Origin of the sequence: Pseudoalteromonas sp. MIP2626 (assembly GCF_013414205.1) — a bacterium.
GTDB lineage: Bacteria > Pseudomonadota > Gammaproteobacteria > Enterobacterales > Alteromonadaceae > Pseudoalteromonas > Pseudoalteromonas nigrifaciens.
Genome location: NZ_JAATTW010000011.1, coordinates 1 through 57671, shown reverse-complemented (window position 1 = coordinate 57671; position 57671 = coordinate 1). Strand labels below are relative to the sequence as shown.

The following is a 57671-nucleotide window of genomic DNA, read 5'->3' as shown; positions in this document are numbered from 1 at the left end:
AAGTTTGCGGCAAACTCTAATGGCACGTCGTTAAGTGTGCCGGTGAGTTTGGTATTATTCATTTTCAGTTGCCAAGTATCCGTTTGTGCATTAAATGAGCCTTTAAACTGCCCAGAAATGTCACTCGTTACTCCATCTGTTAAGTATTGCGCTTTTAAATGCGATAGCGTCCCTGCAAAATCTGCTTTTATACCTTGTTGCCAGTTAACATTAGCATTTATTTTTGCAGTGCTGTCGTTGGCCTTAACCGACAATGTAGAAAGCTGTGCGTGAGTAAGTGTGCCCGTTAATTGTGTGTTTAAATCAACGGCCGGATACGCGCCTAACTGGCTCGTTGCAGTTAAACTAAGTTGATAGTCATCTGCGTTGCCTTGCGCGTTTAAATTAACCTTACGTAGCGTTAGCTGCTCGCTTTGTGCGTCGATAAGCCATTGATTTATTTTACCTTTAACGGTAAATGGGTAGTTTGTTTGCTTTAAATTAGCATTGGCATTTAAACTAAGCGGAAATTGCCCTGTGGTTTCCAAATCAACGTTTAAATTTGCCAAGTCGCCACTGAGTAATAAGTCTGCTTGGTGTTGCGGGCTTTTTAATACAATATGACCTTTTAGCGGCATATTACCTGCAAGTTCTGTGTTAAGTTGTGTATTTAATTGCCACTGCTGATAACGAGCCGCTAATGAATGTAAATTTATTTTGGCATCTTCTACACTCATTTGCAGTGCTATATTTTCTATCTCATAGTCTTGTTCACCCTGCTGTATAGCCACTTTATCAATATCAAACTGCTCAATAGTTATATCCAGTGGTGAAGTAAATTCAATATTAGGCAGTGCAGGAAGCTGCGTAATTGCCGTTGACGCTGTTTGTGTTTGCTGGGATTGGGCTTGCTCTTTTAGCGTAACCAGTATTTTAGGTATGTTTAAGCTTTTTACTACAAGCTCTGATCCCATAGCTTTTGCAGATAGCTTAAAGTTATCAACTCGCACGTTGGCGCCTGGGTGTTCTAAAGTAAATACTTTTACAGCTATATTTTTAACAGCAATATTTAAAGGTAAAGTAATTTTAGTTAATGGCTCAGATGGCTCTTCAGCAACTGCTTCTGGTGATTGCTCCAAAGTTAAAGCAATTGTATTAGCACTTAAATTATCAATACAAATGCCGTCGCACTGCCACCAAAATAAATTAAGCTTTAGTTGCTGGGCATTAAAGTCTACCCCGTTATTGTTATACCGAACATTAAATACATCGTTATATAAAAACCGGCCGTTTTTAATATCAATATTTAAACCATCAACCAACTTATTTGCACTGTAGGCAATAAATTGATTTCCGGGTGACGTAAATAATATACAAAATACGGTTATTAGCAGTATGACTAAAATAGCACTGACACTTGCGGTTATTTTTTTAAATACAGACATTAAATTTCAGGCCCTATAGTAATACTCAAACGGGTGCTTTTACTTTCTTTTGTAAGCCCCCAAGCGTGGTCTATTCTTACCGGACCTACAGGCGTTAAATAACGAAAACCAAACCCAGCACCTACTTCAAATCTATCCGAAAAATCGTTGGTTGCAGTACCTCCATCAACAAATAAAGCCACCCGCCAATTTTGCGCAAACTGATAGTTGTATTCTGCAGTACCAGAGACTAAGTACTTACCCCCTATTAACTGCCCTTCATCGTTTTCGGGTGAAATTGATTGATACGCAAAACCACGCACACTTTGATCGCCACCAGCAAAAAAGCGCAGTGAATACGGCACATTAGCTATATTATCGACCAACATGGCACCTAGGTTCGCTTTTAAAAACACTAAATGGCGGTCTAAATAAGTTCTCAGCCAAGCGTTTTGTAACTGCACGCGGATCAAATTAGTACTAGAGAGTACATCTTCTACGCCAAACTCTGCAGATATTAACCACTGTTCGCCCCAATAAGGGGTTGTTCCCCCTTTTGATTTTTTACGTGCATAACTAATACCCGGCATTAACATTTCACTGCTTTCTTCTTCGTCGTCACCTATTCTATATGTTTCATGGTCGCGGCGTATAAAAGCGGTACGCACCCAGTTATTATCAGTTAACCATTGGCGTTGTACTTGCCCGGTAAGTATTTCACTATAAATATTATTAGCTAATTCATCCTCAAGTTTATAACCAACCGAAAAACGCCATAAATCGTCATTAGGATCATCCTCTGGGATTGTATAAGCCATTGAAATATCTTGTTGTCGCTCAGACACATTTAAGTTACTTTCTAGGTAATGGCCATCTTGCGTTATCCATGGTTTACTCCATTTAAAGCGCACTTTGGGGCCTAAGTCGGTACTAAAGCCACCACCCACTTCATAGCTATTTGCAGGTTTATGTAATACATCTACTTTTATAGGTACTTGGTTATTTTTACGTTCGGTTATATCTGCATATACTCGTACACTAGTAAAATAAGGCGTGCTTGATAAATCAAGATTATAATCGGCTATGTGGGTCGATTTATAAGGCTGCCCTTTGGCAAAAGGCGCTAAAGAACGAATATACTTTTCAGCAGGTGTATCGCTAGCAATTACAATATCGCCAAACTGATAACGCACCCCAGTTTCAATAATAAAAGTAACTTCTGCGCTATGTTTCCCCAAAGATACTTCTAGTTTACGCGCAGGCCATTTAGCGTCAAAATAACCTAGCTCTAACAGCATTGATTCTATTTTTTTATGCGCGCTGTCATAATGTCCGTGGTTTAAAATATCTCCCTGCTTTAGGGTAATATTATTAATTACTGCCAATAAAGCGGAGTCCTGCTTGCCAGCCCCCTTTACACTAATATTTATTGCAGCGATGCGAGTAGCTGGCCCTCGCTCAACTCTAACCACCAAATCACGCTCATCTTTATCAAAGTTAACCTCTACTTTAGGGCTGTAATACCCTAATGCTTTAATACTATTCTCGACTTGTTTTTTTGCATAGCGGCGCAGGGTCAAGGTCGGCTTTTCACCTATAAGTTGTTTTAAATAAAGCGCAACATTTTTTTCTAAATCGTCATTTATCCCTTTAATCTCATAATCTTCTATTACATTTTCAGAGGCAACAGACTGAGCACTCAGAAGAATGCAAAAAATAAACATGTAACGCAAAAACTGATTAAACAAGTAAATATCCTTACCTTTAATTCTTAAAATATAACGATGCATCAACTCTATAATATCATAGCCGTAATGAGCCTTACATTAACTTAATAGCTACCCAGTGACATAATATGCAATCTATAATATTAAAATTAGTACGCTTTAAGCGTTTATTTTGGTTACAATAGCCCTAACAAGTACACAATAATTTTAATGAGTTTTTTAATGCAATTTCCTGATGACGAAAATGGCCAACTTTTAGCTGAAATAGCCGCCGCTGGTATTGATTTAAGTAAAATGCACCAAGTCGATTTTTATATTTTATTTGAGCAACAAAGCGATGCAGAAAAGTTTGCCAAAGAAGTAGTAGCCGATACATTAGTACAGCATGCTGAACTCGAAAAATGCCAAGACACTGGCGTATGGGAAGTAATTACTCAAGTACAAATGGTTCCTGAGCACACTCTATTAGGCCAAGCTGAGCAATACATTGAAAGCATAGCTAATAACTTTAACGGTTACGGCGATGGTTGGGGATTAATGGACGCAGAAGAAGCTTAATCTGCATTCCCATACTAAATTATAAATCAGTTAAACCTAAGGGTTTAACTGATTAGCTTTTCTAAAACTGCCTTTATAATCAAACAGCTTATCTGCTACCTTCCAACCATATTTTTTACTTTTACGCGCAATTACAAAGTCGGGCGCAATTAAATCTAACTGTGCGTTAATTACCTGCTCTGCCGTTTTAAATTTTACGGGTGCTTGACCTTGGCCTACCCGCTTACCAAATTGCCGATTAAAAATATACGCCGCCCCTTTATTTGCAATATCGTAAACTTCGTCGCAACTTGCACCGTCTTCGTCAAAATACGTTACTTTAATCATCTCATTTTTAAGGTGCGTTACACTTAAACCACTACAGCGAAGTACGAGTGCATCTTTTAAGTTTAAAGCATTGCGCAACTTATCATCAGGGTCGGCCATCACAGCATCACAATCATGGCATTTTCGAGCAGCAATATCATTTTGTGCGCCGCACTGCTCACACTCTTTAAAACGAAAACGATAATCGCATTGATCGCTTAAACCGTTATCATCTTCTAGCAAACCTTTACAACGCCTGCCGAAGTGTTCAATAACCTTTCCTGTAGAGTCAGTTTTACCCCAATAAATATTAGCAAAGCCACAGCCAGGACAAAGCACTTGTACCGGCTCGTTATCGCTATCGCCTTTTTTATCGCCAACCTCAGGGTGAAACAAATCAAAACCATTTCCGGCATAATCGATCACCAAACAATCTGTTTTTGACTCGGCTAATCTAAGTCCTCTGCCGACAATTTGCTGGTATAAACTCACCGACTCAGTAGGGCGTAAAATAGCAATAAAATCAACATGAGGTGCATCAAAGCCGGTGGTGAGTACCGATATATTAACCAGGTATTTTAATTGCTTGGCTTTAAATTGCTTAATTATTTTATCGCGTTCGCTATTAGGTGTGTCACCTGTAATTAAGGCGCTTTGCTGATGAGGTAAATAGCTTAAAATTTCTTGTGCGTGCATAACCGTAGCGGCAAAAATCATAATACCTTGGCGGTTTTCACTATATTGTATTACTTGTTGTAAAATGGCCTGCGTTGCGCGTGCGCTGTTTTTTAATAACGCATTCATATCCTCATTAGTATAACGGCCAAATGCGTCACTGGTTAACGCCGAAAAGTCGTAATGACTAATCGCCGCATCCACTTCATTGGGTGGCGTTAAATAGTTATGTTTGATCATATAGCGCAGCGGTAATTCAAAAATACAGCTTTTAAATGGGCTGTCTTTATTGCCCCGCACAAAACCATGATAGTGATAATGATAAATCCACCCCATACCTAACCGATAAGGCGTTGCCGTTAACCCTAATACTTTTAATTGAGGGTTATGCGCTTGCAAGGCATTAATAACTTTACCGTATTGACTTTTTTTATCACCATTAACTCTATGGCACTCATCAATAATTAACAGTGAATAATGCTCATTAAGCTGATCTAAATTACGCGATAGCGACTGCACGCTGGCAAAAGTAACCTGATGGTTTAACGATTTTTCTTTTAATCCTGCCGAAAATATACTCGCCTCAAGCCCAAAGCTTTTATATTTTTGTGAATTTTGCTCTACTAATTCTTTAACATGCGCCAGTACTAAAATTTTTTGTTTGGCGATACGCGCAAGCTCAGCAATTACCAAACTTTTACCCGCACCAGTAGGTAATACAATGACTGCGGGATCATTGGTTTTTCTAAAGTGTAAAACGGTACGTTCAACCGCCTCGATCTGATAAGGTCTTAGGGTGTAGGTCATTATTAGCTTTGGTAATTAATTAGTAAGTTGGATATACTATGACTATAAACAATATTCTCTCGATCTCAGAAAATGTCTACATAGTCTTTATAATAGGCTCATAAAGTAAACAGTAATTAATTTTGGTTTACATGTAATATTCTGCAATCTTGTTTTTATTTCTATAGTTTACCAAAAATATTACATTAACAACTTCTTATTTGTGCGTGTAGATCTTAGCCAATAAAAATAACGCACTTATGTTTTGGTTATCGTTATAAGCTATGATTACTAGTGCTACATTTTGAAAGGAGCTAATTTCATAAAAGCTACTTGTTATATTTAAAATCAATCACCAGCGACATATTAATAAATTTTCTCAACTCAAAAAGTCTACTTTCTAATCTTCATCTTTCTATCATCAATAAATTTAGGTATTCATTAATACCTATGCAGCTCTACCTCCTCTTTTGAGTTGTAACTTAAATATAAAATGCCACTTTTCATAAAAAAGTGGCATTTATCAAAGTCTATGTATTAACTAGTTGGTTTAGAATTTCAGCTTAAAACCTGCATAATACAAACGCCCTAGCTGACTATAAAGTGAACTATCATAAGATAAATCTGGTTTTAAGATAGGATCTTTATCCGCTAGATTATTAATACCGGCTGTAAGTTCAACATTCCAAGGTGTTATATATGTATAATTAACATCGACTATATTATATGAAGATAAGTTACCTACTGCAGTAAATATAGTACCACTTTCATCAGCTTCTGTTTTCTCTGCTGTTGAAGCAATATGATTAAAGTTAACATTAACTAAATGAGACTCAATATCCCATGTCAGACCTAAACTAATACGTCTCTCTGGAAGTCCATCACGGCCTACTTGATTAACATTCGAATAACCAATGATATCTGGTGACTTATAGCTTAATACTTCAGACCAAGCAAAGTTAGAACGCAATTGCCCTATTTCACCTAAGTCAAATCGTGCATTTAGTTTAAAGTCTAATCCATCTGTAGAGAAACCAGGTATATTTGCCATGGGCGCTGTTACTAACAAAGAGCGACCTGTAGAACTGCCACCACGGTCAACAGAAACTTGGTCGTAACCAGCTGCATTGTCACTTGGATCTTCAGGGTTACCCAATAAACCAGCATTTTCAAGATCAAATACATCTTGAGCGCTTAATGAACTTATTTGGTTTGTTATTTCTATATCATAATAATCTAAAGATACATCAATATTATCAGTAACATTATAAACTATACCTAAATTAATACTTTCTGACTCCTCAGGTTGAAGTGTCGTAGTTCCAACATAATAAGTAGTATGCTGCTCTTCTTTACAATCACCTCGAGATGTACCCGCAGCGCCACATAAAACAACATCTTTAGCATATGCAGCAGACTCTGAAGGCGCTTTGTATAAATCTTCTAAAGTAGGTGCGCGGAATCCTTTACCCCAAGAAGCCCTAAGTACAAGTTCATCTAAAGGCTGGAACTTAATAGAAGCTTTCGGAACAAAAGAAGAGCCTACATCACTATAATCATCATAGCGAGCTGCAAAGTTTAACTCCACCATATCAGTAACAGGTACTAATAATTCTGCAAAAACAGCACTTTCAATTCTATCACCTGCTGCCGAACCACCTGCAGTACCTATAATATTCTTAGCTTCATTTTGAGCTTCTGCTTGGTCAAAGTAATCAGTTTCGCGGTAGCTAGCACCTATATATAAACCTAAATCACCGCCATCCAGTGTTGCTAAATCATTGAAGCTAACGCCAGCCGTAATCTCACGTAAAGTACTACCTGAACGACGATTACTATTTGCTGCGAAACTAGCAAGTTGCTCTGAATATGCTGATTGATCCGGATCTCTAGGATCCCAACCGTCTATAATTGCGTTTTCAACACTTGGACGGTGAACGTAGCCTTGTCCCCATTCATTCATATCATATCGGTTATAATGAGCATCTACATGCCAATCAAAACTTTCATGCATACCATTTAAAGATGCACTCCAGTCTGCCATATTACTTACTTGCCAGGTATCACGTGCACCTATTGAATCAAAGCGATAGTACCCTCTATCACCTGCATTAACTGCAGTTAAACCTTTAGCTGTATCCTCAGGCATATCAATTGGAAATGCGAACCAACCTGCAGCAGGAGCAAAACGGCCAAAACTTTCATTACGTGAATTTAAAGAACGGAAGTTAAAAATTAGATCATCATTGATATCATAATCAAAATTCACAAATACTGAATCACGCTTTGTTGAAGCAGCATCAGCTGCAAGAGCCGTGTAATCATAATGACACCCATCATCATCGGGGGAATTTGGTGCATCATTATGGTATGCAAAAGCATCACCATAAGCAGAACAATCACCTGTTGTTATCATTGGATTAAATTCAAAAGTACTCATATCTAAGATATTTCTACCATACCAACTTTGACCAGTAGTACCTCCATATGTACCAGACCCATCATCTGAAGATCTAGAAAACCAACGATCACGTTGATAAATGATATCACGTTCATCATGTTCATAACTAAAAACTAGATTTGATTTTTCAGATTTAATACCTGTAATCATAGAAAAAGACCCTTCGTCTCCCCCCCCATCTCTACTTGGTTTCCCCATACGACCTTGAATTTGTACACCCTCAAAATCTTTTCTTAAAATAATATTTACAACGCCGGCTATAGCATCTGAACCATATACTGCAGATGCTCCATCACCCATAACTTCAATTCTTTCTACTGCAGCAAAAGGAATAGTATTTAAATCTGCTGCTCCGCCGCCCATGACTGGCGAACCTGGCATTTTTCTTCCATTGATAAGAACAAGAGTACGTGAAGAGCCTAGTCCTCTCAAGTTAACGGTTGCTTGGCTCTGCGCTGTATTTCCTGAAGATGGCTGAATCGAACCAAACGAGTTAAATGTAGAACGGTTAAGTACATCAGCTACACTTAGTTGCCCCGAATTATCTAAAGATGCGCGATCAATAACTACAACCGGATTAGCTCCTTCAATATCTGTACGCTTTATACGTGATCCTGTTACTTCTATACGCTCTACTTTTTCTGCGCCTTCTTCTGCAGCAAATGAACTTGCTGAGAAAGCAGCAGTAGAAGCTGCACCAAAAGCGATCGCTAAGCGAACTGCTTTTGAAACTTTGTTATTTAACATTTGATTCTCCCAAGAATACTATTTTATTTTTTATATTTAATCATCTGATTACGAATAAACAATGATTACGCAACCAATGATAATACTATGAGAACAGAAAGGTCAACATAAAATTAACTTTAAGTGACCTGTCATTATCATATATCACACTTAATCACCGCTATTAGTGCTAGCCGTTTACAAAAAGTCTTTTGGTAAGTGCGATACAAATTAAACAATAAAAATAACCCATTGTTTTTAAAGTAGTTTACTTCAGTGTTATTTTCGACTGTAGTTTAATTAAAATTATACTTGTTAACTTTCGGCATGTGAATTTTTGTAAACAGTTTATTTAATCAGTTTCACACTTTGATTTTTTACTGATTATTAAGCTTAAAACAAGGTACTTTGGGTTGAGTTTGGCTGTACGCCAAGTGCGCTTAGAATCATATCGGCAACTGGTTCTAGCTGCCGCTGTATATAAAGAGGGTAATTGAGGGTGTTGTTTCCATTGTAAATTTCAGCGCCATTAATAGCATAAACATATTCTATTATTTGGCCGCGCTTTACATCAAAGTCGGGGTTATTCGCTTTATATTTTTTTACTGCTTGCACATGCGGGGGAATATTTTTTACATAGTCACTTAAATTTTGGCCTAAACGTTTACGGTATATAAGTTTTTTATCAAACTCCCCTGCGTATAGTTTTTTAGTGTAGCTTTTTATAATGTCGTTTAATTGCTCTATTTTAAATTGTTGATCAAATAATGTTTTAAAAAGTTCGGTTTGAAACTCTTGTGCAAACTGGGTCCAATCGCTGCGCACGGTTTCCATTCCTTTAAAAATGAGCTGCTTGGCGTTGTTTTTATCAATTTGGCCAACGTAACGTTTTTTTGAGCCTATTTTTTTTCCTCTTATGGTTGGCATAAAAAATGGGCTGTAATGGGTTTCAAACTCTATTTCTAAATAACTGGTCAACGAAAAGCGAGTTTTAATGCTATCTGACCAGCGTTTGTTAATAATTTGCATCACATCATTGCCTATTTCATTGCAATCTGTGGCATTTAAGCGCTCATTTACGTTTACAAATATTGAATCTGTGTCGCCATAAATAACCTCATAACCCAGCTCTTCAATCCATTTTCGGGTGGTTTGCATGATTTCGTGTCCCCTCAGTGTAATTGAACTTGAGAGCCTTGGATCGTAAAACCGGCAACCTTTAGAGCCTAATACGCCATACAAGCTGTTCATTATTATTTTTATTGCCTGAGAAAGCATTGGCTGGTTGGTGTCTTTAGCTTTTTGGCGAGTATGGGTTAAGTGCTTAATTAATTTGGGTAGGTGATGCAGCTCGCGTGAAAAAAGTGCGTCGTTAAACCCTGCTACCGCGTTTTCGGGAGAGTTTAGCCCCTCTATAAGGCCTAATGGATCAATACAAAAAGTACGCATAATTGACGGATACAAGCTTTTAAAGTCGAGCACTAATACATTTTCATATAACCCAGGAGTCGACTCCATTACATAACCGCCTGGGCTTTCAAACGATAAGCCATGATCGCCTAAATTAGGTGCAACATAGCCACTGCGATGTAATAAGGGTAAATATAGGTTGGTAAATGCAGCTACCGAGCCGCCCATACGCTCTAGTTCAAGCCCCGTAAGTTGCGTTCTTACTATGGCAAATTCAAATAGCTTTAACTTAACAAAAATTCTATTTACTAATATACAGTCTTGGCGGTTATAAGCGGCAAGTGCGAGCTTGTCGTGATTAAATTGACGAATAATTTCGCTAAGGCGATTATCAGCTTGAATTAACTTAGACTCGCCCAGCACTTTATAAGAAATATTAGCTAACGAATAACTATCAAAATGATAAGTGGCATTTTTTAGTGTATCTATACCATCTATTACGCTGCGCCCAGGTAAAGTAAGCCGGGTGTAATGACCCGTTCTAATTGTTAAAGGTTGTTGATCTCTACCTAAATTAAGCACCAGTCCTAATGCTTCTGCGCGCGCGTTAAGTACGCTAAAATCAAATTCAATTACATTCCAACCTACTATCACATCCGGATCGTTACTAGTAATGTAGCACTGCAGTTTTTGCAGTAAGTTTATTTCATCAACGCACCAGTCAATATTAAATGCCTTACTGTGAGGCTGTGGCTCACCAATCATTAATACGCAATCGAGGCCATTACCAACTAATCCAACAGAGAACAACACGCCTTCTGCGTTACATTCTATATCTAATGAAAGCGACGCGAGCTGTGGCGTATAGTTTGGATTAGCTTTTAGTTTTGCTTGAGTAATTTCGATAAAGCCATTTTTTTGTAGCGCCTCTCCAGTTACCCACACTCCTCCTTTAATAAAGCGCTCCATTAAAAATCGGTCGCTGTGGCGAATATCCCCTTCGTATATATTTATTTGCTCCTCAAGCTGGACTCTTGCTTTATAAAGGCTACTACTGTCGTTAAAATAGCAGGCTGTGCAGTCAACACCACTAAAGTGGCGCATATTAACCGCTTTAAAACTTACCTTTATTTTGGCTTTGGCTAATAACGTTTGTGCAAGAGGAAGTTGTTGTTGCGCAATAAAAAATACGGCTTGCTGGTTTTCAACAACTACCTTTATAGGCCCATACTCAGAGCTTAACCAATAACACAAAGTGAAACCCTGCCTGTTTTTATACGAGTATTGTTGCCTTGATAAAATAAAGCCCTGATAGATTGCTTGTGTCAATGTCCGATCCCACTTAATATATACACTGTAATTATATACATACTTTAGGTAATCATCACATGCTATCGAGCTCATTAAAAAAAACTATTAGGCAAGTACATCAGCATGTGGCTAATAACCTAAGTGATTACCGCCCGCGTAGCAGCCAAAATTACTTAGTTGCCGAAATAGCAAAAACGCTAGCGGGGGAATATCACAAAAAACAACGTATTTGCGTTATAGAAGCAGGTACAGGCACAGGCAAGTCTCTGGCGTATTGTTTAGGCGCTCTGCCACTAGCGCTAGCACAAAAAAAGAAGTTGGTTATTTCAACCGCCACGGTTGCACTGCAAGAGCAGTTAATAGCCAAAGAATTGCCTTTTTTTAAAAAGCATTCAGGGCTTAGTTTTAAATTTGATTTAGTAAAGGGTCGCCAGCGATACATTTGCGCTCATAAACTACACAATGCGGTTAACGGTGATAGCCAAACACAAATGGAGTTTATGCCTACGCTTAGCTCCCCTTTAAGCGTAATGGAAACCAAATGTTTAAATGAGCTTTACACCGCTTATACAACTAAAAAATGGCAAGGCGACAGAGACAGCTGGGCCGACACGGTTCCCGATAAAGTATGGGGATTAATAGCCTGCGATAAACATTCGTGCCAGCGCCAAATGAAAGCGCATCAAACCTGCCCGTTTCAGCTTGCTCGCCAGCAATTAATGCAAATGGATGTACTGGTGATAAACCACTCTTTATTACTTGCAGATTTGGACTTAGGCGGGGGTAAAATTTTACCCGAACCCGACAACACTATTTATGTAATTGATGAAGCGCACCATTTAGCGCATATTACTCGCGACTTTTCATCTGCGGCAGCGACAATAAAAGGCACCATAGAGTGGCTCGATAAGCTCACTAAATTTAGCGGAAAAATGGCTAAAGTAATAGTGGGTCAAAAGGCGATAGGGCAAAACTTTAAGCTTTGCGATAGCATTAACGACGCCAACAAAGATTTAAAAGTAGTACGCGACATTCTCGATAATGCTGACTTTGAATATTCAAAAGATGATACTTACAGATTCGAAAATGGCGAAATTCCACAGTCATTACACAGTAAAGCCAAAGATATAAGCGAAGCCACGCAAGATGCACTGCGCTGCTTAAGTAAAATGCACGACACGCTAACTCAAGATGTAAGCGACGGAGATATAAAACCCTACGTAGCCGACCCTATTTTAGGCGAGAGCGGACAATACATAAATCGTTTAGAGCAATTAAATAAGCTTTGGTTTAGCTATGCAAATAAAGGCGAAGGCACACCCCATGCTAGGTGGATAAAGCGCCTTGAATATAAAAACCACCATGATCATTTATTAAGCGACTGCCCTATTGAAGTAGGTTACTACTTAAAAGACAAGCTATGGAGCGAGTGCGCGGGCGCGGTTTTATGCTCGGCTACATTAAGTGCTTTAGGCTCGTTTGATCATTTTGCTTACGAAACAGGCCTTGCCAAAGAAGAAGGCGTTAAGTTTATTAAAGTGCCCTCGCCTTTTGATTATCCTAATCAAGCCACTTTGCGTATTCCGGTCTCTAAAATTGAACCAACCGATAAAGCGTTTAGCGATCACTTAGCCAATACTCTACCTGAGTATTTAGATACCAAAAAGGCCAACCTAGTATTGTTTGCTTCTTACTGGCAAATGGACCATGTATCAAAGTTTCTTAGAACAAAAGGTTTTAACTTATTAGTACAAGGCGAAATGTCGCGTGAGGCAATGCTTAAATTACATACTAAAAATATTGATGAAGGCAAAGGTAGTATTTTATTTGGCACTCAAAGCCTATCAGAAGGTCTTGATTTACCAGGTAAATACCTAGAAAACCTAATAATTACAAAAATTCCTTTTGCCGTACCCACCTCGCCAATTGAAGAAGCGCAAGCCGAGTTTGTACAAAGTAAAGGCGGCAATCCTTTTTTATCGATAACCGTTCCCGATGCGGCAAAGAAATTGGTACAAAGCTGTGGTAGACTGCTGCGTAAAGAAAGCGATGCTGGCTGTATAACTATTCTCGATAGGCGCTTGATCACTAAGCGATACGGCAAAGCAATGCTCGACACCTTACCTCCTTTTAAAAGACAGATAGATTATTAATAATGTTTGAACTTGCACTCGATCCAACAACCTGGGCTATTTTATGTGCCGTTGCACTTGCCGCAGGTTTTATTGACGCCATCGCCGGTGGTGGTGGTATGTTAACAGTTCCTGCTTTATTAACAGCAGGCTTACCACCGCATTTAACGCTTGGCACAAATAAATTAGCCGCAAGCTTTGGTTCTTTAACTGCGAGTTATACTTATTATAAAAAAGACTTATTTAATCCTAAGTTTTGGCTAGCCTCTATTTTTGCCACCGCCATTGGCGCATTAATAGGCACTTTAATAGTTGATCATTTAAGTATCGACTTCTTAAATAAATTATTACCTATAATTATAATTGTTGTAGCCTGCTATAGCTTGTTTGGTAGCTTAAGCACCACAGAGGAAAGTGAGCTACCTAAGCTTACGCAAACAATGAAAATAAAGCAGTGGCTGCAAGGTTTAAGCTTAGGTTTTTTTGATGGCTTAGCAGGACCAGGTACAGGCACCTTTTGGACCGCCTCAAACGGCATGCTATATAAAATGAACCTACTGCTAAATTGTGGTTTATCGCGCTCAATGAACTTTGTATCTAACTTTATTTCACTTATTACTTTTGTAGCACTAGGGCATGTTAATTTTTTACTGGGTATTACTATGGGCTTTTTTATCATGCTAGGCGCATGGTTTGGCGCGCATTCAGCAATACGCTTTGGCAGTAAGTTTATTCGTCCAGTATTTAATACTATGGTTATATTATTAGCACTAAAACTTATTTACGAGGCTTACTTTTAATATGCACTCACCCGCTTTTGATAAACTACGCCAACAAGTTGCAACCTTAAAGCAGCAAGCCGAGCAATTTGATAAAGCCAAACTGTTTTCTAAAAACCGTTATATGCAAGCGCAACCAAGCTTATTTGACCGTGCTGTTTTTAGTACTAAAAGTATGAACCTAGCCGACTATGTAACCGAAATAGAAGACGAAGTATCGTCTTTACCACCAAGTGAGCATCGCCATGCATACACCTATGCACTTGAGCGTATAGCAACACAAGTACAAGCTGTTTTTAATGTTATTAAATCAACCCCTATTTGGATAAAAGAAAATAAAAGTCACTATAAACCGCGCCCCAAACAAGCTGTTTATAAACAAGCCGTGCAACAAGTAATACAATCATCTCATGAGCTTTATGACGAACTTAAACAAAATCACGAATTTGAACGCCGATTATTGTTAATGATTGAAGAGCGTAAAATGCAAATGGATAAAGCAACTCCGGCTAAAGCACAAAAGCTAAATATGGAAATATTAACAACGCATGCACGCTTAGGCCGCTGTAGAAAAGCAATTTCGGCCACCGAAGAAAAAATACAACGTGTAGAAAAACAACAACTTCGCTAAACACTTTAAGTATGTTTTACAATACCAATCAAGCCACTAACTAATTAACCGTTAATAAATAGCTGTAAAACTACCCCCTCGATTTATACTGCACCTTGGTATAAACTCAATTAAATGGATTAAAAACGAGCGAGTGGAATATGCAATTACACGAAGATATACATAACTTTTACGAAAAATTTGTTTTAGAAGAAATAATTAATCGCAAACTTAATGAGCAGTATACTGATGATGTAATGGCCGATTTTTGCTGTACCGTATTAAATCAACTGCCTTCGCGCTATATTCGCTCCGACGTAGATATGGCCTATTATTTATCACAAACAGAGCGTATGCATATGCAACAGCGGGTGCAAACAGCCATTGATGTAGCAATTAGCCAAATTGCAAAAAAGAAACCCCAACATGAGCAATAACCTACAACAAGCACCAACCCATATAAAACTCGCAGTCGATTTAATTATGCTACTAGAGCAACACGATGTTGCTCCTGATGAAGTACTTAAAGCACTCGAAATAGTAAAAATCGACTTTGAAAAAAAGCAGAGTAATGAGCTAGCCTTGTGATTTTTGAATTAACAGTAACAACTGCGCTGTGGCGGTTGCATCGGCAAGCGCTCGGTGATGACTGGTTAAATTTAAATTAAAGTGCTTTGACAAATTACCCAACGAATACGATTTTAAACCTGCAAAGGCTTTACGCGACTCTACCACAGTGCACAACTTGGGCATTTTAAAAGGCACTTTTGCCATTTCGCATTCTTTTTTAATAAACCCGTAGTCAAAGTTAACATTGTGTGCAACAAAAATGCTTCCCGCTAATTTAGCCATTAAAGGTTGTACTATATCTGCAAATACTGGCGCATTACTTACCATGCTATCGCTAATACCGGTTAACGACGTGATAAACCCGGGTATATGTCGCTGTGGGTTAACTAAAGTAGTCCAGGTATCGATTACTTTGCCATGCTGTACTTTTACTAAGCCAATTTCGGTTATTTTGTTACCGCCTTTTAATGCGCCTGTCGTTTCTAAATCAACCACGCTGTAAATGCGATTGGGATCTATAAACCATTTAACAACGGCTATATATACCTCAAAGCCGACATTTTTTAAATTATCAATGGTGGTTAATTGGTTGCGCCTTAGCTTGTCGCCTGGTGCTTTTACTTCTTCAAAATGTACTTTGCCATTAGTAATAACCATTAAGTCGGGGTAGCCGTCTTTTAGCTGTAAATAATGTTTACTCATATTGGTTAAGTGATCGATTAACGCCTCAATTGGGCTATTTAAAATCAGCGCTTCTAGTGGTTGTAGTAGCTCGTTATGCCATTTAAATAAACCGTTAGGTTGATCAAAGTATTGCGCTGCATTTTTGCATACTAATTTAAGTAATGCCTGAGGTGTTTGGCACTGTGCTAAGCGCTCATCAATTTGCGCTGGTTGCGCTGCATAAAAGTTACCAAGCCTTAATACTTGCGGGTAAATATCAAACTCATTGCATGGCGGATAAGGGGTATCAATAAATAACTCGTGCCAAAATACTAAACCAAACAAACTTTGCCACAATGTGTTTTCGGTATTAAAAACCTGCATACCTTGGGCAGTGTAATAGTCGTTTACGCCTTGCTCTACTTCACCTCGGTATAACTCGTCAATTTCGAGTGTACATTGCGTGTCGGCAAGCATGGCACTTAAACGCGAACGTGTTTTTTTATTAAATTTACGCATTAAAAAGTCGTCGGCAAAATACAGTAAATCATCCGTTAGCGGATTTTCAATAATGGCTTCTAATCGTGCTTTTACCCACTCTTTATTACCAAGCCGGTATTGCTCTCTTATTTGAATTTCGTGTGCTTCGCTATCATCCACGCACCCTTCAAGTAAGCTAAAAGCAAGTTCGCTATTGGTATTTTTTAACTGTTTAAAAAGCTGTACTAATAACTTATTTTTAAGAGCAACGGCAATGGCACCGTGCGAAGCTTGCACTAAAACCAGCGGCGCTAGAGCAACGTAATCGCTCTCATCGGCTATATTTTTAAATGCTAATCGGTAACGGTTTAATAAATAGTTTGATTGCGCCTCGGCCTTAGTATCAAAGCGCGATAAGCTCTCGCTGTGCCCTTCACGCGTAGCGGTTAAACCTAAATCGCGCATTACAAAACGATTTTGATGATTCACATCACCACTGCTTAGTTTTCCTGCAAATAAAAACTCAAAATACTCGTAATAATCGCCGCGGTTATTAATTACATACTGGCTATAAAGCGGTGCAAGCTCATGCGGGCATGCTTTAAAAAACTCACGGGCAATATCCACCAGCGCGCCTTTCGCGGCACTTTTTTTAAAGCTTATTTGATCAGGATAATTACTTAGCAACTCCAGCAAAGCAGGTTTGGTTAAGTGCGCCAAAAGCTGTGAATAATGCAGCTCGTTTGGCTCAAATAAAATACCGGCTTTTTTTAGCGTATAAATAGCCTGATGCGGCGAGGTTATTTCTTCATAATTAAGCGACTGCGCCTGTACCAAATAAGGCTTGCGCGAATATACACGCGCCAACATGCACTGGCTTTGCTCATCTAGCTGGTTAATTTTACTAATAAATTCGCTGTGTTTAGGCTCAAGTAAATGCATACATTTACTTGTTACAAACTCGATAAGCTCTCTAAAATGCGCTAAATAGTATTTTGCTGGTAATTCTTTTTTCATAATACCGCCATAACTGTATATAAAAACAGTATCTAGTATTTGCACTTATTATTCAATCTTAAAGTTGTAATCAGTAATGCTTTGAGTTATCAGGCGTTAATTAGGATAAGATTTAGCACCATTAATAGTACTAATAATATTATTTTTTACGTTAATTATGATGCTGCAGCTCTTGCCGTTGCTGCCAGTGCGCAGTGGATTGCTAGCTTTGCAATCACTATGACCTTCTCTATTATGCTTGCCAATATAGGCCTTGCCAGTGCTTATGGCTTTTATGCGTTGTCGGCACTTATAAGTATATTTTTTGTTGTTAAATACATTAAAGAAACGCGCGGCAAAACGCTCGAATCTATGTGGTTTTTTAAAAGCGGTGATATTAATCGCCAGCAAAAAAAATAACGGGTGCTAACTACTTAGCGCCGAATCAGCAAGTATCAATCGAAATGAAACAAACCGGTTTAGGTGTTTCTATTGTTTGGGAAATTTAAAAAATGGTAACAGAATTCACCCCAGTGTCGGCTGCAATAGGCGGTGCATTAATAGGTATAGCGTGTACGTTATTACTGGTTTTATACGGAAAAATTGCAGGCATCTCGGGCATTGTTAAGTCTGTATTTGCTAAAGTAAGTTCGGGCTCTCGTTGGCAGCTATACTTTATTTTAGGGTTGTTGTTGGCAGGTGTAGCTGTAAGGGTATTTGCCCCTTCTTTATTAGAAGCCGAATTACAGTTGTCGCCTTGGCTTATTGTTGTTGCGGGGCTTTTAGTTGGCGTAGGTACAACTTTAGCTAATGGATGTACAAGTGGCCATGGTGTGTGTGGCATGTCGCGTTTTTCTACCCGCTCTTGGGTTGCAACGTGTACATTTATGCTCGTCGCCTTTATTACAGCAAACCTGGTAGGATAAATAATGAAAGCAATTATGATGGTTGTTATAGGCTTTATATTTGGCTTAGGGCTTATTATTAGCGGTATGACAAACCCCGCTAAAGTAATTAACTTTCTTACCTTTGGAAACCAATGGGATGCAAGCTTAATTATAGTGATGGCTGTTGCCATGCTAATAATGATGCTTACGTGGTTATGGGTTGCAAAAAAAGAGAAGCCACTCCTTTCAGGATCATTTAATTTAAGTGATTTAAAAAAAGTTGATGCGCGCTTAATTACTGGCTCAATACTCTTTGGTTTAGGCTGGGGTTTAAGTGGCATATGCCCAGGCCCGGGCTTGGTTCAATTAGTGTCTCTTAAAATGGAATTTTTGCTGTTTTTTGCGGCCGTGCTAGGCGGTATGTGGCTAACTAAAAAGCTTACTTAAGTTTGATTTTAGAGGCTGTTTAAGTAACCCATTAATACCAGGTGTTAATGGATTACTTAAAGGTAATTAGCCAGCACTTATTATCCGAATTTAGGCCTTTTAATACTCAAGACTAAGTGGCTAATTAATTGTGTAGAATAGCGCTAAAAAAACGCCCCTAAAAGGAGCGTTTAATTAAACCCAAAACAGATTAACTGTATGGATTGGTGCAACTTGGGATTATATTTATTAGGCTTTTTTCATACTGCCTTGCTCTTCAAGGCGAATATGCCAGCTAAACGCTTCTTCTAATAAATGAGGTGTGTGTCCGCCTCGCTTACAAGCGCGCTCATAGTAATCTAGCATGGCGTCACGGTAATCTGGGTGCACACAGTGCTTAATAACTTGTACAGCACGTTCACGTGGCGCTAAGCCGCGTAAATCGGCTAAGCCTTGCTCGGTTACTAATATATCAACGTCATGTTCGTTATGGTCAACGTGGCTTACCATAGGTACTACACTCGAAATAGCGCCATCTTTAGCAATCGACTTAGTAACAAATATCGCTAAATGCGCATTACGTGCAAAGTCACCCGAGCCGCCAATACCATTCATCATGCGAGTACCACAAACATGGGTTGAGTTTACGTTACCGTACATATCAAACTCAAGCGCAGTATTAATGGCAATGATCCCTAAACGGCGTACTATTTCAGGGTGATTCGACACTTCTTGCGGACGTAACACTAACTTATCTTTATATTCTGATAGGTTATTAAATACTTTTGCATTACAACGCTCTGATAAAACAATTGAACTGCCTGAAGCAAATTTAAGTTTACCGGCATCAATTAAATCAAAGGTCGAATCTTGTAATACTTCTGAGTACATTGTTAAATCTTCAAAATCAGAATCTAACAATCCCATCATTACCGCGTTAGCAATATTACCAATACCTGCTTGTAATGGCCCTAGGTTTTCTGCCATACGCTTTTGTGCTACTTCTTCTTTAAAAAAGCTCACTAAGTGGCTGGCAATAGCCGCTGTATCTACGTCAGGGTCGGTAACTGTTGAAAACGAATCGCTCTGATTAGTAAAAACAATGCCAACAATTTTAGCAGGATCAATTGGAATAGCCGTGCTACCAATACGATCATCTACTTTAGTTAAAGGAATTGGTTGGCGCACAGGGCGATACGAAGGAATATATATGTCATGCAAGCCTTCAAGTTCAGGGCTGTGCAACATATTTATTTCAATAATCACTTCTTTAGCAAAAATAGCAAAGCTTGCAGAGTTTCCTACCGAAGTAGTAGGCACAATATGGCCTTCTTCAGTAATGGCTACCGCTTCAATAACCGCCACATCAGGCATAGTTAATTGATGATTACGCAACTGCTCAACGGTTTCTGATAAATGCTGATCAATAAACATTACTTCGCCGTTATTAATCGCTTTACGTAATGTGCTATCTACTTGAAAAGGCATACGGCGGGCTAGCACACCCGCTTCTGTAAGTAGTTTATCTAAATCATTACCTAACGACGCACCGGTCATTAGGTTTATTTTCATTGGGTTATTTTTAACACGCTCAACCAGTGCTCTTGGCACGGCTTTAGCTTCACCGGCACGAGTAAAGCCACTCATGCCTACTGTCATTCCATCTTTAATAAATTGGCTAGCTTGTTCTGCTGACATTACTTTTTGGTGCAGATTGCTATTGCGGATACGTTCTAACTGCATACTACTGAGCCCCTTTTTAATTTGGCGTTATTTTAAGTATTACAGCGCACTTCGCAATCTAGACTTAGGTCGCATTTACTAAATTAAGTTACGCAAACACAGAATAAAGTGCCTTGGTGGTAGCAATCTACTTTAATGTACGAACATTTATATAAATTTAATATGCTGATATAGCGTAAGTTTTAAGTGAGTATTTAAAGTATGGGATTAAAATTGGAAAAAAGTAGAATAATGAGAGAAAAATAAATTGAATAAAATGTAGTTTAAAAATTGGCTTAATTATAAGTAATTAGTTTATACACCCAATGTTGTTTGAAGTATAAGTTGGCATAAGTACAAACGAGCTTATTGGGCTACAGCTCCGTTAGTGTAGTGTATGTTGGCATAATATTGAAGTAAAAATTGGCATAATGTTACCAAATACTGGTTTTAGAGCCAACCACATAAAAATACTGTCAAGTTTAGTTGGCTGCTATGTGCCATGAGCCGACTATCAGCCGTAACTCGTTTCTGCCCCAAAACGTGTTAAAGCAATTATTCTATAGGTCGGCTTTGAGCGATAACCGGACACTGAAAAAGTTAAATTTATTCCTGTGTTTTAAGTAGAAATCTAATTTTGTCCAATAACATTATTAAACGCCGTTTTGGGGCAAAATAACATGCTTAATTCCTAGCTGTTTTAATTACTTGTTTACAAAGGTAATTATTGGTGAAATTATCAGGGTATGTAATATACGCCGTTTCGGTGTGTTATAAACCACCAAAATGGTGTTCAATAAGCTGTTAGCTGTTTTGCTATGTTCTAGGCTTTTTTCAAATAAAAACATCGACTTTCTTTTTGTCGGTTAACAATAAAGCAGCCTTTTCTTGATATAAATCAAAAGTATCGTCTGATATAAATTTATCAAACGTATTAATTATTTCTTTCATGTAAGAGGCTCTTACTTGATAAGTCTGACGTTCAGGATATTCTTTAGCAAGTCCATCTAATTTCTCTGAACTATTAGAAAAATACTCCATAACATTAATTTTTTTATCAGGATCTACATCCCCTCCACCATAAGAAAGGATCCTAAGTTTAGACTCTAAACTATTCATATCTTCTCTTTTTTTGGATATTATGGGGTTTCCTGACTTACCTAATCTAACTGGTTCATCACTATCGTATTTTTGTGTGTATTCTCGTTCCATTTCATTCACATTTTTAACAATACTATGAAGTTCTTTTATACTCATATTAGAAAAGTTGAGCTCTTCTTTTTTAAATACTTTTTCATATGCACTTCCCTCAATTAATGATGAATCAAAAGCATTATTGTCTTTTTTTTCTTTAACTTTAGGATCAAGGTGAGTTGTGTTTATATTAATTTTTAAGCCACTTTCGCTTGTTTTAGTAGAAAAGCTTTTTATTTTTTCATCATCACTGTTTGTAAAAATAGATATTTTACTTTCAAATAGAGTAGGTAGTAGATTGGTGCTGATTTTCATAAAAATCCTTTTTCATATGTCGTTTTCTTTTATCGACATAATTTTATAAAACTTAAGCTTTTATTTTAGATTGTTTTCTATTAACGACTCATAGGGCTGAGTCGTTAATAGAAAGTTTAACTAGCCACCAGATCTTACTTCATAAGTAATTCCACCATAAGTAGATCCAGTTGTTGTTTTATTTTCAACTTCCCAATAATAAGTGCCTGCATTAAAGATAGAAGTGGAAACTGCTACGCTATATCCGCCAGCAACTCTATCTCCATTGCTATCAACCAAAGTCACTTTGAAATCATGTCCGTCATAGTTTCTTAAAATTGCAAAACTGAATCGCCCCGTGTTTGCCAGAGACTCAATAACTTGAGAAACTGGAACTATGAAAAAATCAAATCGCTATACATCAGAATTTCGTGAACGTGCAATTAGGCTTGTTACCACACAACAGCATGAATACCCTTCTCTTTGGGCTGCGCTAGTATCGATTTCAGATAAACTGGGATGTACCCCAGAAACACTTAGAGCATGGGTCAAGAAATCTCAAGCTCAACCGTCTAAACCCTCTTCTAATACGCAATCAACTGAAGAACGCCTTGCCGTCTTAGAGCGCGAGAATAAAGAGCTCAAGCGAACGAATGATATCCTGAGGCAAGCTGCCGCTTTTTTCGCCCAAGCGGAGCTCGACCGCAAACAGAAGTAATAGTGGATTTTATTGATGCTTGCAGAGAGCATTACGGTGTCGAGTCAATTTGCAAGGAATTGCCGATTGCACCATCAACGTATTATTCTCATAAACAGATACAAAGAGAGCCTGAGCGACTGTCTAACCGCAAAAAGCGTGATGCTGAGCTGATAATACTCATTCGCGAAGTGTGGGAGGATAATATGTCAGTTTATGGTGCAAGAAAAATATGGAAGCAGCTACAGCTTGACGACCATCAAGTCGCCCGCTGTACAGTCGAACGATTGATGCGAGTTATGGGAATTCAAGGTGTTCGTCGGGGTAAAGCACATAAGACAACGATACCTGACGAGCAACAAGATAAGCCACTTGATTTAGTTAATCGTCAATTTACTGCTGAGCAGCCAAATCAACTTTGGGTAGCTGACATCACCTATGTTGCCACATGGAGTGGGTTTGTTTATGTCGCTTTCGTGATAGATGTTTTTTCACGATACATTGTAGGTTGGCGTGTATCAACGACAATGCACACAGAGCTTATTCTTGATGCGTTAGAGCAAGCTATTTGGCATCGTGGCAACCCCGAAGGGTTAATTCACCACAGCGACAGAGGCAGCCAATATTTGTCTATACGATACACTGAGCGACTTGCTGAAGCTGGAATTCAAGCGTCTATAGGCAGTGTGGGTGACTCTTATGACAATGCATTGGCTGAAACAATAAATGGATTATTTAAAACAGAGATTATTCGCAGAAATGGCCCGTGGAAGAATGTTGATGCTGTTGAATACGCAACGTTAGAGTGGGTCAATTGGTTTAATAATCAACGCTTATTATCTTCAATTGGGTATATTTCACCAGCTCAATATGAAACAGACTACTATGATAATTTAAACGAGTCAGGTAAAGTGGCCTGACTTAAACAAACTGGTCTCCGATGAACTCGGGGCGATTCATTTGTATACATTCGACAGCGTGCCTATTATCTCATTTTGTCATACACAGTTTTCATCTAAAATAACCTGTTGCGCCTTTAAAAATAGGCGTATACGCTTTGTTTACACCCGTATACATCAGAGGTATTTTAGAATGGCTATTCTAAGCATCCGAATTGACGATAAATTAAAAGAGTCTTTAAGTAGTGAGGCGCAAAAGGAAGGTATTTCTTTATCTGAATATGTGAAGAAATCACTGGAAATTAAGAGCGTTGATACTCATATACTAGCAACAGAGAAAAACTTAAAAAGCTCTGTTGATAGTATTAAAGATTTAGCGCTCGTCTCTCAGGAGACTGTACACGAAGTTGAACTAAATATTCAGCGGCTAAATGAATCGCTTAAAAATGCAAATCACTTAAAAGAAATCAAAAAATTGAAATGGATATTGATTTCTATATCCCTCATCTTTGTATCAATCTCGATCCCAATATTTCACTTTAATATTGCTTATTTCAAAACCTTCTTTTATTAGGCTTTATCCTGAATAATTTAAGGCCTATGAGCCAAGCCTATTAGTAAATATTCCAGTTACCGGAAAGCCTTTGCCGTCCAACACCTCTGTATTAAGCTTTTCACTTTACGATGAATTACCTTCAACAACTTAATTTAAATAAACTTTTTAAAGGCGTTTTCAAAAGACTATAAGTGTATAATTATGGCGCAGGTTTTGCAGTTAATATCACTCATACGATCATACTAAGGAAAAGAACCTATGCGAGTTGATGCAAACGTACATTATTTTAATGGGAACCAGCGTACCAAGCCTTCAACAGAGGCCTCAACGTCATTTTCGGCTGCATTAACAGCAGCACAAACAGACAATGATAAGACTGACAGCAGCACAAAACAGGCGGATTTCACTAGTATGACCCGGCAAGAAATGCGGGACTGGGCCAACACTCAAATCCGCAATGGAGAAATGTCTCTCGATGACGGCAGGCCTTTCATGGCTATGACTATGAAAATACCCGTAAATGGAGGCGAACTGGCAGGTGCACACAGTGATGAAACACGATATAACTTCATTCAAAAAACGCGTGATGGCATCCAAGGCGCACTGTCACGCAATGACGAGACTACTTTGAAGATGTTAGAATCAGCTATGTCTATCATGCAAGACAAAAGTACTGGTGTTAACATTCGTATTTAGAAATATAAAAAGGCCAGAATGTCTGGCCTACATCATTAATAAATCAAAGAATACTGATCTGGACTGACATAGTATTCCATGGCGAATTAGTCGAAGTATTTTGGTATTTGAATAATCCGTTTTGATGACCATCGACATTGTATTCATTGAGGAAACCCACGACAGTTTGCCCAGCGGTACAAGGCCATGTGTAATTACTACCAGTCACACAAACAGGCGTACTTGAGTACATTGTGGAACTCGGAAGTAACCCACCGTTCATCCAAGCAATATGATTATAACCATAACCAATTTCTAAAACAGCAGTACGCAGCTGCTCTCCCCCATGATCACATGCAGTTGTTGTCATACCAACAGTGGACTCCCACCCACAATCAGTTGAACCAACAGCATATACCCACATTGAAGATAGCGGCGGAGCTGATGCTCGAGCCATTAATTCAGACTCCATGCGGATGTTTTTGATTTCGGCAGGAGCTGGAGCATTCTGACTAGTGAGTACAGGAAGGGAGGTAATTACTTGTTGACTGCGCGGAACTTCCTCAGCATAACTCATATTACTTACACCAGTTGCTATGACTACAGATAGCAGGCAATTAATTAAATTTATTTTCATAGTCCTTGAATTTCCCTTTTAATATCAATTGAAAGGTATTCATAGTTCACGCCTTTAGCATTGTCAAAAAATGAAAACATAATGATAAATAATTAATTTTTATATTTGTTAACTGATAGCAGAAAATCAAACACAAGACCTTCATCCAACAACTGAGTTTCACCGGTGAAACTTTAATTTTAGCGGCTAAAATAATGGGGTATCACACTTTGACCTGCAATACCCCCTACCTAACAATTAACCTATTAAACTTATAACCAATTGGGCTACAGAAATGTTAACGTCGCACCATCCGTGTTCCTTTATCCTGATAGACTGTAGCTGGCCTGATCAAGCTCACTAAAGCGGTTTGATGCCGTGATAACGTCTTGTGCTGAACTCTGAAGTGTTGCCGGTGATCGTGAGCACGTAGATGAAGCGTGGCCGGGCGATATTATTGGTTTGCATAACCACGGGACGATTCAAATTGGGGATACGTTCACATGGGGCGATGAATTCAAATTCACCGGTATTCCAAACTTTGCGCCTGAGTTATTCCGCCGTATTCGTTTAAAAGATCCGTTGAAGCAGAAGCAATTATTGAAGGGTTTGGTGCAGCTTTCAGAAGAAGGTGCGGTACAGGTGTTCCGCCCGTTGGCTTCAAACGATTTAATTGTGGGTGCCGTGGGTATGCTGCAGTTTGATGTGGTTGTGCACCGCTTGCGCGCCGAGTACAAAGTAGAAGCGCTGTACGAAAATATTCAGGTTGCCACCGCGCGCTGGGTATATTGCGATGACGCCAAGAAATTCGAAGAGTTTCAACGCAAAGCGCAACACAACCTCTCCATCGACGGCGGTAATGCACTAGCCTACATAGCGCCCACCATGGCGAATTTATCGCTCACGCAAGAACGCTTCCCGGAGATTACGTTTACGCACACCAAGGAAGTTTAGAAGATGGGGTCGTTGTCCCTGTTCTCTGGCACCTTTTTGAAGATGGGGTCGTTGTCTGTGTTCTCTGGCTCCTTTTCAACATCAGTTGAGGGACACACAACGCAGACAACGACCTTTACTTTTCTAAAGCATAACACTTGGTTTGGTAAGCGCTAGAAAGTTCAGCTAAAGCCGCATAGTAATTTTGGTGCCAGAGAAACGCGACAACGACCCCATTTTCTATAATGCCGAGCAGCTCGCCCCAACCGTATTTGGAAGCAAGCCTTTCACACGAACATCGAAGCTAAGCTCACCGGTCTCGCCTGGGCCCAACTGCCCCGTAAACTGCCATTGCAATCCGCCTTCGTATCCTTGAGCATTCGCTCCATTTGGAGTTGCAACTTGGCAAGCCGATATACCACTCGGCAGCGTTCCCGGACAGGAAATTGGCTGAGCAAGCTCAGTGAAGGCTGGTACTTGGTCGTAAATTACAACCTCATCCAAATCCATTGTCCCATCGTTAGCAAAGAAAACAGAGTAGCGAATTACATCACAAGGCTTTGCCTGGTTGCTCAATAAGCCTACAGTATCTACATCATCGGCTGTACCGCTTACACCATCGGGACCAATATTACGCACCAACTTATCCAACCGTAAGCGCCCACTCTGCACACCCGTATTATCAAAAGCTACAGCCGAATCCACACGCGCAGTTCCCGAAAGCGCATTATCAGCAGTAATCTGAACTTGATGAAACGCACCAACTGGTGCATTTGCTGGTACAAATACCCGCAGTACTAAACAAATTTCATCACCCGCCACTACGCTTATATTCGTTATTGGCGCGCCCACACTAACATTCTGCGAGCACGATAGATCTTGATACAGCGTTTGCGCCCAATCTAACGTATTTGGCGATTGCGCCTCCACAGTAGCGGAGAAATCTACAACACCTGAAGTTTGTGCTTTATAACGATGATAATAATTGATAGACGAGCCCGGCTCAGAAACACCTTGGTTATCCGGCTCAAGCACAGATTTAGGCACAACACCAAAATTAATATCTTCCCAAACCGTGATCGCCGAGGGCACCACAAAACTCATTTGCCCATCGTCGGCGACAGCCGAATCAACAATGCCCGTGCCCGCATCTTCACTAACCAAGAAAACGCCACCCGCCGGTTGCACCAAGATACAAGCTTGGTTACCAGAATCAGCAATATCAAATTTCAATTGCCAACTGCCATCACCCGCAGTAACCGTTCGCGCAAGCTCGGGAGCCGATGTATTACATTCACCTGGAGCGGTAACGCCAGCAAATGCCCGCACCAACGCCCCCGCAACGCCTACTTCAGAACCATCAATTAAGCCATTATGAGCCGTGCCTGATCCTGTGCCATTATCATTGAAAACCATACCGCGAAGCGTTGCGCCATCAGGCTCGAAACCAATATTTATCTCATAATCTTCAATTTCGCCATCAAGCGCTAACTGGTCCGAAAACGGGATATCTTGCTCACTCGAAAAACGGAAGCGGGCAAACGTGTTCCCCAGTTGAGCATTCGGCGGTACGAATACCTGAACAGTAATGATACCATTTACCGGATTAGTATCCGCAGCACCATTATCTCGCAGGTTGATCACAACATGCTCGCCAATGCCGTTAAATGAACCATCTTGGTTCCAATCTATCCACCCTTGGAGGTAACCTGAACCTACAGTTGCCTCATCTACTTCAATACTGATTGTCGCCTGTTCTCCCGGAACAAAACGAGCAGGTAACAACACGCCTTCATCTTCAACGTGAGCATCCGCATTCGCAGAATTTGTTGGTCCAAGCCGAGGGCTAGGTCGAACAGCCCCGATAAACGGTGTATCCGCTTGCGGCTGCCATGATGCCTGAGAAATCGATGTTATAGGTGTCGCGATACTTGGTTTACCGCCCGCAGTAGCCTCATAACGAAGATAATGGCCACCACTATCAGGGTATGATGCGGGCAAATCGCCAAAATCAATCTGTACCGGAACACCAAAACCGATAGCTTGTATTCCGGGATCTATCAACTGCTGCGAGGTAAAAGAAACATCACTTGTTACCGCTAAAAACGAACCACCACCACTACCAGCAGGCGCTACCCGAATTTGTTGGCCAGCAAGCTCCCACACCATACTTATATCAGCACCAGGAGAAACTTCAATTAACTCCCACGGAGCGCCATTCGAGCGCATTACTAACTGCTCACCAGCATTCGTACTTTCGGCATCTACCACTACCAAACCCATTGGTACTTGAACACCATTAACGCGCTTTTCCCAAACAATATCAAAAGAGTGGCCGGTTCCTGATAAATTCGCCAAACCTACCGGATTCACTCCCGAATACGCAATTTGAAACGCATCGCCAGCCCCAGTGCCGGAAACATAAGGCTGCAGTGGCGCAGTAATATTCCCCAACAAGGCGCGAATTTCTACATTCCCAAATTCCCAACGCTTCGAAACCCAATCACCCGGATTAAATTCATCAAGAGTGCCGCAGCCCCAATCTAACCAATACATAGTGCTTAAAAACGCTCCGGAACCAGAACTAGCTAAGCCAGAGCCAGTAATATCGGTTCCCGTTGGGCATACTTCTGGTGATTCAATAACTTGCAGATTTATCGTAGCTTCATCATCTTCCACAGGTGTCCGTGGGCCGTTACCTGGCCGTGAATTTGGATCTTCCCCCGTACCCGAAATAATTTCCGTAAACAAAGCCCGAGAGCCTGGAGCGTTTGCTATCCCTTTAATCTCAATAGTCCGTGTTTCATTCGCAGGAAGAAAGCCAATAGTCCATAATCCTGTACCTGCATCGTAACTACCCTCGCCCACAGCTTCGGTGAAATTGAATAAATCGGAAGGAAAGGGGAACTCTACCTGAACTGCGCCTGAACCTGCGGGCCCTTGGTTTTCTACTACTAATTCAAATACCGCTTCTTGGCCGAACTCAAATGAAGGCGTTCCATCAATAAAGCCCCCCGAAATTTCAACATCAAGCGATAAATCAACATCAAAACTCCAAGTACTGGAGAGAAACCCAAAAAACGCGGCACTGTCATATCGCCCATCCACGGCATCAGCAATAATTAACGAAACCCGATACGTTTCCCCTGAGGTAACCGGCTCAGCAACCGTTATTGGCGAGGTAAACCCGTTCAACGCGATATCGGTTCCAGCAGGCGTTGCGAGTAAATTCTGCCGATAAAAAAGAGCACTTCCACACGTTCCCGATCCACTCTGGTTAGGTTCGCCAATTGTAGAACCGTTGATATTATTGATAGTAATCGTGGTACCACTACCTGGTTCTATGGCCATATTTTTGGCCGTTGTAAACTCACCACCCTCGATGAAAATACCAAAGGCATCATTATACTGAGAACACGCATAATCAGGGTATTCTTCAGAACCAAATACAAGAGTAAGGTTGAGTCGGTCCCGTTCTGGGGTTACGTCAAAAGAAATAACCACAGGGTCGTTCGTGGCTGTTGATTGCACCACACTTGAAAGCAAGGTATTAGCACTCGTGCCTAGTGCTCGATCAAGGAAAAAGCTCGCTGGGCTAGCTATGTCATTCACAGAACCGGTAGCAAGCAAAATACCTTGGGTAATACCAATCGAAGGCCCTGCATTCTGAAAAAAACCTATTTGCTGGCGGTTCACGTTGCCTGAATCGGTTAACCCGTGCTCAACAACCAAGTTCTCAATGATAACATCGCTAAATTCTGCAGGTCCCAAAAGAGCATTAGTCATTTGCGCCCTGCCCGCAGGTGTATTGAACAACGCATTAATGTCTGCTGCATGTACAGCCGATAACAACGATATTGATCCAGCAGCAAGAACCGCGGCTTTAACTGATTTTTTTTTCATTTTTAGCGCACTCTCAATCCGAAAATGAGTATGGCCTGCTCACCGGCCTGCAATACACCGATATCTGCCTGAATATCGCCAACACCACCATCATTCGGTGTCGTTACATCCGCATTACAGGAACCACTTGGGCTACTGCAATTAAGGGCCGTCTGGAAATAAGTGGTATAAGCTTGAGTTCGGTCGTTAATCAGTACATTAAATACCGGCTCAGCACTTTGATTTCGAGCCGTTAAACGATACAGAACACATTGCCCTGGGTGCACCGGGAAAACACTAGTGCTAAAGCAGCTATCACCCGTGCAGGCCAACGGGCCATCAGGAACACCATCACAATTACTATCCAAGGCTTGCTCTTTAAAGATAAGCGTGTTGCCTTGGCTCGTTGATGTACTATCAGTAACCGAACGTTCTAAGGTATCCGTGCCTACAGTAGTAGTGAGGGTAATCGTTTTAACATTAATATCCCCAAGCACCGCCGAGGCAGGAGCAAAAACTCGTACATGCACGGTAATTGATTCGCCAGGTAAAAGAATTTCATCTCCATTATCAGTTCCTAAAACGCCACCTAAAGGTATTGTTTCATCTTCTGGGCCCCAAACACCGTTACCATCATCTTCATACACCAATACAGCCCAACCATTGTCATCTTCAGCCTGTGGCGTTGCTGTGAGTTGAATACTCGAAAGCGGTACAGTTCCTGTATTTTTAATCTGATGGGTATAACTAACACTAGAACCCGGAACAACTTGGTTAAATTGATCTGGGGAAAATGAAATATCAGGCGCGCCGAGTATTTCTACCGCATCCAATTTAATATCTTGTGCGGCACTCAACAACGATGACGCACGAAAATACAGATCATATACATCAACCTCAGCATTTGCAGCCGTTTGCACATGCGCACAAACCAACTGGGCTGAGCCCGCTGGAATAATATCAGTTACATCAATCGCGTTACCCAGAGATGTACAATCCCCAGCCCCACCATCGCGATAAAAACTCACGAGCCACCCAGGATATAGAGTACCAGCCGCAAAGTTAGTGGTACTTGCAGCGAGTTGATATTGGTCTTGACGATCACCGGTGTTATTCACATACAAGGTAAACGTTCCAGTATTACCCGGCATTAATGAAATCGTGGTTACTGCTGTTGGTTCCGGGCCTACACCTGCACCAGGCGCGCTTCCAGCACTCAGCGGCAAATTATTCGTGATATCAACCGTTGCCGGTACCACAGAAAGTAAGATATTACTTACCGCATTGGTTACAGTAGTATCAACATTAGAGGTAGCTGCTAACGTCAGTTCATAAGGGCCACCTACTGCATCGGCCGGCAATTCCACTTCAACAACTACAGGTAAACCACAACGGGTATTGTCTGCGCTCGTAACAAAACGGCCAGAACACGCACCGGTATCAAAATTAGGCAAAGGTATAGGGCCGGTATCTACTCGGCCACTGTTCGAAGTATCCAACAAAGGCGTTGCGCCATCTGCTTGTAACACACGTACAATGGCGTTATCAGGAAATGGGTTTGCTAAGCTAGCGCCAACGCGGTTCAGTGCCCGATCAACATTTAAATCAAAGGTATCAACACCATCACCTGTGTTCCAAATATAGTTAGTAAAACGAATCACCGCGCCTTGCCCAGCTGCCGCGATCTCAACGCGATTTCCCGAATCCAAACTATCATCCACACCGATGTTTATATCAGTAGAGCTATCGTTCACAACCACGCTTGGAGCAGTGGCGGATGATTTTATTTGAAAAGGTACTACGTTGGTATCAAACGGGGTTATTGCGCCACCTACAGGCCCTGAACCGCTTTGCGCATACACAACGGTATTGTCTTCATTGTTATAATAATACCCTGCAATATTCAGTATCCGTCCACCAGTCGAAATACCGCCAACAACCTGTACAGCAAATTCGATATAACCTTCGCCACCAGGCGGTAACGTTGCTAATTCAAACCGCACTCTATCCTGACAATCTACATTTGCAGCTGTGCCATCATATGCACAATAGGAAGCGGGTTCGGTTCCTCCCCCCTCGACGCCATCATCGTCATCAGTTAAAGCGGTATTACCCGTTTGGCTCCAGCGGCCAGAACCAGGCACATACTCAAACCCACCGGTTTGCGGTTGGCCTTGTCCATCAAAAAAAGTTGTCGGTAAAATATCTTCCAATACCACCGACGAGGCTGTGAAATTAGAAACATTTCGATACGCTAAACGCACCGTATAAGGGCCACTGGGGGAACCTCCAACACGCACAGGCATTGATTTCAAAACCTCGATTAGAGGCCCTTCAATAAATTCAACACTATCAACTACCGTTTGGTTTAAGGTATTGTCATCAGAGCTAGTTGCTTCAAGTTCTATGGCAGAAAGTAAAACCGAGCCAGCAGCCCCATTCGCAATCACTTCAATCACTAAACCCCAAGTTTCACTTGGATCTATTGAGTTTGTGAGGTTGGGTAAACATGCGCTGCCATCATCACTACTCAATAAAATTTGACCCGGGTCAGGCCTGCCATCCAGATCAGTATCAGCATAAACGCGCCACTCTGAAACTTGAGCATCCACCGCGCTCACACAAATCTGATATCTATCAGCAACATTACCAATATTCGAAATTGTGTGTGCAAAGTATACCGGTCGATCAGAAATAGCAGGTAAGCGTTGATCAGTTAAAAACTCAAATGCAGGCACTCCCTGAATTAAAGTTTCAACTATATTAGACGTAATACTCCGCTCTTCAGTGGCCTGAGAGCATGAGTCGTCGATGCAAGTACGGTATGTTGCCGATGCTTGGTTTTTAATTACCGTACCAGCGGGTACTACGTCCGCTACCGCGGAATAGGATAGCCCACTGAATAATACAACCAATATAGTTGTGAAAAACCACCTTGTTATTTGCATCGCCACTCAACTTCCCCTATCGAATTGGTTCCGGCGCAACAAACGCCTCTTCATCTGCATCTTGAACTACTCGTAGCGATAACGGACGCCCGTTTGAATCTAAAAGCATCAGTTCTACACGGCGGTTGTAAACTCGTTCAGACACATTGTCATCCGTTGAAAGCAACATTTCCTGACCTGCCGATCCTGTCACCATACGATCTCGTGAAACTCCGTTTTCAGTAAAGTAACGGATCACTGCTTGTAACCTTTCATTGGCTAAACTCAAGTTATAATCAGCATTACCTAACTGGTCGGTAAACGCCTGCATACTGATTTTGTACTCCGGGTTCGCTGCCATGATGTCTAAGTTTGGCTGTAAGCGCAGCTTCTCAGCATCGTTTAACTCGCCCCTATCAAAGCCAAAATAGACCGCAGGCTCCCAACGCGTGGTAATCTCCTCTATCATGGAGTTTACTACCACCACAGAATTAAAAGGCGCTTGGGGTGCTTCACACATTAAATCGTAATCAGCATACAGTTCATCCATACTGGCGCAACCTGATAAAGCCCCCACAAGAAATAACATGCTCAATAATGGTTTCTTTTTCATTAGTTTGCTCCAATAAACGAACGTATGCCGGCAGCTGTATTGCCAATCCAGGCAAAATCATCAGCGCTAATTTTATAATCCAAGCCAATATGGAGGCCTTGCGCATTATAGCCTTCAGGATCTAAATCATTATCTTTAAAGCCACGTACATTATAACCAACACCCATACGCAGATTCTTTCTAATCAAATAGTTAGCGCTTATTCCATAACTAAAGCGTTGCTCATTCTCATCACGAGCACTCATAATACCAGCGCGAACATCGATATCTAAACGCCGAGTCACACCCCAAATAACCCGACCATCAGCAATATAAATAGCATTGCTTAGCGCTAAATCATTTTGCTCAAATGATTGCCACTTACCACCAATTCGGCCCGACAGCACAAGATCGGCTTTCAATTCCAAGTTATGGTGATTGCTTAATACATGAGCAACGCGATCTGGCCCTAAATCGCCGCCCCAATGTTTACGCCATTGATACATGAACATTGAATGATGCTTGTTATCGAGTCGAGGCCGACGAGCAAAACCAAGCGTTACAATATGATCGCCATTTCGTGATTCTGTATCAGAATATTGAACCCGCATATCATTCCGAATCACACCTGACCAATTCTGCGAAATACGCCAAATATTGGCCAAGGAAACACCGTAATAACGGCGGCCGTTACCGAACCGAGTTTCAACTCGTCCAAGCGTTCGCCGATTCGCCGACCGAATATCCTCGAAACCTAAAGAATATGCCGTAGCGGCTTGGCTCTCATTACCATCAAGTACCCGAATCCATTCCACCGACGGGCTCCAAGTTAACCCTGGTTCGATTTCAAAGGCAGAACGAACACCATTCGCTAACGCTACGTCCTGCCCATCTTGGGCACCACGCAAGCGGTATTCAGAGAATAGGTCGGTATTACTAAATGCCCGCGTACGAACACCCGCAACAAACTGCTCCGTTTCTACATCCGAGGTAATTTGATTCATTCCCGCAATGCTATTCAAGAACTCATAACGAGCATAAAAACCTGTATTCTGCGTAATCGCCAGATCAGCATCTGCGGCTATCCGTTGCTTACTTGAGTCGCTAAACGCTTGCTCATATTCCGCACCAAGCGTTAGCGGTTTACCAAACACATCAAAACCACTCGCCAGACCTAAAATATAAGTGCCAAAACGATCATCCCCGTCAGTATCCCGCTGCTCAATAGCACGCGAACCTACGGTAGCCCGAACATTATCAAACTGGCGTAGCGCGAGAAAAGCAACGCTACTTTGTTCTGCATCAGTGCTCAAATCTTGTGTTTTTCGAGCTTCAAATCGAGCAGAAGTTCGTGAAGAAATTTGCTGTTCATGTTCAGCGCGCAGTTCTTCTCTAGCTTCACCAATACCTGAGGTAGGATTACGGAAGCCATCATTAGCGCGAGCCCAACGAATATCAGTAAAGCTGCCGTTTTCCCATTGGTGTTGCAAACCAACGCTCAAAGCATCGCCATCTTCATCAATTAGATTTTGCATCCGCCCGTATGAAGCAAAAGCACGCGTGCGATTCCCCAATTCATAAAGCGAAGTAACACTCGATAAACTATAACCGTCAATATCATGTGAGTTCTCAGTGAAGCTGCCGCTTAGGGTCAAAGAATCAGAAAGCTTATGCTGCAAGCGCGCACCATACACATCGTAATCCACACTGCTACCATCAACATTGTAGGTAATACGTAAAAATACAGGGTTGAACTCATCGTCAACTGAGGGAATGACATCAAAGAAACGTAAATCACCCGTGAAATAATTTATCGAGTAATCAACGCCTCGGCGCAGCGGCCGTGTCTCTATAACTAATCCAGGATTATTTCTATCGCGAACAATAAATTCTATAATTTCAGATTCACGAACTGGCGGCGCTGAAGTTTGGTACAACAATGCCGTACCGTTACCCCGAATTTCTTCAGTTACTTGCTGATAATCAACTTTCGCACCAAACAACTGAAGCCGAGTCGTTTGATTATCAAAAGTGAGATTGGCCCCCGTTAGAATTTGCTGAATACGCCCAACATCTTGGAAATCCGTATTCGCATCAGTAACAAAATCGCCCCAAAGTAACGAACTCGCACCACGTTCTACACGAGCATACACACGGCTTTGGCTTTTTGCATCATACCCACGAATAGATGCATCACCAGAAACCGGATAATAATCACCAGGGTTAAGATCACGGCGTATCTCTTCTTCATCACTCAATGCGCGTTCGCTATCAAAAGCCAACGTTAGGGTTGTACGTTCACCTACAGAGCCCGTTACAAACATACCGCTCTCTAAACCCGATTGTTCTTGTTCGATTGATTCAATATCGGCTGGAACATCACCATTATTGGTAAAATCACCCCAAACTTTTTTCGCTGAAATATAACCCGTAGCGAAAAGTTCGCGGACTGGTGTTATTTGCTGCACCGCAATACTGTCGTTCAAATCGTTAAAGCGAGCATGCACATCTCGAGAGCCTGTTTGAAAAGAGCTAAGTAGATGAATAGTCCCTTTCCCATCAACTATGCGTACCTGTTGGCCCATGGTATCCGGTTGCAAATCCGCTTCCGCAAAACGTAAATCATTACCTAATAAAGTAACTACATTAGAACCACTTGCGTGATAGCCCTCACTATCAAACAGCTCAATTGTAATCGGCATACGAGTTGTGCCGCCATCAGCAAAAAACGGTTCATCCTGAGCGGTTAACTGCAGGGCTTTTGCCGATCCCGGGCGCACAATCATAGTATCAATAAGCGTGCGTAAATTACCAAAGGGGTCTACCGCTTGAACAACAACATGGTTCTCGCCTGGCGTAAACTGCAAGCCATACCAAGTTACAACTTGCCCTTGCTCAGAAATATTTTCGATTTGCTCACCGAGCTGCTCTTTCGCTACTGCCTTGCCATTAATAGTCAACTCTGGTGTAACGCCCGCTTGCACAACAACCTGCAAACGGCCATCGCGGCTAACGCCGTTTTCAGGCCACAGTACCACGCCTGCTGTTGCTTGTTCACTGGTAATAATACGAGCTTGATCAACAGATTCAAGCATCTCAGGAGCATCGGCCAACGGTGAAGTGAGTTGCCCTTCAGCTATTGAAGTTTGTGGCGTCTCGCGCTCAGCAGACCGCATCGGGTCCAAACCACGGCTCAACGTTTCATCGTAAAAGCCACTACCTAAATCACCACCAGCACCGGCACTTCGAATACGTGTTCCAGCAGCTCTGTTGCGCAGAGGATCATTGGCGAGAATACTATCGTAAACCCACTCACTATTTGCGTTTTCTCTACGCGCTTCAATATCCGCCCGCACACGAACGATATTCCGAGCATCAGGGCACGCAATGGCAAAATCAGCTCGATGCATTTCTCCGGGTACTAAATCAACGAACCGGCTTGTTCCATCTCCTGCGTGACGTGTTGTGATCGGTTTTAAAGTAACGCCAGCCGGCATTGTGGCAGGGTCGACAGCAAGTGTTTTTAAACCTGGGCGTAAACCGTGAATACTAAACATGCCATCTTCGTCGGTTACTACCCATGTTCCATCTTGTAGATACAAACGTACACCAGGAATAACCCACTCACCGAGCTCCTGAGTACTTGAGCACGTAGTATCTACAAACACCTTACCAAATATAATACCGCGATCAGATAAAACTCCCTCGTTCCGAACCGTCACTGAAGCTTCTGCTTCATTTGATGTAAATAAAAAGCCACCCTCGTTACGAGCAGTTACATTGGCTTGGTTAACTAATCGACCATTATTTACAGCTACCGACGCGCGCATTACATACGTAATATCAAGCGTAGCACCTGGCTCCAATAATAAATTCGCCCCGTTTTCATCACGTATTCGAGGAAACACTAAATAACCGCCCTCATCACGAACGGGATCTGGTAACTCTATCGCCACACCGTTCCCTACTGTCATTCGAGCGGTCCCTGATTCGTAGCGAAGCCCGTAAGCAGGCTTATCAACGATGCGGAAACCTAACAACGGAACAGCGCTTGAGTTGCTAATACTCAATCGATAAGACACATAATCACCAGCAGCAATAACTTCGGTATCTACCGTTTTCTCTAGAAACAATTCACCCGCCACAAGTGAATCTTCAGGGTCTAATGGAATATCAGGAAACCAAGCTAAACCAAGAGAAAAAGCCCCTTTTGAGTCCCCTTGTTCGTTGGTAGTGGTCATTCCGTCGCCAACAGGCTGTAATCTACCACCGTCACCGAGGTAACCAATTAAGCCATAAGAATGCTCGCCTAAGTTTGAAGAAAATGCGCGTAAGGAAATAGGTGAAACACTTGATGGAAACTCATAGCCATCAGGCGGAGTTACACCAATGTAATAGCAATGGTCTGTTGCCGCACGCGCAAAACTGTACAATCCATCGGAATTCCCACTTCGGTTCATGCTCCCACTATCGAACGCAGGAATTACCTCACCAGTAAATCGATCTCGAGCAGGTTCAAAGTCTTCCGCAGTAAGCGATGCACATGCACTAGGGCCTGCATTCGAGAACACTTGCTTCGATTGAAACAAGCTTACCAGTGCGCCATTAACCGCTTTCCCCGAAGACGTATCAAAAACACGCCCCGAAGGTTCAACTGCAGCAACATCAGAAACGCGAATCATGCGTTGGCCAAAGCCAGCAGCCTGTTCAACTGGCACATCAAACGTAACATTCAGAATATCGCCAAAAGCGCTGTTCAAATAACAACCTTGGCCTAGAACTTCGTTGGTAGTAGTAGTAGATGTGAATTCGAAAGCCGATGCGGCAGTTGCACTGCTCGAACATATTTCACCATCGGCTGTACGAATACCGCTAAGAACCAATGGTTGCAAGCTTCTAAATACACCTGAATTCCGTTCAGTTTCTTTCATGACTACTTGAACCGAATCACCACTCAGCTGTGATTCAACCCGTGCTAATAAAAGTTCAACGCCATTTTCGTGAACGAAATCGTGTTTATCAAGATCCCGATTTAGTTGAGAGGCTACTAATCGAAGAAAAACACCATCCAGCAACGCATCATAACTTTGCTCACCGGGCATCGAATATATGCTGGTATCCATAAAGTGAGCATCATTACTATGTTTCACCTGCCCACTTGCCACCATTTCTGGCCGAGCAGATTGAAAACGAATCTCGGGTACATTCTGGGCGGCTACTGAGTTACACACTCGATTCGAAAATAAAATGTCACTGTTCGTACCCGAAAAGTCAATTTCAGCTTGGTTGTATATCATTGTGTTATTAGAAACACCGGGCTCTATTTGAACCGCAAAAGAAACACTACCCGATTGGTTAGGCTGCACGTTCGCAACCGGAATAAGCAATCCAAAACTCACGGCGGGAACCGTGCCATCCCAACTCTCGTATGGCTGCCAGTTTTGCGATTCAGAGCCACTCAAGCGCACCAATGGAATAGCTTGAATAGGTGAAACATCTAAATCTTGATTAGGAAGTAGGAAAGTATTTGCTGGAATTTTATCCTCCAACACAACGCCTTGATAAGGCACACCGTCAAGTGAAATCGTCCGCGGGCTTGGAAGTGAGGTGCCTGTATTAGAAAATTCAATGCTGTAATGAATCAACTCTCCGGCCGTTAATGGCGCTTCACATTGCTGGTGAGAGAATTTATTTAAAGTAAAAATCGCACCTTCACGAACAATCGCTTTATCGGTAACTGCTTTAACATCGCTCGCATCATGCTGCGATGTTACCGTCACTAATATATCGATTTCATCATTATTCCGTTGATTAGCTCGCGTGTTACCGAGTACAACGATATTAACACTAGCGTCAGGTTCAAGATTTTGAATAGAACTAATTTCTGGTTCGCCAGCATCCACAACACCGTTAGCATTCACGTCATGGTAAGCACGTAAATTTACTAATTCGCCATCATCACCTTCAAGGTTTTCAAACAAAAGCGTGTAGCTATCAATAGAGTTTCCAGTGTTGGTAACAATGTGGTCAAAATGAACTTGCTGCGCGGGGGCAACATATTTTATCTTCTCGTCATCAAGAATAAAACTATAGCTATGTCCAACCATCACTCGCGAAGTATTCGAAATCACTTCATGAGTAATGCCAAACTCTTCGTCATAATAAGAAGCGTGCGCTTGATTGTATATTGCAGTATTCGGTGGCGTATTTGCATCCACTGCAAAGCTTGCCAACAGCAATAAAGCATAAAACGTGTAGGTTGCTACTTTCCACATGCCTGTACCATCCAGGTAACAAAGTTATAATTTTAGTTTTTTATTTCTTATTTTTTAATAAGCTCTCGTTCCAAGAGCGCATTAAAAAATAAAGCCGTTGCACACACTGTATTCACACAGCGCGCACAACGGCTTTAAGTATTAATTAACCACTACACAGAATTGAGCTGTGGCTTGGTCACCCGAAGGCAAGTTACCTACATTCCAATTAACTTCAGGAGCTGTACCACTATTAGGTACAGCATTACCATCAGATAAACGAATTGCATCACGAGCATTCTGGAAGGTTGTAAAGGCAGTTGTTGCATCAGAAATCACAACGTTTTGCGCTGCTGCACTACCTTCGTTCACCGTTGTTAAGCGCCAAACAATGCACTGCTCTGGTAATACCGTTCCACTTGGATTTGCTTCAAACAAGTTATCAGCTGGCCAAGTTGGCGATCCACCTGCACATGCACAGCTCGTGTCAACGAAAGCTGATTTTTGCAAACGCAACTGACCAAAAATAACTTCAGAACTATCTATTGCTGTGCCTGTAACGTTGGCATTCGAAGCAGTTAGAGTAAACTGATCGATATTGCCAGCTGGTGCTGCCGCTGGAGCATACACAATTACACGTACATCTAAACGCTGTGCAGGCTCTAAGGTGATTACAGGGTTTGCACCACTATTATCAACCTCAATCTGCATAATCGTGCCAGAAGGTGAACGAGCAAATACAGTACCTGTAACTAGGTTATTAATCTGCACCCAAGCATCAGGTTCGCCATTGCCGGTGGTATCAACAAACAACTGCGTGTTGTTCGACCAACCATCGGCAGCCAAGCTATTTTGGCCTGTAATTTCAAGTGCTTCTGTTGAGTTACCAATGTTTGCGATTATGTGTGAATACGTTACATTACCGCCCGGTTGAATTTGGTTCGCACCATCCGGAGTTACATCAATATTCCGATTAGCCGTAACATCAACCGCATCAAGCTTGGTATCGGTAACAGCGCCATCAGAAGTAGAGGCAACCGTGAAAATTATCGGATACGCACCACCAATATCATCACCGTTCACACCACCCACAGCACCTGTAAACTCAGCAAGTGATTGCGATACCACTGCAGATACTTGTACAACTGCTTCATAGTGATAAACCGCGCCACCTGGCAATGCCGGTGAAGAAGAAACCGTATTCCCGGCATTTGCAGCATTGTTAATAACGCCATCGCCGTTCGAATCAATACCCAACTCACGGAAAGTTACCGACCATCCCGCAGGCAAAGTTGACTGTAAGAAAAACGATTGCGAATTACCCGAGTTGTTCGCTAAGAACAATGGGAACGTGGCTGTACCACCAACCTGTGCGGTTTCTGTCGTGATTGGTGTAGTTGCACTAAATGCATCAGCATCCACGCCAGCATCAACAAGATCAACACTATAGCTGTTTGCCAAATCCACTGTTGGAGCTGAGATTTGACCTAAAACTTCAAGTTTAGTGTTACTGGCTGGAGTGGCCGAAGGATCGTTTGCTGATGTAGCACGCATAGTCGCAACAAAAGGTCCGGTACCAGAAAATCCAGCCGGCAGTTGTGCTTTTACTTGGATACGTAAACTTGCGCCTGGAGCCAGCTCGCCAGTATCAGCACGGCCGTTACCATTGGTATCGGTTAACTGCACTGTTCCTGCTTCGTTCCAGAATGAGAACTGTGTACCCGCAGGGAACACTTGCGCACCCGCAGGAAGCGCAGTAGCGCCGGCATAAGCCGCACCTGCGTCGTTCAAAAGTTCAAAATCGATAATGTCTGTACCGTTACCATTGTTGGTAATCACGTTAGCAAAACCAACAGTAGAACCAGCACCAGCAGTATCTTGACGCGCGATATCGTTAACTGAGCCATCGTCGTCCGCTGCATCACCAGTATCCGATACATCAACCGTGTAGATTTGGCCTACAGTAGTTGTTGTGCTATTCGAAGGTACCGGATCATTTGGAGTACCACCGCCATCAGTATCACCTTGCGCAACAAACACGTTACGAATTTGTGAACCTGCACTAACTGCCGTTGGGTCAAATGATACTGTGAAAGTAATTGATACCGTAGTACCCGGAGCCATCGAAGCATTGTTGAAGAAAATACCATCAACCGCAGTTTCACCCGATATACCGTTACCGTTCATATCAATGCCCGCAGGCTCATCAACTTCGGTTAGCACAATAGTAGTAGGATCGCTTGGTATTGCCGTATCAACGCCGGCGGCATCACGGAATGTATCGCCATTAGATGCTAACAAACCATTAATTGCATTTACTTCCACAAAGCTACTATTAGTCGGAATAGTATCGAATATATTTACATTCTCAGCCGTATTCCCACCCGTATTAGCTACTTGTAAGGTATAGCGAACAGTGTTAGTGGCTGCGTTTACTACCGCTGTTTTAGTTGCAACTAAAACGGCATCCGTAGTAACCGTAACTACGTTGTTTAGGCTATCGTTACCATCAGGTGTACCATCGCTATCTGAATCATAAGTACCAGCATCGCTGTTCGTTCCGATATCGAGAACCACACCCGCACCACCGCCAACAGATTGCACAAGTATAGTGGAATCTATTTGTGTACCTAGCGTTGCTGCCGCAGGAACAGGCACAGCAAGAATCAGCTGTACTTGCTGATTTGGGTTTAACGTAACTTGAGTAACAATAGATTCGCCCGCATCTGGCAAACCATTACCGTTCTGGTCCAGATACACGCTGTAGGCTGCACCCGGAGTTGCTGCATCAGACCCAGCAAAACCAGAGAGGTTAAAGGTATCGATTGCGTTACCTGTATTTACAAGGGTATGGCTAAAGTAAACCGTTTGCCCTGGTGCACCATTCAGGTTGCTATCGTTTTCAATTGTTGCTGAATATACTTCAGCTACCGTAACAATTGATTCATTTGATTGAGCCGAGTATTGATTACCGTTAACATCCTCATAAGTAACGGTAGCTCTGTTTCGAATATCGGTTCCCGCAGGCGTAGCTGCCATTGCAGATGCTTGTGCAACAAGCATTAACAAAAGCACACCTAAAGCAAGAACAAATCTTCCAACGTGAGAGCTGTTGGACTTAAAGTTCGTCATTATTTATTTCCCTATTTTTCACGAAAGCGCTTAGCACCAAGGGCTGTTACTATTTTGAGCGAATAGAACTACCAATTCGCTCTCTAATACACACAACAAACCGTTAGCAATTAGTTCACCACTACGCGATATGTAAATACGTGTGTTTCTCCGGGTTGAATTCCAACTAAGGAATTCCACCGAATTTGAGTGTATTCATCCGCAGATATTTCTGTTTGCGTGCCAGAGCTATCTGTAACAATCAGAGGCTCAGCTGCAAAAGAAGTCCCGCCATCAATACTCACCTCAAGAGAGGTCATAATTGAAGCGCTTGCAGAGTTAGCTATATAAGTTGTTTCGGTTGGAATAGGGCCTAAAATACGCAACCCTGTTATTGGGCGTTCAGATACATTCGTGTAACGCAGCTCATATTCGATAACATCATTTGGGGAAACCGCGTTAGTTTCCTCGCGGATTTCTTCTGAATCTTCCGTTACAATGCGGTAAGTTACTAGTTCACTCTCTATATCCGCTATTGCCGCGTTCGATACACCTAATAATGCACCTGCAAGCATAAGTGTTAAAAGTATTCTGTACACACCTCTACTCCTTGATTAATTTTTCACAGTGTTGATTTTATCAACAATGAAAAGATAAAGCAACAATTCGTCTGTAATTTCCAGTTTACCCTCTGATTTCACCTATTCAGCTCCATCCATGGTCAGGTACTTTTTACCAGAGCTCCATTCGTCCGATATCTCCATAATCACCGCTGTGACTAATCTGAGGCAAGAGGCCTCGTTTGGAAATAAAGTTGCAACGCGCGTACGGCGTTTGATTTCTTTATTCACGCGCTCAAGTGCGTTGGTTGTTCTCAAACGGCGACGATGCCCCGCAGGCAAAGCTAATACAGCTAACCCTTCAGGAAGCGCCGTTTCGGCCCATACTGCGAGCTTAGGCGCGCTTTTCTCATACTTCTTACAGAGCAACTCAATGTGGCGTTTTGCTTCATCCGGTGTTTTTGCATCAAAGACACTGCGAATGTCGTCCGCCACTTGTGCTTTCATGGCCTGCTTGGGCACATAGCTTTGCGCGTTTTGTTGCAAGTGGAACTGGCAACGCTGCCACGGTACACTCGGAAATACACTCTTGCGTGCCGCTTTTAGCCCTTCATGGGCGTCGCTAACAAAGAGTTTCATGCCGTGCAGACCTCTATCTTTCAGGCTGAGCAAAAAATCTCGCCAATGGACTTCTTGCTCTGAAAGCGATACCGAGCAACCTAAAAGCTCTCGATGTCCTGATTCATTGACGCCCATCGCGACTAAAACGGCACAATCAATTACAGAGCCACCGTGTCGTACTTTCTCATAACGTGCATCAAGCACGACATACGGGAAATTGCCAAGCGGCCGCTCTCGCCATTGCTGCAAATGTACATCAAGCTCATGTGCGGCGCGACTTACCTGAGTAGAGCTGATTTCAAAACCGCACAGCTCTTCAGTCACACGTGCCACTTTACGCGTCGACACGCCTTGCACATACATTTCTGCTAATGCCAGCTTCAGCGCTTTCTCAGAGCGTAAACCTCGCTCTAAACTACTTGGATAAAAATCCGTGTCGCGGGTTTGCGGTATACTTAAATCGAGCATCCCGAATCGGCTCTGTAGCGACTTTTTCTTATAACCGTTGGCGTAACCTTGGCGCTCTTCTGAACGCTCCCAGGGGCCTGCTCCAAGGTGCCGCTCTCGCTCTAACCGCATGGCTTCATTGAGTAAAATACTGATCGCTTCGGCTGTACCGTCCAAGCCTTGCTCAATCAATAATTCCAAAACATCGCCAATCGATCTATCCTGTATATCGCAGGTCATTGTGGTTCCTCTTTCAATTTACTTTGGTCGGTAAATCAAAAGGATAAACTTTGACCTGCACCTTTTCCAGCTCAGGCGAAATTACAGAAAGAATGATGCACTAACAGTGAAAAAGATAGGATATATGTCAAAAGGCATATACAACCACTAAAACCCCATGATTTATGACTGGCTGATTGATGAACCAATTTTGGAAATTAACGCTGCCGCTGGGATCACAGCAAAAAAGGTCGGCGGTAAGAAAGGCAAACGAACTCGGGTGCTAAATGACAACGAGATCAGGATACTTTGGCGCTATTTGCACGAGTCAAAAATCACTGAGAAGAACCGCATCTACATAAAACTGCTTCTGCTATTGGGCGGTCGCAAGGGCGAACTCATTCAAGCTGAAAAGCATCACTTTGACTTGCAATCTGCAATGTGGACAGTGCCTATAGAGATCCGTAAACAAGGTGAGAAAATTGGAGCGCCAATCATGCGGCCATTGATTAGGCCTGCTATTGAGCTGATTGAACTGGCGATGCAGATGAGTAAATCAACTTACTTGTTTCCCGCGAACGGACAAGAAGAGCTTGCCACAAATGGCTTTGATACCACTATTCCTAACAATGTGAAAATCTGGGCTCGCAGATCGCTTGGTGTTGAGATGGAACATTGGTCTATGCATGATCTTCGCAGAACGATGCGAACGCGTATGTCGGCCATCACGACGCAAGAAGTTGCCGAGTTGATGATTGGCCACAGCAAAAAAGGGTTGGATGCTATCTACAACGTAAGCGTAACTAATAGCACACATTAACGGTAATTGGTTTTCTCGGGTGGATCAATTTTGTTGACCATTTAACCGGCCAAGTAATTGGCGCTAGGGCTGATCAGTTTTACTCCGTTGCCGCCGTATTAACGCTTAATGAGATATTCCAAGGTAGCAGATGGTCCAGATCATCGCCATCGCTTATCAGTGGCAATTGCTTGAACAGAGCCATGAGGTAATCCACCGGCATGAGGCCGTTGGCTTTGGCGGTTTCAACCACGCTATAGAGTATGGCGCTGGCTTGTGCACCACCGCGTGATTTTGAGAACAGCCAAGCTTTGCGGCCAATAACGAACGGTTTAATGGCGCGTTCTGCACGATTGTTGTCGATAGCGACAGCACCGTTGGCTAAATATACCTGTAACTTGCTCCATTGCCCGAGCGTGTAATGAATGGCTTTACCGAGCAGCGACTGGTTATTGACGCTAAGTGCTGACTTGTCGAGCCAGTCTTTAAGTTTATTCATGATTGGCAGCGACAGCTCTTGCCGGGCTGCATGCTTGGCTTCAATGGTGTAGTCGCGAATGCGCTGTTCAATACCATAGAGCTTTTGGATAAAACTCAACGCTTGGTCAGCTTTACCGGTTTTATTTTTGCCTTGTACGGCCTTGGCTTCAATAAACTTACGCCGTGCATGCGCCCAACAACCAGCAAGCTGTGCATCGGTTTTCTCATAGCCTTGATAACCGTCCACTTGCAACGGGCCTTGGTAGCCTTGCAAAAAGTGAACTGGATGTGAGCTGCCACGACCATCTTGGTAGTCGTACAAAACGATATTGGGTGATCCGTCGGGTTTAGGTTTGTCGGTGCCACAACCATACACCCACATGTAACACTTGGATTTATCGACATCGAGCACGTTCACCGTCGTCTCATCCGCCCACAGCATCGGTTGCTCAAGTAGTATGTCATGCATTCGCTGGTATATCGGCCTGAGCTTTTCACTCACTTTTAAGAGCCAACGGCTCATGGTTTGGCGATTCAGTTCAATACCGAACTGCTTAAATAAGGCTTCTTGGCGATAAAGCGGTAAGCCAAACTGGAACTTGGCGCTGATAATTTGTGCAAGTAAGCTTGGGCTGGCAATGCTCTTTGGTAAAATGCTTAGCGGCACCGGTGCGATTTTAATGGTCGTTTCAGTGCCGTGCTTTTCACATAAGCGGCAGCTGTATTTCGGCCGCACGTGGCGCAGCACTTTAATGGTCGCCGGAATAAATTCAAGCTCTTCGCTGGTTTCTTCACCCATACGGTGCAAGTCATGGCCACAGCAATCGCAGACTTTATCTTCGTCAGGAATATCGTGAAGCACGTCTTCACGCGGCAATGAAGCATCAATGCTTGGCCGGCGTGTTTTCTTACGCGTGTAAGTAATGGTTGCGTCAGCGGCGATTTCATCTACTTCAGGTTCAAGCAATGCTTCAAGTTCGTTAAACAACGAGCCTTGACCAGGTAAACTTTCCGTACTCGCGGCAAAGCGCTTTTGTAGCGATAATTGCCATTGCTCCATCATGTGGCGTAGCTTTTGCTGTAACCCTTGATTTTCAGATTGCAGTTTGAGAACCATTTTTTTCAGGCTCTCAACATCATCTGGGAGTGGCTTTTTATCGTGTGTTTTCATGGGGCACATTATACCCCATCTACCTGCTGTAATCCGCTATTTTAAAGGGTTCTCTTAGACCGATTGGTGTTCGATCATCAGCTGTTATGCAGGATCCTTATAAGGCAATTTAGGATCATATTGTGCTGCTAAAATGCAGCGGTTGATGGCCTTTCATGAGCGTAATATCAAGGCCTTCAAGTAGCCATTGCCACTGTTGTGGTGACAGGTTTAACACACTACCGTTGAGCTTACGCGGCCATTTAAACTTGTTTTTCTCAAGGCGTTTGTACCACAAGCAAAAACCGGTTTTATCCCAGTACAGTGCTTTGACTTTGTCGCGCTGGCGATTACAAAATACAAACAGCGCACCGCTAAACACCGGCAGCTCCATTTCGGCTTCGACAATGGCACTGAGGCCATTGATACTTTTCCGAAAATCAACCGGCTGCTTATACAAATAAATCGCCGAAGGTTCTACGAACATTTTCATGCAGCAAGCGACTTCACTAACTGCGCCAACCAATGTGGCTCAACGTGCAGCGGCAAGGTAAGTGCTAGGCCGCCATAATTTAGCGTCAGTGAATGATGGTTCGTCTGCATCACTTGTTGCGCTTGCACAAAACCGTTATCGTTTTGTTCGAGCAGCTCACGACGACGCTTGCTAAAGTATGCTGGGTTTAAATCTCGTTCTGTACAAAATGCTGCTTGGGTTTGACCGCTTTGCTCAAATGCTTCGAACAGCTCAAGCCACTGAGCATGGCTGCGATGGGTACGACTCATAAATCACCTCGTTAGTTGAAACGTGGTGATAAATTAGGCCATCTGCAAAAACATGCCTAGGTGTGGTTGCTGTTACGGTTACACAGAAATTAGGGAAATTAAATTAATAGAAAACCTTCCTTCTACTTTCACTTTATAATGAATATCTATTTTCATTCGCGTGCTCATTAATATTGATAGTGCCCCAACCGCAGTGTAATCTTAAATTGCCGTAAAAGATTGGCGGTTAGAACGTGGCATCCATGCCATTTTACTATCGTTGATTTTCAACCAGGCCTCGTGCCTGGTTACCTTCATTTTTTATGTTTCTTTGATACTAACAAAATTTTTTAACTATCTGCGGCGCTGAAAAAATTAACCTGTCGCCTTAGTTCCGCTTAATCATAATTTAACGCATAGCACTTTTACGAATAAGCAAAAGGTGAGTATTTATTAAAATAATTGCCGGTGTATCTACCATTTCACATTAAAAACAGGTGCGGCGGCACTCTAGGTTACACTGTCGTATTAACCTAGAGGCCTTGCCATGTAAGCGCTAATAACGAATTGCACACGGGAAAGTTACACGCGTGATGTGAACGGTACTTTTGAACGGACTCGATAAAGTTATTGAATAAACAGGTCTGATAAACACAGCCGTACGTATTGCTATCTGTGCGTTGCTAATTTAGAAAAGTCCCTGACACGTTTCTGTCCAAAAACGAGCTTAACCGACCGTCTGCTTCTCGCTCTAACCCGACTATCAGCTGGATAGTAGAGGTGCTATTATTAAATATAACCTTTTCTGGCTTTGAGGTATCTATGCCTAGTGATATTCAACTTAGTGCTAATCATAAATTTGTAGATATACTTAGCAATGGAAAAGTTAATTTAAGCTCAAACCCTTTAGATGAAATTGAATTAATTCAGCGTGGTTTAGATATAAAAAGTGTTGAGAAATTTAGGCTTGAGTTACGTTGGGATATTCAATCCTTTGCTAAAGCAATTGGTACAAATACTAGAATTTTCGAACGTCATAAAAAAGAGCATAAACGTTTAAATGCAACTTTGAGCGAAAATACCTTTGAGTTGGCTCATTTAGCATCAACTTGTATTGATTACTTTGAAAATATTGAACGATGGAATAAATGGCTAAATACATGCTCCTTACAATTTAGCTCTAAAACACCTTTAACATTTGTAAATACAATTGCGGGTAGAAGGTTAATTAGGAACGTTGTTAATAGCCTTAAACACGGTTATAACGCTTAAAAAGACCCCAGCGTTTGCTGAGGTCTTTTTATTTACCCTCTGCCTTTTCGGCAGTTAAAAGTTACAATTTGTGGTTGTTTACTTCCCGGCCTAACTTCAGCTGCCTACTCGGCAGTTCACGATTTGCGTAAAGAAGCATTAGTTAACTTAGAATTTCCAGCTGCCTACTCGGCAGTTCACCATCGTAATGAACGACCAGACCACATTCAAAAATTTCCAGCTGCCTACTCGGCAGTTCACTATAAATAATAGTACGTATTACCTTAAATACCAAACTGTTAAGTGATTTTTATATGATCTACACTTACTTTTACCTATAAGTTTAAGCTATTGAAAAAACTATGAATATTTTATAACTACTTTTAAAGGGCCTTTAAAGAAGCAACCGTGCCTTGAAATGTTTGATTTGTAGCAAAGCCATAATTGTTAAAATGATTATTTATGGGTTCAGCTTTTTCAATTTTTTGTATATGCAGAACATAACTTTGGCCACTGCCTTTGCTTGATACGGGTATTGAATGAAAGTGGCCTATGTCCTTTGCCTCAAATTTATATTCAGGATTGTAAACCTCGCCTCTGGCTTCAGCTCGTTTTTTAGCGCGCTTTAACCGTCTTTGCTTTTCGCCAACAAATGCTTTGGCTACTGATTGGTTGCGAACAAACATGACTTCGCTTTGGTTTACTGGTACTTCGAGTATTTTTGATAAGCCAAATAACTTATCATGAGCCATCATCTCAAAATAGCTTTGCTGAGATAGATTGATTAATTGCTTCTTATCTGTCGATACAAACGCTACTTCATTACCTATTGTTTGCTCATTCCATTTAGGAAAGCACACACCAATATTACTTATTTCGCGTGAACTCATAAACCCATGCAAAATACCAATACAACGCCCAGCAAGAAGGCTTACATCACAATTTTTAGGTAAATAAGTAATAGTAAAATAATAGCGCTTCAACCTTTACTCCTTTGAAACAAGCCACCTTTGATCAGCACTGCCGCAATAAAGTGAACTGCGTCTGATTCTTCACCTTGCTCTAAACCATGCTTTTCCATGTGTTTAATATGCAAAGCAATGCGCGGGAGTAATGAATAAAAGTCTGAATGGCTCTTAGGTGTTCTGTGTGCAACTAATATTTGCTTATCTGCGCCATACTCGTGAGTGCGTAAAGGTTTGTAGCCTCCCTCGTACCAATCATCGATAGTTTGGATAGCCGCCCCTACTTTTTGTGAGTTTAAACTTGCTGCTTTTTTATCGCCCACTTGGGTGTACGCAAGTTGTTTAGATGACATGCCCTGTTCAACAGCATCTACAAACTTTTGACTTGGGTGAACCTCCTGGCTAAATGCATTTTTAATCTTTGCGGTTATATCTAAATAACAATAATTTTGAGGGCTGCTAAGCCCTTCTTGAATAGCTTCTGATAGTGTTATTAGTGCTGTTTGATTATTTTTCCAATTGCCCTGCCACTTTAGCTTTTGTGCACCCTCAACGATTATTGGGTCTAAATGTTCTGTGAGGATTTCAATATCAACATTTGGTGATTGGCGGTTGCGCCAAAGCCAGTTGCCCATCAGTATATTTTTAGCATAGCGAGTCGCAACTTCATTAAGGCCATTGTGCTTTTTATAGGTTTCAAAAAAACGTTTTAACCAATAAATAACTTTAGGGTCATCACAAACATGAGGCTCAATACTATTGGCCTCAACCCTGAGTGAAAAACGACAAAACAGCTCATTTACTGTTGGGGGCACGTAACACACATCAATTGTTTGTGGGTTACCAAAAGCGAAATCTTGTGGCGCTAAATTTTTAGCCACATTTTGCTTTTGATACGCATCGCCAAACCCTGACTTTTGCCCAACTAATTTATTTTGCTCTATTTGTAGCGGTTCAAAGTCAGACTCTGGTGTTTTATAAAAAAACACCGCTTTACTGGGTGAGAGCGAACGCGTGTAACTTAAGTGCCGAGGTAATTGCATTATTCATACTCAAACTTAGACTTTTTCATAAGCATAGACTCTTTTTGAACATCCATAACCCAAAATGCGTCATGAAAGAACTGCTTAGCCCCTGCGTACTTTACTGATGTATTGCTAACACACTCTAAAAGCCCAATTACGGGCTCAGCATAACAATGGTATTCATGTAATGCTGCATCTCGCTTTACGGGTTCTTCAAGCGCAGCAAAGCCAATTGCAGCAGGTCTTAAATTAAAGTTACCGTTAAGGGCATCAATCAATTGTTCAAAACTTTTGACTACTTTTTTTGAAGGGTACAACCAACTGCCATTTAACGATTTTGTCTTTATATTTTTATACAGCTCACTTGGTTTAGTATATAAATGGCACCAGTCAATATTTTGATATAACGAAGGTGGATGCATAGTGCCGCCTGCAAACGTAGATGGTAGTGCGGGCTTTATAAGCTGACTATTTAACTTATCTAACAGCTCAGTATTTGGTACAAAAAGCCTAAATATTAAATCGAGTGTTATATCGCATTTAGGTTTATCAATAATACCTGACCTTATTACATGACTACGCCCTGCAACTTGTTTTAACTTGCTTGGCTCAGGTAATGGTTTACCTTTATGTAGTTGATAGTTTTCAATGTAAATAGCACTGCCAATACACTTAATTGAAGGGTCTATAAAGTTTTTTAGCTTACGCTCAAAATTATGAGCAAGCCCATTTAAAGCTGTAAGTGACGGCATGCCTTGAATATATGGGTTAGCCATTGCCTCGGCATCAAACACTCGCATATCTTGGCAATGTACATACACTATTTGCTCATCATTTAATATTTCTTCTTGAGTTGTACAATGAGTAAACACATAGTTTAACTGCGTTTTAAACAACCCCATTAAATTAGGGTGATATGCAAAGCGTTTGAGCTTACTTAAAGTACCTAGGCTCTCATTTAGTATGTTACTAAATTGGCTAATACAGTTAGTAATACTCTGATCTAAGTAATGCTTTGCCCACTCAGGGTAAGCTTGGTTTTGCGCGTTATTTTTAGCTTCAAGAATGTTATCAAGCCATAACTGCAAACTAACACGTACCTGCCTAATAGCCGCTACTCGCGCTAATCGCTTTTGCCTTAACGTATTAAACTGCTTAATACCAACCAACACCAAGAGTGCATGCTGAAATTGATTACTTAATAGCGCACGAATTTTAAATGTTTTTTCAATATCATTATTGGCTACTTTTGAGCGGTTAATAGCCTTTGAATATGTTTTAGGGGAGTAGCGCAACACTCTAATATTACCACCTACTGAGCTTGCTAAATCGCCAACATTGGCTGGCCTTGAGTGCTCAACTAAACCAAAGTTTAACTTACGTTCTGTTGTTAATTGCTGAATTTTAGCTAGCATTGCGTGGCTAACTACAGGCGTAACCGCAAGGTAGCTTTGCTGGAGTGGCATTTGTAGTTGTGGTGAAAAAGAACTTACTTCTAATGGGAGCTCTACCACTGGCAACTGCTGTTTTATTTTACCCGAGATTTCTAAAACCGACTTTTTAGCAAACCCGTATGCTCTTATTAAATTAATCCAAACATGCTTTTCATTAATTAACAGCCTTGCTAAACAAGTCACTTCACCTTGCCAAATAAATGAGGTTAAAAATAGCTTTGCATGATTAATTTCAGCACTGTTGTGCGACCAGCCAAAACTTAAAGGTAATGACCGGCTGCAAATACCCGCAATATCTTCACTTACAACCTCACTAATTAAACGTTGATGGCTTACGCGTATATCGGGGTATTTTAAGTTATGAGTATGAAACCATTTAACTTCGTTAATGCACTTACTCAGTAACACTTCATCGCGTAATACACTTTTAGCGGTTCTTGTACTTGTTAGATCATCAATTTCACTGCGCTTATAAACTAGGTTAATGAGTACAGTCAGCGCTTGTTCTTCAAATCCATCTACCACAACATGAGGCGTGTATGGCGCAAACAACTTTCTTAGTATTGTGGTTTTTTCTTTTAATGGTTCAATTGCAAATGCATCTTGTAAGTTCATAAGTTACCACGGCGCTATAAATTGTTTTTTTGTTTGAGGCTTTTCTGCTGCGAATGCTTGCTGTAGTTCAATCACTTGGCGTAAATAAAAAACATGGCTATCAGCTCTGAGCTGTTCGTGCTTTTTTTGTGGATAAGCGCAGTTTAAAAAGCCTTCTTGATGAAGCCTGTAAACTTGCTCTGTAGTGGTGTTTAATAATACTGCGGCATCAAAAGTACAAAGCAGTAAATCTGCAATATTTGGATGTTTAGCTTTAGGATTACTACCAACTAATTCGACAAAGTAATTAATAATCTCATCAAGAACTTTGTTTTTACGGTTACTTGTTGCAGCTATTTGACCATCACGGATCACCCTGCCATACACAGAGTTAAACTTAGTTTTATTAAAAGGGTTAAGTTGTTTGAGCCGCGCATTATTTGTGAGTAAATCTAGTTCAGCTGTAAAGCCATCAGGCCAAGTACTAAAGTAATCAACAAAAGCTCGATTAAAGTCAGCATCGCTTACATCAAGTTGCTTAACCTTCGCAAACCACGGTATCAACCCCACTATTTTTTGGCTGTTACTACTTGCAAGCGCAAATGCAATTTTAAAGTCTGCATCGTTTAACTGTTCACTACTGGTTGGTTTATAACCACAACCACACTCTAAAAACGCCTCAGAAGCTCTATAATCAATTAAGTTATGACATTCTCTACATTGTGAGGTTAATTGTGTTTTATGCTTATGGCACGTTTTATAGGGCTTTAAATGCCAATAAAAAGGAATATATGAAGACTCCTCTAAGCATTCAATGCAAACAGGTATGTTATTAGTGCGAAGTAGTTCAAGGGGGATTGTCAGTTCACTACGGCTTACTGCTGCTAGGTTGCCAAATTTAAAGTTACTGCGCCGCCATGCAAGTGCAAGAATATCACCAGCGTTTACATCTGCTAATTGAGCTACTAACTTAAGCGCTCTTATTCTAAAGCTGCTCGCTTGCCTAGCATGATAAACATCAACCTTACTCAGCTCTAACGGCAAAGCACCTTCAAGCTCATGATCTTGCTCTACAAGCCATTGCCATAAAATATCAGCAAGCTCACTATAGCCATCGTATGAGTTATCCCTTGCAAGCCTTAGCAAATAGCTTTCAATTGCTTCATCAGCATAAGGTTTTGTTTGAACTAAAAAATGCATCGCCAACCTAAACTAAGAAAATCTTAGTTTAGGTTTAGATTAGCTTTTACTGTCAGTCAAACTTTACTTGAGTAAATAGATGAAATTTACTTAACAGGTTTAACTCCATAGCTCTCCAATATTAATATCATCACTGTCAGGCCTAGAGCCTTCGGCAACTTCGTTGAATTGAACAACCATAGGAATATCAAATGAAGTTCCAGTAATTACAGCACAACCTTTCGCTAAATTAGGAATCATCTGCCTTGAAAGATCATCTAAAGAACTAATTGTGTTTTCAAGCAACTTAAGATCTCTATCATTAACCAGTCTATGAATGAAGAAATTATGTAATTGAGACATTACTGTTGGCGAAATATCAGCAGGCCTTTGGCTAGATAATGTCAGAAAGAAACCAAACTTGCGTCCTTCTTTAATAATTTCTTCGAACAACTCTAATCTATAATCTTTCCAGCTTTCACTTTCCCTAGTGGACTGCATGGACAAAACATTGTGAGCTTCGTCAATTATCATATGGAACGTTTGTTGCTTCGAATTTTGGTTAATTACCTGCTGCTTGTGAGAACTGTAGTAGAACTTAGCAAGTAATAACGGTAAAACTTTTTTGATTTCTTGATTGGTTTTTCTTAATGATAGTATTGTTAACAACTTAGGTTGAGGCTGCTCAGTAACCACGTTAAAAACTCGATCTAAGGAAGTTAAAGAAGCCTCTACTCTTTTCAATAAAGGCTGTATATGATCGAATTGAACATACCCACTCACAAGGTCTGAAAGCAACTGAGTATTTATTCTAAGTTTTAATTCATTAAAGGGCGTCAATTGGCTAATGCTAACACTATCAATTTTATTTTTACAATGGGTTACATAAGCTGGATCTGATTCACCACCACTGAGAAATTTATGTGCAGCTTTGCTGGGAAAATATAACTTGCCATCCTTTCCATGCCATCCCATTTGATTTGCCAATTGCTCTAAATCGACAGATTTTACGAGCTTTGCTATTTCATATATTAAATCAACAAACTCTTTCTTATGTGCCGTGCTTATAAGGGCTTTTTTGAGTACTTTCTTTACGTAGCTTTCTAAGCTCATGCTATTAGTTTGAAACCGAGCACGGCCAGATACTATACGTTTTAAGAATGGCTTTTGAGTATTCTCAGTGGCCTTAAACAAAATACCAAATAACTCTTCATCCCAAAAAGCTTCACTAGTTAATGGGAACTTGTCACCATCGTCACTACGAGTATCAAGCTGGTATACTTGTTTATGTTCTCGGTTAGCTATTAACTGGTTATTGGTATATTCACCATTAAAGTCAATTACTACAAAGTGACTTTTACCTATAATTTTGTCGAGCTTGTTACTAAAAAGGGTTGTGTAAAGATTTGTTAGTGTATTTGATTTTCCGCTTCCTGTGTTCCCAAAAACACCTAAATGAGTATTAAACAGCTTTTCCCATGGTAATGACACTGGAATTTCTTCCGTGAGCGTTTCACCTACGATAAAATTGTAATCAGATCTACCAAATATTTTTTTTACTTGATCGTCACTCATCAAATAAGCAATATCCCGTATCATAGGCAGGTGTTTAATTCCTTCAAAGAATTTATCTGATTGAAAATATCCTATGGGAACTAGCTCTACTTTCCGAATGTAGTAATTGCTTTCTTCACTTTTAAATCTCTCATCTAAGTATTCACCTTGAACTCGAGCCACCACATCTTTGAACCCTCGGCGAATCAGCACAAACTCTTGAATCGAGACACCATTGAATTTCACACCATCATAGAAAAGTGTTTCTTTATTAGATTCTTCATACAGCTCTATAACGATGTTAGTGCCCTTTACCGAAATAACTTCACCAATAGCTATACTCATAATTCTCCGCCATTTAAAGGGAGCACTGGGGGTGGAATAGGTTCTACCGTATTTTGCTGTTTTGGTTTATGTTTATAATTATTTAAGGTGAACTTAGTATCATTAAAATTAGTGAAGTTAAGGAGGCTTTCATCAGAACAAATATAGCCAACATTTGGATAATCTTTAAACTTATCTTGCATAAGGTTTAGCTCTGCATTGTCAAAGCACGATATGTACATCGTTAGAGAAGGATTAGAAAGTGAACGAAGTATCAGGCTTAAAATATGTTCGTCGGCAAATGAAAAGCCAAAAGTAATCAGAACAGAGTTAGGCCGTTCTAACTCGTAACTTAGGTGTCTCAAAATTTGATAGTATGCTTCTTCAAATACCGTCTCGTGAAACTTCCATTTTGTTGGGTTAACTATTGGGATACTTTCATATTTTTCCCAAAACTCTTTAGGTTTCAACTTAGATAGGTCTTCCGAGGATAAAAACCTATCTATATCGAGTATTGTTTTATTTTTATCATACAAAATATCTTTGAAGGCATTTATGATATCAAGTTCTTTTTGTTCAAAATGAATTCTGTAGTTACTCTGACCATAATTAAGTTTGATTTCACTATCTTTTTGTGCTTTTTCCCAATGAACAGAACCATGTGCGTGAAGTAGGTTTATTTGTGGTAGAAGGGTATCATGGCGTTCAAAAACTCCTTTATTAACAACCCTATGATTGAAGTTTCTCGTATGAAAAGTACGTGTCTGAAAACCAACGCTTCCATCATTAACTACAAATAAAGCATTGCGCTCTGATAACAATTCTTCACTTGCTGTTTCCAAGCAATTATCATAATTCGTTGTGAATATATTAGCTCTGCATATTCCGGAGCATCGTGAACAGTGATTCCGGCCCATCGTGAACACCCGTTCTGGTTTTAGCGTGAACGCTTATTCCGGTTTTATCGTGAACACTTTTGACTGATTTTCCGGAATCGGTGTTCACACCAAACCAGTACAATTTCAACGC

The 57671-nt window shown here is 41.3% G+C and carries 38 protein-coding genes, 3 pseudogenes and 1 other annotated feature (1 of these 42 running past the window's edge); of the genes and pseudogenes, 15 read left to right on the top strand and 26 right to left on the bottom strand.

Translation table 11 applies throughout. The features are described from left to right. Positions 1 to 1424, bottom strand: the beginning of a protein-coding gene (locus HC000_RS07385) for a translocation/assembly module TamB domain-containing protein (RefSeq protein ID WP_179807323.1). 2254 nt of this gene lie to the left of the window's left edge; 1424 of the gene's 3678 nt are visible here — the first part of the coding sequence; the start codon lies at positions 1422 to 1424; its stop codon lies beyond the left edge, outside the window. After that, entirely contained in the window at positions 1424 to 3151 is a 1728-nt protein-coding gene (locus tag HC000_RS07380) for an autotransporter assembly complex family protein (protein ID WP_179807322.1), read from the bottom strand. The genes HC000_RS07385 and HC000_RS07380 overlap by 1 nt, the downstream gene beginning before the upstream one ends. Positions 3152 to 3352: 201 nt before the next feature. Between HC000_RS07380 and HC000_RS07375 the strand changes: the two genes are divergently transcribed. Continuing rightward, positions 3353 to 3688, top strand: a complete 336-nt coding sequence (locus HC000_RS07375) for a ribonuclease E inhibitor RraB (RefSeq protein WP_011328642.1) — start codon at positions 3353 to 3355, stop codon at positions 3686 to 3688. Positions 3689 to 3724: 36 nt separating this feature from the next. Here HC000_RS07375 and HC000_RS07370 read toward each other — a convergent pair whose 3' ends face one another. The 3 genes from HC000_RS07370 to HC000_RS07360 form a co-directional block, all read right to left on the bottom strand. Continuing rightward, entirely contained in the window at positions 3725 to 5476 is a 1752-nt protein-coding gene (locus HC000_RS07370; RefSeq protein WP_179807321.1) for a DEAD/DEAH box helicase, read from the bottom strand. A gap of 529 nt (positions 5477 to 6005) precedes the next feature. Next, positions 6006 to 8663 carry a TonB-dependent receptor gene (locus HC000_RS07365; protein WP_179807320.1) on the bottom strand — a complete coding sequence of 886 codons (2658 nt, stop codon included), beginning with the start codon at positions 8661 to 8663 and terminating at the stop codon, positions 6006 to 6008. Between the two features lie 372 nt (positions 8664 to 9035). Beyond that, complete coding sequence (locus tag HC000_RS07360; RefSeq protein ID WP_179807319.1) at positions 9036 to 11381, bottom strand: DNA polymerase II; 2346 nt, start codon at positions 11379 to 11381, stop codon at positions 9036 to 9038. A gap of 59 nt (positions 11382 to 11440) precedes the next feature. On the opposite strand from HC000_RS07360, the gene dinG reads away from it, so the two are divergent. From dinG to HC000_RS07335, 5 genes are all read left to right on the top strand, one after another. Next, on the top strand, positions 11441 to 13516 hold the full coding sequence (dinG, locus tag HC000_RS07355) for an ATP-dependent DNA helicase DinG (RefSeq protein WP_011328649.1): 2076 nt from the start codon (positions 11441 to 11443) through the stop codon (positions 13514 to 13516). Positions 13517 to 13518: 2 nt separating this feature from the next. Further along, positions 13519 to 14295: a TSUP family transporter gene (locus tag HC000_RS07350; RefSeq protein ID WP_086999296.1), complete on the top strand. Its 777-nt coding sequence runs from the start codon at positions 13519 to 13521 to the stop codon at positions 14293 to 14295. Position 14296: 1 nt separating this feature from the next. After that, positions 14297 to 14905, top strand: a complete 609-nt coding sequence (locus tag HC000_RS07345) for a primosomal replication protein (RefSeq protein ID WP_086999300.1) — start codon at positions 14297 to 14299, stop codon at positions 14903 to 14905. 140 nt (positions 14906 to 15045) lie between these two features. Next, positions 15046 to 15321 carry a late competence development ComFB family protein gene (locus tag HC000_RS07340; protein WP_058373746.1) on the top strand — a complete coding sequence of 92 codons (276 nt, stop codon included), beginning with the start codon at positions 15046 to 15048 and terminating at the stop codon, positions 15319 to 15321. Further along, positions 15311 to 15472: a DUF2496 domain-containing protein gene (locus HC000_RS07335; protein WP_179807318.1), complete on the top strand. Its 162-nt coding sequence runs from the start codon at positions 15311 to 15313 to the stop codon at positions 15470 to 15472. Before HC000_RS07340 ends, HC000_RS07335 begins: the two co-directional genes overlap by 11 nt. Here the strand turns inward: HC000_RS07335 and HC000_RS07330 are convergent. Further along, the gene (locus HC000_RS07330; RefSeq protein ID WP_218910962.1) at positions 15461 to 17614 is read right to left on the bottom strand and encodes an exonuclease domain-containing protein; all 2154 of its coding nucleotides are present in this window, start codon (positions 17612 to 17614) and stop codon (positions 15461 to 15463) included. The genes HC000_RS07335 and HC000_RS07330 overlap by 12 nt on opposite strands. A gap of 165 nt (positions 17615 to 17779) precedes the next feature. On the opposite strand from HC000_RS07330, the pseudogene HC000_RS07325 reads away from it, so the two are divergent. The 3 genes and pseudogenes from HC000_RS07325 to HC000_RS07315 all read left to right on the top strand — a co-directional run. Then, a pseudogene (locus tag HC000_RS07325) lies at positions 17780 to 18013 on the top strand (MFS transporter); the annotation flags it as partial. Positions 18014 to 18105: 92 nt separating this feature from the next. Next, complete coding sequence (locus HC000_RS07320) at positions 18106 to 18519, top strand: YeeE/YedE thiosulfate transporter family protein (RefSeq protein WP_179807317.1); 414 nt, start codon at positions 18106 to 18108, stop codon at positions 18517 to 18519. Positions 18520 to 18522: 3 nt separating this feature from the next. After that, positions 18523 to 18927 (top strand): DUF6691 family protein, encoded by a 405-nt coding sequence (locus HC000_RS07315; protein WP_179807316.1) that lies wholly within the window; start codon positions 18523 to 18525, stop codon positions 18925 to 18927. A gap of 228 nt (positions 18928 to 19155) precedes the next feature. On the opposite strand, the gene HC000_RS07310 is transcribed toward HC000_RS07315, so the two are convergent. The 3 genes from HC000_RS07310 to HC000_RS07300 form a co-directional block, all read right to left on the bottom strand. Next, the gene (locus tag HC000_RS07310) at positions 19156 to 20649 is read right to left on the bottom strand and encodes an acetyl-CoA hydrolase/transferase family protein (protein ID WP_011328660.1); all 1494 of its coding nucleotides are present in this window, start codon (positions 20647 to 20649) and stop codon (positions 19156 to 19158) included. Between the two features lie 813 nt (positions 20650 to 21462). Further along, positions 21463 to 22137 carry a hypothetical protein gene (locus tag HC000_RS07305; RefSeq protein WP_013463096.1) on the bottom strand — a complete coding sequence of 225 codons (675 nt, stop codon included), beginning with the start codon at positions 22135 to 22137 and terminating at the stop codon, positions 21463 to 21465. Positions 22138 to 22257: 120 nt separating this feature from the next. After that, a complete protein-coding gene (locus HC000_RS07300; RefSeq protein ID WP_157743020.1) occupies positions 22258 to 22422 on the bottom strand; it encodes a hypothetical protein in 165 nt (54 codons plus the stop codon). A gap of 91 nt (positions 22423 to 22513) precedes the next feature. On the opposite strand from HC000_RS07300, the gene HC000_RS07295 reads away from it, so the two are divergent. The 3 genes from HC000_RS07295 to HC000_RS07285 all read left to right on the top strand — a co-directional run bounded on the left by HC000_RS07295 (position 22514) and on the right by HC000_RS07285 (position 24964). Then, positions 22514 to 23733 (top strand): IS3 family transposase gene (locus tag HC000_RS07295; protein WP_236613520.1). Its coding sequence is split into 2 segments (ribosomal slippage): positions 22514 to 22802 and positions 22802 to 23733, totalling 1221 coding nucleotides; the frame shifts between segments, so codons are not numbered across the junction. Continuing rightward, positions 22792 to 22908: a sequence feature (AL1L pseudoknot), on the top strand. It overlaps the preceding gene by 117 nt. 172 nt (positions 23734 to 23905) lie before the next feature. Continuing rightward, positions 23906 to 24286, top strand: coding sequence for a hypothetical protein (locus tag HC000_RS07290; RefSeq protein WP_024606317.1), 381 nt, complete (start codon positions 23906 to 23908; stop codon positions 24284 to 24286). A gap of 240 nt (positions 24287 to 24526) precedes the next feature. Then, positions 24527 to 24964: a hypothetical protein gene (locus HC000_RS07285; protein ID WP_013463093.1), complete on the top strand. Its 438-nt coding sequence runs from the start codon at positions 24527 to 24529 to the stop codon at positions 24962 to 24964. 43 nt (positions 24965 to 25007) lie between these two features. On the opposite strand, the gene HC000_RS07280 is transcribed toward HC000_RS07285, so the two are convergent. Beyond that, a complete protein-coding gene (locus tag HC000_RS07280) occupies positions 25008 to 25580 on the bottom strand; it encodes a YolA family protein (RefSeq protein ID WP_013463092.1) in 573 nt (190 codons plus the stop codon). A gap of 387 nt (positions 25581 to 25967) precedes the next feature. Here HC000_RS07280 and prfC point away from each other — a divergent pair. Next, positions 25968 to 26513, top strand: a pseudogene (gene prfC, locus HC000_RS07275) (peptide chain release factor 3); the annotation flags it as partial. Between the two features lie 219 nt (positions 26514 to 26732). Here the strand turns inward: prfC and HC000_RS07270 are convergent. The 7 genes from HC000_RS07270 to HC000_RS07240 form a co-directional block, all read right to left on the bottom strand. Then, positions 26733 to 30278 (bottom strand): CshA/CshB family fibrillar adhesin-related protein, encoded by a 3546-nt coding sequence (locus HC000_RS07270; protein WP_257025452.1) that lies wholly within the window; start codon positions 30276 to 30278, stop codon positions 26733 to 26735. 119 nt (positions 30279 to 30397) lie between these two features. Further along, entirely contained in the window at positions 30398 to 33328 is a 2931-nt protein-coding gene (locus HC000_RS07265; protein ID WP_179807314.1) for a hypothetical protein, read from the bottom strand. A 10-nt stretch (positions 33329 to 33338) separates the two neighbouring features. After that, positions 33339 to 33914: an OmpA family protein gene (locus tag HC000_RS07260; protein WP_055022194.1), complete on the bottom strand. Its 576-nt coding sequence runs from the start codon at positions 33912 to 33914 to the stop codon at positions 33339 to 33341. Further along, entirely contained in the window at positions 33914 to 38785 is a 4872-nt protein-coding gene (locus HC000_RS07255) for a DUF11 domain-containing protein (protein WP_179807313.1), read from the bottom strand. Before HC000_RS07255 ends, HC000_RS07260 begins: the two co-directional genes overlap by 1 nt. 1524 nt (positions 38786 to 40309) lie before the next feature. After that, the gene (locus HC000_RS07250) at positions 40310 to 43210 is read right to left on the bottom strand and encodes a DUF11 domain-containing protein (protein ID WP_218910961.1); all 2901 of its coding nucleotides are present in this window, start codon (positions 43208 to 43210) and stop codon (positions 40310 to 40312) included. Between the two features lie 179 nt (positions 43211 to 43389). Further along, positions 43390 to 43857: a hypothetical protein gene (locus HC000_RS07245; protein WP_179807311.1), complete on the bottom strand. Its 468-nt coding sequence runs from the start codon at positions 43855 to 43857 to the stop codon at positions 43390 to 43392. 102 nt (positions 43858 to 43959) lie between these two features. After that, positions 43960 to 45126, bottom strand: a complete 1167-nt coding sequence (locus HC000_RS07240; protein ID WP_138741255.1) for an IS256 family transposase — start codon at positions 45124 to 45126, stop codon at positions 43960 to 43962. A 163-nt stretch (positions 45127 to 45289) separates the two neighbouring features. Between HC000_RS07240 and HC000_RS07235 the strand changes: the two are divergent. Next, positions 45290 to 45898: pseudogene (locus tag HC000_RS07235) on the top strand (tyrosine-type recombinase/integrase); the annotation flags it as partial. 106 nt (positions 45899 to 46004) lie between these two features. Here the strand turns inward: HC000_RS07235 and HC000_RS07230 are convergent. The 3 genes from HC000_RS07230 to HC000_RS07220 form a co-directional block, all read right to left on the bottom strand. Next, positions 46005 to 47555 carry an IS66 family transposase gene (locus HC000_RS07230; RefSeq protein ID WP_055022510.1) on the bottom strand — a complete coding sequence of 517 codons (1551 nt, stop codon included), beginning with the start codon at positions 47553 to 47555 and terminating at the stop codon, positions 46005 to 46007. A gap of 115 nt (positions 47556 to 47670) precedes the next feature. Continuing rightward, positions 47671 to 48027: an IS66 family insertion sequence element accessory protein TnpB gene (gene tnpB / locus HC000_RS07225; RefSeq protein ID WP_055022509.1), complete on the bottom strand. Its 357-nt coding sequence runs from the start codon at positions 48025 to 48027 to the stop codon at positions 47671 to 47673. Next, positions 48024 to 48317 carry a hypothetical protein gene (locus HC000_RS07220; protein ID WP_055022508.1) on the bottom strand — a complete coding sequence of 98 codons (294 nt, stop codon included), beginning with the start codon at positions 48315 to 48317 and terminating at the stop codon, positions 48024 to 48026. Before HC000_RS07220 ends, tnpB begins: the two co-directional genes overlap by 4 nt. 801 nt (positions 48318 to 49118) lie before the next feature. On the opposite strand from HC000_RS07220, the gene HC000_RS07215 reads away from it, so the two are divergent. Continuing rightward, on the top strand, positions 49119 to 49568 hold the full coding sequence (locus tag HC000_RS07215) for an antitoxin Xre/MbcA/ParS toxin-binding domain-containing protein (protein WP_087530931.1): 450 nt from the start codon (positions 49119 to 49121) through the stop codon (positions 49566 to 49568). A gap of 362 nt (positions 49569 to 49930) precedes the next feature. On the opposite strand, the gene cas6f is transcribed toward HC000_RS07215, so the two are convergent. The 6 genes from cas6f to HC000_RS07185 all read right to left on the bottom strand — a co-directional run bounded on the left by cas6f (position 49931) and on the right by HC000_RS07185 (position 57484). Further along, on the bottom strand, positions 49931 to 50530 hold the full coding sequence (gene cas6f / locus HC000_RS07210) for a type I-F CRISPR-associated endoribonuclease Cas6/Csy4 (protein WP_087530662.1): 600 nt from the start codon (positions 50528 to 50530) through the stop codon (positions 49931 to 49933). Then, positions 50527 to 51555, bottom strand: coding sequence for a type I-F CRISPR-associated protein Csy3 (gene csy3, locus HC000_RS07205; protein WP_087530663.1), 1029 nt, complete (start codon positions 51553 to 51555; stop codon positions 50527 to 50529). The genes cas6f and csy3 overlap by 4 nt, the downstream gene beginning before the upstream one ends. Continuing rightward, positions 51555 to 53606, bottom strand: coding sequence for a type I-F CRISPR-associated protein Csy2 (locus HC000_RS07200; protein ID WP_179807310.1), 2052 nt, complete (start codon positions 53604 to 53606; stop codon positions 51555 to 51557). Before HC000_RS07200 ends, csy3 begins: the two co-directional genes overlap by 1 nt. Positions 53607 to 53609: 3 nt before the next feature. Then, complete coding sequence (locus HC000_RS07195; protein ID WP_179807309.1) at positions 53610 to 54785, bottom strand: TniQ family protein; 1176 nt, start codon at positions 54783 to 54785, stop codon at positions 53610 to 53612. A gap of 99 nt (positions 54786 to 54884) precedes the next feature. Beyond that, on the bottom strand, positions 54885 to 56663 hold the full coding sequence (locus tag HC000_RS07190; protein WP_179807308.1) for an ATP-binding protein: 1779 nt from the start codon (positions 56661 to 56663) through the stop codon (positions 54885 to 54887). Further along, a complete protein-coding gene (locus tag HC000_RS07185; RefSeq protein ID WP_346010167.1) occupies positions 56660 to 57484 on the bottom strand; it encodes a hypothetical protein in 825 nt (274 codons plus the stop codon). Before HC000_RS07185 ends, HC000_RS07190 begins: the two co-directional genes overlap by 4 nt. Positions 57485 to 57671 lie beyond the last annotated feature (187 nt).

Coding starts and splice junctions, on each gene's coding strand:
- HC000_RS07220 (WP_055022508.1), bottom strand. CDS start 48,317: ATGAGTCGTACCCATCGCAGCCATGCTCAGTGGCTTGAGCTGTTCGAA.
- HC000_RS07375 (WP_011328642.1), top strand. CDS start 3,353: ATGCAATTTCCTGATGACGAAAATGGCCAACTTTTAGCTGAAATAGCC.
- HC000_RS07350 (WP_086999296.1), top strand. CDS start 13,519: ATGTTTGAACTTGCACTCGATCCAACAACCTGGGCTATTTTATGTGCC.
- HC000_RS07190 (WP_179807308.1), bottom strand. CDS start 56,663: ATGAGTATAGCTATTGGTGAAGTTATTTCGGTAAAGGGCACTAACATC.
- HC000_RS07260 (WP_055022194.1), bottom strand. CDS start 33,914: ATGAAAAAGAAACCATTATTGAGCATGTTATTTCTTGTGGGGGCTTTA.
- HC000_RS07290 (WP_024606317.1), top strand. CDS start 23,906: ATGGCTATTCTAAGCATCCGAATTGACGATAAATTAAAAGAGTCTTTA.
- HC000_RS07270 (WP_257025452.1), bottom strand. CDS start 30,278: ATGACTAATGCTCTTTTGGGACCTGCAGAATTTAGCGATGTTATCATT.
- HC000_RS07280 (WP_013463092.1), bottom strand. CDS start 25,580: ATGAAAATAAATTTAATTAATTGCCTGCTATCTGTAGTCATAGCAACT.
- HC000_RS07340 (WP_058373746.1), top strand. CDS start 15,046: ATGCAATTACACGAAGATATACATAACTTTTACGAAAAATTTGTTTTA.
- HC000_RS07315 (WP_179807316.1), top strand. CDS start 18,523: ATGAAAGCAATTATGATGGTTGTTATAGGCTTTATATTTGGCTTAGGG.
- HC000_RS07345 (WP_086999300.1), top strand. CDS start 14,297: ATGCACTCACCCGCTTTTGATAAACTACGCCAACAAGTTGCAACCTTA.
- HC000_RS07250 (WP_218910961.1), bottom strand. CDS start 43,210: ATGCTTGTTGCACAAGCATCTGCAATGGCAGCTACGCCTGCGGGAACC.
- HC000_RS07305 (WP_013463096.1), bottom strand. CDS start 22,137: ATGAAAATCAGCACCAATCTACTACCTACTCTATTTGAAAGTAAAATA.
- HC000_RS07200 (WP_179807310.1), bottom strand. CDS start 53,606: ATGAACTTACAAGATGCATTTGCAATTGAACCATTAAAAGAAAAAACC.
- HC000_RS07285 (WP_013463093.1), top strand. CDS start 24,527: ATGCGAGTTGATGCAAACGTACATTATTTTAATGGGAACCAGCGTACC.
- HC000_RS07320 (WP_179807317.1), top strand. CDS start 18,106: ATGGTAACAGAATTCACCCCAGTGTCGGCTGCAATAGGCGGTGCATTA.
- HC000_RS07215 (WP_087530931.1), top strand. CDS start 49,119: ATGCCTAGTGATATTCAACTTAGTGCTAATCATAAATTTGTAGATATA.
- tnpB (WP_055022509.1), bottom strand. CDS start 48,027: ATGAAAATGTTCGTAGAACCTTCGGCGATTTATTTGTATAAGCAGCCG.
- HC000_RS07195 (WP_179807309.1), bottom strand. CDS start 54,785: ATGCATTTTTTAGTTCAAACAAAACCTTATGCTGATGAAGCAATTGAA.
- HC000_RS07240 (WP_138741255.1), bottom strand. CDS start 45,126: ATGACCTGCGATATACAGGATAGATCGATTGGCGATGTTTTGGAATTA.
- csy3 (WP_087530663.1), bottom strand. CDS start 51,555: ATGCAATTACCTCGGCACTTAAGTTACACGCGTTCGCTCTCACCCAGT.
- HC000_RS07230 (WP_055022510.1), bottom strand. CDS start 47,555: ATGAAAACACACGATAAAAAGCCACTCCCAGATGATGTTGAGAGCCTG.
- HC000_RS07330 (WP_218910962.1), bottom strand. CDS start 17,614: ATGAAAAAAGAATTACCAGCAAAATACTATTTAGCGCATTTTAGAGAG.
- HC000_RS07370 (WP_179807321.1), bottom strand. CDS start 5,476: ATGACCTACACCCTAAGACCTTATCAGATCGAGGCGGTTGAACGTACC.
- dinG (WP_011328649.1), top strand. CDS start 11,441: ATGCTATCGAGCTCATTAAAAAAAACTATTAGGCAAGTACATCAGCAT.
- HC000_RS07365 (WP_179807320.1), bottom strand. CDS start 8,663: ATGTTAAATAACAAAGTTTCAAAAGCAGTTCGCTTAGCGATCGCTTTT.
- HC000_RS07310 (WP_011328660.1), bottom strand. CDS start 20,649: ATGCAGTTAGAACGTATCCGCAATAGCAATCTGCACCAAAAAGTAATG.
- HC000_RS07335 (WP_179807318.1), top strand. CDS start 15,311: ATGAGCAATAACCTACAACAAGCACCAACCCATATAAAACTCGCAGTC.